We start from the raw sequence: 57,671 nt of genomic DNA, 5'->3' as shown, positions 1-57,671 counted from the left end.
GAGAGAAAGCCCGCAGTGCGAGCTTTAGCAATATAGCTCGCAGCCCAATGATTGTTAGGCACATCCGCAAAGGTTGGAGTACCGGGCTGCGTGGCATTCAACCGCTCATTCGGTACTTGAAAAGGCTGCGCTGACATAAACGCTTGATTCAAAATCGCCGCAAACTGCGCGCGAGTTACGGGTTCGTTAGGCTGAAACGTGCCGTCGGGAAAGCCGCTAATCACACTGAACCGTGCGAGTCCTGATATGTACTCGTAAGCCCAGTAGTCAGCGGGAACATCTCTGAAGGAGGTTCTTGGCGCTGGGGTGGGTGCGGGCACTTGCGCAGGCACAGGCGCTTGCGCTAATACAGACGCACTCAAAGGTGCGAGCAAACTGAAGCTCAAGCTAAGCGCTAGGCCAAGGCAAAATTGTGATCTGAAGCGCATGTGTTTATTTGTGGGTGGTTTAAGGGAGTAGTAGTCTCATATTCCGTCCATCTGGAACGGACCAAATTTGTAAGCTGAGCCTATATTGAATAATTAGCCAGATTACCGTAGTGGACTGCAATTGGGCTGAAGGTGATGAGCAGATTTCTAGCTGGCACACTGCTGACCCACAAAATTAAGCTCTGAAAATCCACTGTTGTTGTTGAGTAGTTGCGATTTTTGCATGAATCGGTGCCATACCTTTGTCGTATTCAATTGTGATCGCATCGTTTTTAACACAAATAATTGCCGCTACTTTTAGTTGGATAAAAATCGAATTAATCTGTACAAACTACCTTGCAGCTCTCATCGTAGCCTAACAGCTCAAATCTTCCTCGTAAGGAGTCTATTGCTTCCTTGTCGATGTACAGCGCATGTTTTGGCATCGCTGCAGTGCGACTTAGGGCACGAGCTTCCATCACTTCATCAGCACAGGTCACATAGTAAAGGGTAAACCCTGCACCTGCTCTGCTCAATCGCTCCCTGGCGTCATCACGACTCTTGCGACTCCAAAATCCAAAATCTAGAATGACATCTTGGTCTAGCTCCAGAACGCGAGTAGCTATATTCCATATCAAATCAGCTGTTCTGATATAACGCTCTTCAAATTCGCTTTCTGGCGAGTCTTGACCATACAAAGCAATCATCCACTCATCAATAGAAAAACGCAGCGCTGGAAGGTCTTTCTCCAGCTGAGTGGCATAAGTCGTTTTACCACTTCCAATAAATCCATACATCAGATGTGCGATTGCCACTTTAACCAAAATTAGTAGACATTGCATTTACACTATTCTATGCAACGCCGTTGGCACACCTTCTGTGACCTGCTTAATCCCTCCCACGCTAGAGCTCTGCAAAATGTGTTGTATAACTTAGCGGGTGTCGATGACCTCGCTGCGATAACGCACTCGACTAACGCACAGCGCGAGCGGACACGGTAGGTACTGCCCTATGGGGCTCATAAGCGTACCAACCGCAATAAGTGCTGGCGCTTCATCCCTACGCTCGCTCAAAACTGGCACAGCATTAAGGCGCTGAGTGGTAGAACCATGAGTCGGTTGCAAAGGGAAACACCCAGTGAAATAATTCTGAGTCCTGGAGTAGCTGCCCGCGCCGCAACCATGCCGCAACTGCATATCCTGCGCAAACCCTCTCTACACAAAGCACCCAACCTAATGAAGAGGTTTAGATGCGACTTTTTATGTAGAACGGCAGAATAAGACTTTGAGACAACTGGCACAAGGCAACACAGGCCAAACCTAGTCTACTTTGCGGCCCGACTGGCACAGAGCACATATGCTCATGGTCTATAAAGTGGAGTACCTACGTGCGCTGGCCTTCCCGCTTAGCTGAGCCTCTACTTGAAAATGTTCGGCAGAGTTCTGCCAGCAAGCGGGTATATCTCGGCAGAATCCTGCTGAAACCAGGCCATTCTCAGCAGAGTTCTGCCGAAACGATCGATGAAAGCCTTATACATCAATGTTTTTGAAGCGCTACAAACAGTATTCAAACAAGATCCTTAAAACAACAAACAGTTGTGTTTTTCTCTAAAAGAAACTTTGAATACTTTCCCATCAGCTCGGATATTTTTATTTTTACTCATCTATAAATTGACAAGAGCCGCTAATCTCAAGTTGCGGAGTTGAGGCCTAACCATCTCAAATCTACTAAACAATTCCTCCTTTCTTGCGTATTGTCCAAAATTTGTTTTTCGCAAACTAGCCTTAGTTTTTCGTGCGTGTCGTCCAAAATTTGTGATTGAAAATCTTGGCTTTCTTTCGTGCGTGCTGTCCAAAATTTGTGTATTAAATATCATGTAAAGTTTTTTGTACTTGAAAAGTTATGCTTTTCATCTACTACAATCAAAGTGCCGAGAGCAACCCACGTTTGCCTATATACACACTTAAGGAGGCTTAAGAGAAATAGATCGTTCATAGCCACCAAGTTGGCATATGTCTCATAACCCTAGAGATGACAATTGATAACTAATCGAAACCACCGCATAACTACGCTCACTACAGCTGGAATAGCTGAGAGCAACGATTATGTACGGTGCGATAGGGAAAGTAGCTCTCACTCTAGTCATGGAAAGGAACATAAGGGTCTGTAGTCTCAAATCAAAAAACCCTGAGACTGTTCCACAGTAAAGCTTTCAGGAGTTTGGTCTATGTATAGACTGAGCTCACTGTACTCAACAAATAAAAACTTTCTCTTTTATAAGACGTCTTACAGCTATAAGACGCTTTTATAAGACACCTGCCTTAAACACTGTCAATAAAAAACCCTTCTACTAATCAAGTTCAAGGCTAAGTTGTTGTGCTGCAATTGCTTCTAAATTATCATGATTTGAATTTTTATATCCTTCTTTAAGTTCTTCCTTATGTGTCATACTCTCACTGGATTTGTTGTCAAAAAATGCTTCTCCAACATCCCCTTCAACTGGCGGCAACCCAACCATAGCACGGCTTTCATTGCACCTGCTGATGCCACTTTGAAATACGTTGATGGCAGTTTGAGCTTCAGCTTCCTCACCCCTAGGTTCGGTATCGCTCAGCTGACAAGTAAAGCCTGGTTCATAATGATCAACAACCTCTCCGTCCAAGTGTTCTTCTATTGTTTTGGCATAGGGAAGGATGGCATCTTGGAAGGACGCATCAGCCGAAACTCCGGCCGTGGCTCTGTTGTCCGGCTCTGTAATGTCAAAGCAACAATAGAAATACCACCAAATTTTATAGTATTTGTGTACTATAAAGGTATTGAATTTAGTTTCTCCCAATGGTTATCAACGTTGTATTAATATGACTCTCTCTAAAAAAGGTCAATCTGCTTTCGATGCATATTCTCGTTACATTCAAGACTTGGAATTATTCGATCATCCTGCAAACGCCGACGGGGTGTTGACTAGCCTTATGATCCGCCGTGTTGTGCCTTTGCTAGGTGGACCTACTCCCAAAGGAGAGCGAGCAACACAAGTTGAAAAGCAAGCTGCTCTAGACTTCCTAAAGACAATTCCTGCAGCTTGCCTAAATGAACTGCCAGAACTCCTAGAAAAAGCTTTCTCTAGCCAAGAGAAGGAAAATCTTAGACGTGCTAGATCGAGCATAAAAAAATTCCATTCTCGCCTCGAAGCCTGGGGTTATTTTCATGCAAAAGAAGAGATAAAGAAGAGTAGACACGAAATTCTAGAGGAAAATCAGCATAAAAAAATCAGTTTCATAGCCCTGCTGGGAAGGCACGAAAAGACTGGCATAACAAAAACGGAAAGCATCCTGCCAACCGTTATGATAGAACGAAAAGAAAGGTTTATGCCTTAATGGCTAAGAAAGCTGTTAACACACGAGGAAATAAACATACTGCTCAAGTTTTTTCAGAAGATTACATAAACAAAGACTTGAAAGAAGAATTAACATTAATAAACAACTCTCATAAACGGCAAAATTTAAGCAAATTTACCATCAAAAAAACCAGCACAAATATCATGCAGATTCTTGGCTGGCTGCACAGATTTAGAAATATTGATCTTGAAGATCTAAGATTAACAACTATTATTAGTTACTCACCATTAGCGGCTAGCTTATCAGAACTACTTCCTGAAGGATACCTTGTTGAAGGATTGAAAGGCTCAGATCTCAATCAACTTCCACCCGATTTATTAAATAAGATAGCAGTCAAAAAAATGCTTCTTGAAGAAGAATCAAAAAAGACTGCTGAAGCAAATAAGCAACTTATGCAAGATTTCCTATCTTGGCTAGATTTACTACCTGCGAGTCAAGTTTGCTACGTCAACGCATTTAGAAGCGTTGCTAATTATATTTATAGAAAAGAGTTAGAAGATTCAAAATATGAGCCCTCTATTCAAGTTCATACTATACGAGCCATAAATGCTATAGGTTCGGAGTTAGAAAAGATTAAGAATCAATCCTCTGAATCGGTTCCATTCCATGTCAAAAGCATCCCGTGGACTGATTGCATTCGAACCATTGAAGAGCTCAGGCAACGATATGAGGAAAAATTCACTTATCAAAACAGCAAGAGGGAAAAATCAGGAACCTCCCGTAGAAAGCGAACAATCTATGCACTAGCTAGAGATCTCCAAAATTTTTTGTCGCTTATTTTAATGGTCGTCATAGCTCCGGATCGAAGCCGCACCTATTATGAACTCGAATTGGGTAGGACTCTGTTATATGGAAAATTTGAAGGCAGAAGCTTTACTCCTATAGAAAGATTAAAAGATGCTGCTCAAGCTGCCTGGTATATTCACTTAGAAATAGAAGACTATAAAACAGGAAAATCCTACGGAAACTACTGGGCACCTATTCCTAACCAAAAGTTTACTGATGGCAAAAGGCTATATGACTATATCGAAGAGTGGCTTTATTGGGGAAGAGATAGCCATGGTCCTGTAGACCATAATTTTTTCTTCCGCGGAGTGAGCGACAGAGGTCCACTAAACCATGCCGATTGGTGGAATAGAATCGTAGATATAATGGATCGTGAAACAGGCGTTGCCGTTTCTCCTAAAGAGTTTAGAAGAATCTACGTCAGTTTCTTAAAATCTCAGAAAGCAACAAATGCACAGCTAGAAGCGGCCCGAATTGCACAACATCATTCAAAAAAGATGCAGGACTCTGTGTATGAGCAGAGAGAGCAGATGGACAAACTAACGCCAATATATGAGTTTAATGAAGAAGTCATTGACGCTATTTTAGAGTCTATGTCTCAGCAGGATGAGACTAAAAGCATAGAAATCAACGACTCAAATAAGCAAGAAGTTGTTACAAGATTTTATGAAAAAATGCTCGACCAAACACAGGTAGAATACATTATTAATAAAACGACTGCGGAAAGTCTCTTATCAGAAAACGAAAAATCTGCCACCGGACTTCCAGCTGAGCTTTATCTTCAAACCGAAAGAGAGTCAGCAGAAACACTGTCTAACAGTAAGATTTTAGGCAATTCACAAGGAGATAGAGGAGTTAAAGAAAAATCCAAAAATCAAAGCGTACAAAATCAAAAACAGAGGTAATTCCCGTACAGCAGCTAATCCTTGACTTGAATTAGGAGTTGATTAGCTTATTACTTTTTTCCCTATGGCAGATCGACTAAAAAGCAGTGTCCTCCACCACGCCAATTTTTGGCTCCTCCCTGCCGCTGTCTAGTCGTAGTGAATATGGCTATGAGGCGATCGGGCGTGGTGTAACCTTCTAGCCCTCTAGCTGATAGACACACACGGGCTTGCTCTTTGAACACTCACTGGTCATGGCTCGCCTGCAAGCAATAGAATTCCGAGGATTCACATTCCTAATAACAGGGCTTCATTCTCAAGAAGCTCTGTTGATTTTTCCCCAAACCGCTGAAACCCTTGCTATCCCTACAAACTGTACTTGCTGAAATTTCTAAAAGAGCAAGTCAGAGTTTACAAGGCTAGTTTGGATCCAATGTTGAGGGTGAGCTGATGCCGAAGCGCGAGCGCCATGACCAGGCAGAGATTGGGTCGGCAGATCAGTTTGAGCAGGTGATGGGGGAGCTAAGCCCGAGATGCGATCGCTGTTCTCCATTTGCTACTACACCGGCTGCCGGGTCAGCGAGGCGCGGCAGCTGCGGGCGGAGGATGTGGTGGGGGAGACGCTGGTGCTGCGCAAGGCGACAACAAAAACGAAGCGGACGCGAGCGGTGCCGATTCATCCGAAGCTCAAGGCGGTGCTGGCGGCGGCAGAGTTGCCAGGTCAGGGGTATTTGTTTCCAGGGCGGAGTGGACAGGGTCCGATTACACGGCAGGCTTGTGACTTGGCGCTTAGAAAGGATTGCTGCCCAACGTGTTCCCTTACGATGATGTTGGATTACACGGCAGGCTTGTGACTTGGCGCTTAGAAAGGCATGCAATCGCCTAGGTCTGCGAGGCTACAGCACTCACAGCAACCGGCGCACTTGGGCCACCCGATTAGATAAGGCAGGGGTCAGACTGAAGGCGATTCAAGACTTGGGTGGGTGGTCGTCGATGGCGGCGCTGCAGCGATATCTGGAGGTGTCGGAGGAGGAGAAGGTGGAGGCGATCGCATCCCTATGATTGCTATAGCAATTGCGGCAATCGCTCTCTAGCGCAGGTTAAGGCTGTAAGGAGCTGGCATTACAGTTGTTCTCTCGATATCCTGTCATGTTGCCTGACCCAACCCCTGTGCGGATTGCCATAGTTATGAGGTGACGTAAGACTTCCAGGTGATGTAGCCAATACCGTAGCGACCCGCCAAAATTTCCGCTGTCACTAGACAAAACCAGGCATGGGCAATGCCGGTAGTCAACCCGCTAGCAATGCTGGGCAGCGACCCTGGCACCACAATATTTTTGAAGGCATGCCAGAACCATCGTTGCTGTCGCTTTGAGTGCCCAAAGCTCCACATCTCATCCATTTCCGCAGTACCTGAGCGGTATCTCGAATGCCGCTGCTATTCATCGCCATATCACTGATGACTTGTCGCCTAACCTCACACGGATGAAAGAGGCCCGTGACACTTGGTGTTGCGGCGGCGATAGCGCTGCTTGCCCTCATCACTTTCGCCGTTTTTGATGAAAGCAGCGGGGTGACGAGTGGGACAACAAACAGGTTCGAGAACCAGGAGTAGAGCGTAGGTATCGGGACTCTTCAACATCCTGCCGTGAAACACAGGTCTAGAACACTACCGGTTTGCCTCGGTACGGGCTAACCCCTCAATGGTGGAAGCTAGCAGGGCTTCCATACGGTCTAGGCGATCGCTACTGTGGGTCCACGGTGCCCCGCCTGGCAGGAGCGGTAGCAGGGGCAGGCCATGGGGCTTAGTCGGTTGCGTTTACCTTAGCCCGATTCTGCTTCAGCTGCGCCAGCAAATCCTCGTAGTTCATTCCTTTGTACCGGCCTATGCCAGCGCAGTCAGCGCCAATAGTAGGACTTTCTAAGAAATCCGCCGTTCGGTCGTGCCTCCTCAATGGCTATGAGTGTTACCTCGTAGACGGAGAAATCAACCTGTCCCAGCATTAGTGAGGAGTAGCAAATGATAAACAATGAATTTCGCATTTTGATGGATGCTTACACCCAAGCCTCGAGTGACGGGGACACAGGTACTGCTGAGGCGCTGCTGCGAGAACTAGATGGCTTAGTTGTATCATCCCAATACGATCGCGCGAAGGCAGAAAAAATTAAGGGATGGACGGTGGGTTAATGCCTGTCGAGCTTTACCACCCCCACAGCTGCTCCATCAGGCGGTGAGTTCAGTTCAGACCAGAAAAGAGCGATCGCGGCAGTAAGCTGTTAAGCGCAAATAGAATTTCACCCCAGCCCCTGGCCCAGCGCCAAGGGTTTTGCTGCGTAGGCCCGCTACTTTAGATACAGCGCCATCAGCGCGGCAATTACCGCCAACCAGAGCAGGTTCCCCCTTAACCCCGTGTTGCCGACCTAAATCGCCCATCAACAGGCCATTCTCCAGAGTCTATACCTGGCACCTAATACCTGGCATCCACTCGACCAGGATATGGTGCTCTAAACAAAACCCCCACCGGCCAGTGGTGCCAGTGGGGGTCAGGGCGCATCTATAGGACGTTTTCAGAAGGACGTTTTCAGAAGGACGTTTTCAGGAACTCACTGCCATGCGCCTATAGTGCCCTTCCCGGTGGGATGCGATCGCGGGAATGGGGATCGTCGGCCATGTGGCTGAGTCGGGGGCACTGACGCGCTCTCAGGCATAAACATTACCGCCTGAGTCCTGAGCGATCGGTATTATCCTATTTGTGTCTCTGGGCATTAGCCGCCCCTACTCCCGCTACACTGCTCCGCAACGTGATTTCAACCAAGAGGATGCCAAACCTGACCCGCTCTCAACTATCGCGCTATGGCATCGCTGGTTTCAGCGTTTTACTAGCAACCCTGCTGATGTTACTGCTAGACCCGGTGCTGGCGATGACTCAGAGTCCTTTCCTGTTGTTCTTTGGCGCTGTCATGGTCAGCGCTTGGTCTGGCGGCTTTGGTCCGGGACTAGCTGCCACTGTTTTATCTGGGCTCGTTAGCACCTACTACTTTATCCCGCCCCTTTATTCCCTTTCTTTTAACTGGGTCAGCGGCTCGCGGTTGAGTTTGTTTTTTCTAGAGGGTGTGCTCATTAGTGCCCTCGCTGGCAAACTGCGGGTGGCCAAGCAGCGTCTTGAGCGCACGTTGTTAGAGCTACAGAGTAGCGAAGGAGAATACCTGCAACTGGCCACGCAGTCGCAGGAACAGGCAAAGACGTTAAAGGCAATTTTCTCCGCATCCGTCGATAACATCTACGTTTTTGATGAGGAGGGGCGCTACAGCTATGTCAGCGATGGTGCGGCTCAGGTGCTCGGTTTCTCGCCCGATGCCGTGGTTGGCAAGACCTGGCGAGACATTGGGTTACCAGCGGCGCTCATGGAGCCAGTAGATGCCCAGCGAGAGACGGTGATGTCTACCGGGCGATCGCTTAAAAGCGAAACTGATTTTGTCACAGAGACTGGGGTGCGGTCCTACGAATACATTCTCACGCCGCTGAGTACCAACTTATCAACAAAAGCTGTAGTAGTCATTTCTCGAGATATTACTGAGCGCAAACAAGCAGAAGTCGAACGTGATCAATCGCTGCTGCGAGAACAAGCGGCCCGAGCTGAGGCAGAGGTGCAGCGAAATCGTCTGCATACGCTCTTGGTTCAAGCACCGGCGCTTATCTGTATCGATCGCGGGCCCGAGCATGTCTTTGAGTTTGCCAATCCGCTTTACTCTCAAGTGGCAGGGCATCGTGACTTGATTGGACTGACTGTACGGGAAGCTTTCCCTGAGTTAGAAGGACAAGGTTTTTTTGAGCTGCTGGATCAAGTGTTTGCAACCGGACAACCGTTTGTGGGCAACGAAGTCGCTGTTCGGTTTGATCGACAAGCCAATGGAACGATTGAGGAAGGTTTTTTCAACTTTGTCTACCAGCCGCTCTTCGACGTTAACGGCGCGGTAGAGGGGATTGTTACCTTTAGTTTTGAGGTCACCACTCAAGTTGTGGCACGGCGGCAGGCTGAAGCTCTAGCGGAAGACCTAAGAAACCAACAGATTGCGCTGAAGAAAAGTGAAGCTCGTTTCAGCCGCCTGGTAGAAACCAATATTATTGGCGTCCTTTTGGCAGCTCCTAACGGCGCAATTATAGAGGCAAATGATGCCTTTCTCAAAATGGTGGGTTATACCCGTGAAGACTTACAAGCTGGCTTGATGAACTGGGGTAAAATGACGCCGCCAGAATACCTTGAACAAGACGAGCAGGTATTGCAAGAACTCGCGGACACCGGCAGTTGCGCCCCATTTGAAAAAGCATACATCCGCAAGGACGGCAGCCATGTGCCGATTTTACTGGGAGCCGCGCAGCTCGAAAGCGACGAGCTTGCCTGGGTCTGTTTTGTTCTAGATCTCACGGAAAGCAAGCAGACTGAGGCCTTACTGCGCCAACAAGCGGAGGCTTTAGCCCAAGCCAATCGGCTGAAAGATGAGTTTCTCGCCACCGTTTCCCATGAATTGCGGACACCCCTAAATGCGATGCTGGGTTGGGCTACCATGCTGCGGGGGAAACAGCTAGATGAAGCCACTAGAAAGAGAGCGATCGAAACGATTGAGCGCAATGCCAGAGCGCAAAATCAGTTAATTGACGACCTGCTAGACGTCTCTCGGATCATTACTGGCAAACTTCGTCTCGATGTGCGCCCGGTTGTGCTGGTTTCGGTGCTGGAGGCGGCGATCGATTCAATTCGACCGGCCGCAGAAGCCAAGGGCATTCGCCTACAAAGCCTTTTAGACCCTGCGGCAGGACCCGTTTCTGGCGACCCAGATCGGCTTCAGCAAGTATTCTGGAATTTACTGTCTAATGCCGTGAAGTTCACACCGAAAGGTGGTCGCATTCAGCTTCGCCTAGAGCGCATTAATTCCCACGTTGAAATCACCGTCAGCGATACTGGACAGGGTATTAGCCCCGAATTCTTACCCTACGTGTTCGATCGCTTACAGCAGGCAGATAGTACCACCACCAGAGCCCATGGTGGGTTGGGGCTTGGCCTGGCGATCGTGCGGCATTTAGTTGAACTCCATGGCGGACAGGTGCAGGTAGCCAGTGCGGGTGAGGGCAAAGGCACTACTTTCATGGTCAATTTACCCATTACGATCTTTCGTCCAGTACCAACCACCCACGAACGGGTGCATCCAACCGTCAGCGATCGGGCTCCTTTTATAGATGCGCCAAGCCTGGGTGGGGTAAAGATCTTGATTGTCGATGACGAAGCTGATGCCCGAGAGCTTTTGGCCACACTTCTGAGGCAAAGCGGGGCAGTGGTCACCGTCGTGGCATCGGCAAAGGACGCGCTGGCCACCATTAGCCAAAGCTTGCCAGAGCAAAGGCCTGACCTCTTGGTGAGCGATATTGGCATGCCAGAGGAAGACGGGTATACGCTGATGCGGCAGGTGCGCGCCTTAACGCCAGAGCAGGGAGGCAGAATACCAGCCATTGCCCTCACCGCCTATGCACGTACAGAAGACCGCATCAAAGCATTGGCGGCAGGCTTTCAAGCCCACGTGCCCAAGCCAGTAGAGCCAGCTGAGTTTATTGCAGTCGTGGTCAACTTGAGCGAGCGGTTGTAAGGAGGGGGTTAATCCAGATCAGCGAGTTGGGTGAGCAGGCAACGACTCAACCTACAGCCCTTCCCGCTCGATGTAATTTCCAAGCATTTTGCAACCTATCCACAGCCAAATAGCATTGCAAACCAGATTCCGCCGAGCAGCCAGTCAGGTTTACAAGTTCTTGGTTACAGAGTGATCAAAGCCCAGACTTATACCAATCGTCCATGCCGCTAGCGCGGCACCCCCAACGATAAAAATAGCCATAGCCGGTCCCTGAGCGAAGTCGTTGGTGAAGCCGCCCCAAAGGGGCTAGGGACGGCTATTTATAGAGCAAATCCTATCTGTATACCCCCCGATTTGTAGGGGCATTGCACTGCAATGTCCCTACGGGGTGCTGGTTTTGAATCGGGGTTTTGTGGATCGGATTCGGTATTATTTGATCAATACGCAGTGCCTCTTGCCCCTACTTGTATTTCCCAGCGTGGTAACGAGCTAGAACTTCTCTATGTGTACAATTACTGCTTTTAGCTTAGGCTAGATAGGGAGCATGAGTGACATGAAGGCAAGGCTGTGTTGTGTCAAACTATCCCTGCGTGACAGGAAGCATGAATTCTTACCCCGCCACACATCGTTCTTTGCGTTCTTTTCCTGATGGGTACTTCTCTAATTTTGACGTTGAAGTTAGACCAATCTACGTTTGAGCGAGCAAACAGGTTACGTCGGCAGTACTTTCCTCCGGAGCGGAATGTCGTTCCTGCCCACATTATTTTGTTTCACCAACTGCCGGGCGATCGCGAATCGGCTATTGCCCACAGCCTAGAAACCCTGTGCGCTCAGACAAAGCACTTTCCTTTTTCCTTGCCCTCGCTTCGGTTGCTGGGCAACGGAGTCGCCATCAGCGTTAGTTCTCCTGAGCTGATGCAATTACACAAAACCCTGGCCACCACCTGGGACGCATGGCTCATTCCCCAAGACCGCCAGGGCTATCGCCCACACATCACCATCCAAAACAAAGTGAACCCCGAAACCGCCCGCCAGCTCTACGCAGAGCTGGACGCGCAATGGCAACCCATGGCGGGATGGGGCGAAGGTTTGTCGCTGTGGTACTACCACAGGGGACCGTGGGAATTAGCCAGGGAATTTTGCTTCGCCCAATAACTCACGCCCTAGGGGCTGCCACCAATTAGCCGCTGATGATTCAAGGATCAGGGGTTGCCCCTAGGGTGTTTTTGGGTCGGGCGTGGCAATGCTAATGGCATCAGAACTTTAGCCGAAATTGATGACACGCCCTTGGTTCTAAAAGGCGTAGCGGATGTTGCAGTAGGGCAACTGCTGCGCCAACAACTCCCGTAGCCCATCGACCAGCGTGCCCTTCAGGCCTCGCTTGTAGCGCACATTCTTGCCACCGGTCTGAGAGAACTTGGTTTCCTGTAAACCAGGTTGCCACAGCAAGTCTTCTGCCTGGGGATGCCAGCCCAAATTGACCTCGTGCAGGCGATCGTTGTGGGTCAGGAAAATGACCTCTGCCTGCAACTGCTCCTTGGCCTGGGGCGAGAGGGTATCGTCGATCTCTGCAAACAACTGCTGGTAATCGGCCAGCCAGTTCTCGTAATAGATTACTGGAGCGAAGTTGACGTGCACTTCGTATCCGGCATCGACAAAGTCGTTGATGGCGGCAATGCGATCGCTGATTGGCGACGTCCGGATATCGACCACCGAAGCTTTAGACTGGGGCATTAGGCTAAAGCGAATGCGGGTTTTGCCCTGCGGGTCATAGGTCAAAAGCTCACGATTGACGCGCTTGGTCGCAAAGGTAGCCTTCGCGTTGGGCAGATCGCGAAATAGCGTAATCAGGTCTTTCACATTGTCGCAGAGGGCAGCATCGACCGAACAATCGCTGTTCTCGCCAATCTCGTAAACCCAGTACCTAGGGTCAACCTGATTGGGTTCTGGCTTCGTGCCCTGCCGTCCGGCGTGGCGGCTGAGATAGCGCAGGTTCTGCTCAATGTTGACAAAGGTCGTAATCGGGTTTGCAAAACCCTTGCGGCGGGCCACATAGCAGTAGGCACAGGCCATCGCGCACCCATTGGCGTGGGACGGGGCCACAAAGTCGGAACTGCGGCAGTTGGGACGCGCTTGCAGTGACTTCTTCACCCCCAGCACCAGCACCGTGCGCTTGATGCGGTTCCAATCCTCCACGGAGCCTTCGTTGCCGTGGAGGTCCGGAATGTTCCAGTGAGAAGCAACCTCGATCAATTGGGTGTCGGGATATTTGGCGAGAATTTCCTGCCCGCGAGGATAATCCAGCGCAGCCGGTTCGTAGTAAATCTCTTGAATGTTCAGTAGCCGAGCAAGGTCATTCGATCGGACGGAGGGAGATTGAAGCGATGTCGTCGTCAAAGGAGGTACCTTCATCCTTATACTCTTTCAGGGTAAGTTCAGGCGAAGGCGTTGTCGGGGAAAGAGAACCGCCCATTGAGGGGGGAAGTTACGTACCAGGTTAATTCGGGCCTCGCCGCATCGAGCCCCGCTGCCGCTGCTTGAGAAGGCGGTGACTGCGATCGCGGCGATGTTGCCACCTATAGGCCCTTGAAGCCTCAAATTTGCTGTGGAAGCGTATCGTACTCTTGCACCAGCGCGTTGCGGCCTTCCTAATAGAGAGATTGCCCCCGCCTTAGCAACGTCACAATCTTCCGGCAGATCGGTCAGGGTTGTTGTTGGCGTTCTGCTCTAGCGGCCTTGAGTTCTCTGCTCTTTAATTCGGCGGCTTGATAAGCATTCACGTAGTCTTTTCCCCCTAGCATCACGTCACCGTAATACTCGTAGGGCGGAGCACCGTAAATCGGCAGCGGAGGATCCTCTGGGTAATCTTCCCGAGCCTCTTCAACGGAGGCTTTTAAGGCCTTGATGCTCAGGCTTTGGGCGGGAAAGTAGTAGATTTCTTGCCGGGCCTTATTTATATGCGGTAGCGTCGGGTCGATAATATCGTCACCCAGCTCAATCCAGGCGTGTTCGATAGGCTCATACTGCCCGTTATTCAAAACCACAAACCCCTGGACGTAGGTCGCTCCGGTCAGTGTCAGCACAGCTCGATGGGTGTTGTCAAAGGGAGCGCCTGCTTTGCTTTTGATCTGTTCAAAAATCTCGAGGGAAAGGGGTTCATTCAGGGTTGGGGGCATTGGGCGTGAGTTTTAGAGTCGCTACTGCAGATCGTAAGCATCTGCGCTGCGTATGTCTATTGCCGCTAGGCCGATGTGCAGGTCGTTTAGTGAGGGCTAGCGCCAAACGGCGGGCTGAGGGCGCGATCGCAGCTCCAGAGCCAGAGCCACCGGCAGGGTAGATGAGGTTCCGGCATACACCTCTACTCTGACCACCCTAGGCAATTCGTAAACGCTCAACATCCCGCTTCGGCGGGGTACCAAACATGCGGGAATATTCGCGGCTGAACTGAGACGGGCTCTCATAGCCAACCTGATACGCCGCGTAGGTTGCATCCGCGTCTTCAGCCAGCATCAGGCGACGGGCTTCGAGTAGTCTCAGCTGCTTCTGATATTGCAGCGGGCTCATTGAGGTCACGGCCTTGAAGTGCCGATGGAACGAGGCAGACGACATACTTGCCTGCTCTGCCAAGTCATCAACGCGCAATGTCTTTGTAAACTCAGCTTTGATCTGTTTAATCACCTCGGCAATGCGCTGCATGTGGCTGCCAGAGGTGGCAATCTGCCAAACCGCCTCGCTCTGGTCACCCATCAGAAGACGGTAATAGATTTCGCGAATGATCATCGGTGCCAGGAATGGAATATCCTCGGGTGTATCTAAAAGCCGCGTAAGCCGGGTGGCACAATCCATCAACGGGGCATTGGCATCGCTTACAAACAAGCCTCTCGCTGAACCCTCTTGTTTATCCGAACTGCGCTGGATCTGATCGATAATATCCCAGAGCTGAGTTGCGTCGAGGCTGAGCTTAAAGCATAGATACGGCTTATCTGGCGTCGCCTCGACAATATTTCCACTGAGCGGCAGATCGACCGTGACCACGATATATTGAGCCGTACCATAGCGATAGGTTTCCTTGCCCAGCAAGGTCTCTTTTCTACCCTGAAGAATGATGCAGAGCGTCGGTTCGTACACAGAGCAAAGTGCTGTAGGAGCCACCGATTCTCGCATAAGCTCTAGCTGAGCGATCGCCGTTGCATGAATACCGTCTCCCTTACCCTCCGTGTGGCGGGCCACTAATTTCGCCAGTTCTTGACACGCATCAATTGTGGTCTCGCGCGTTGAGGGCTCATCTACTATGCTGAGTTCTCCGCTTAGGGACATATTGTTAGACCTTCCATCGTTTCGCTGCAACTATTATAGAGGGTTCTTTTAAGCACCATCTTCTTGCTTGAGAAAATTAGGCAATGATCTGCGAGATTTATGTACTCAGGGTCCTTCTATCAAAGCCTACTATAAATCCATGCCCGAAAGGCAATGAAAGGATAAGGCAATAAAGGAGATAGACCAATGACTCAGAAAACAGGGCTTATTCCAGGTGCTTATCGTGGAATTGAAGCCGGAATCATAACCGCCATTTTGGCAGCAGCGAATTGGTTAACGGCGACTGCTTACGAACAGAATACTTTGCATCGATTCGAGTCAAACTTCAACATGCCAAAGCTTAGCGTAGGCATCACCGTTAAGGCTCAGATGTAGAGTCTCTGCGGATTTGTTTCGGCATTTCTAGTCTTTTACTGAACAAGCAATCACCACTGATAGCGGCGTTAAGCGCGCTATAGCAAAGCACGGTGAATGCGGCATGTATTGGGGTGAATCAACGGCTGTTTATGACACAGCTTATTGATTAATAGGAGTGCTCTTACTGTCTCTAAACAATGCAAGGAAATAACTAATGCCAGAACAATATCAAGAAACTGCTCAATACGAGCAAAATGGACAAACTGATGTTCAAATCACATCTCTACAGAAGAATCAACCTGACTACAGAGAAGCGATTGAGATACTCGCCTCGAAGATCCGGGGTGAACTCATTCTGCCTGGCAACCCTGCTTATGAAGCAGGGCGAAAAGTGTGGAATGGTAGCTTTGATAGTTATCCCGCTGCGATCGCGCGCTGCGTGGATGCGGAGGATGTCAGAACTATCGTCAATGTTGCCCGCGCGTATGCAATGACGCTCTCTGTGCGCAGCGGTGGGCACAGTGCAGCCGGGCACGGCACCAATACCGGTGGGCTGGTAATCGATCTCTCCCAGATGAAGGCGATAACGATTGACCTGGTCCGTCAGACAGCCCGTCTGGAACCCGGTCTGACCTGGGGTGAAGTTGCTAAAGAGCTTCAGCCCCTTGGGCTGGCCATAACGGCAGGGGATGTTGCCTCTGTGGGTGTGGGTGGTTTGCTGCTGGGCGGCGGCATCGGTTGGATGGTACGCGCCTACGGTTTAACCATCGATCGCCTGCAAGCCGTGGAGGTGGTTACAGCGGATGGACAACTAGTGCGTGCCAGTGCGGACGCGCATCCTGAACTGTTTTGGGGGCTGCGCGGCGGGGGCGGCAACTTTGGCATTGCAACTGCCTTCGAGGTCAACCTGCATCCAGGTGGCGCTATCCTGGGCGGTGCCGTTTTTTATGAGGCAACTGAGGCAGAGCGCATCCTGCGGGAGTATACCCGTCTGGCAGCGGCAGCACCCGATGAACTTTCCACCGAAGTTTTGTTCATGCTGGCACCGCCTGCTCCCTTCATTCCCCCCGACAAGCAGGGAACCCCGGTCGTCGGGATTATGGTCTGCTACACCGGGGACATCAGCGAGGGCGAGCGGGTTGTCGCGCCCCTGCGTCAGCTGGCTACCCCGATCGCCGACCTGATTGCGCCCATGCCCTATTCGGCTATGTTTGCGCTCACAGCCGTTGGGGAGATCCCTGGCTTTCAGCATCATTCGCGATCGCAATTCTTCGAGACTTTCTCAGACGAGATGATACACACGCTCGTTGAAGCCTCTCACTCAGTCGTGTCTCCTGAAACGCTAGTCACCCTGAGGGTCCTAGGTGGTGCGATGAGCCGGGTCAGGGCAGATGCGACGGCCTTTGCTCACCGTGATAAGCAGGGCATGGTGCTAGTCTCCCATTTCGCCCCGCTATCAGCGGATGCGACCAGTCTTGATGCCCGCACCCAGCGCGTCTTCCGGGCGCTCTTACCCTACGCTAACGGTGCCTATGTAGGTTTCCTGGCAGACGAGGGGGAGCGGATTCGTGAGGTCTACCCACCTGACACCTACGCACGGCTGGTAGCGCTCAAGAACCAGTATGACCCGACCAATCTGTTTCATCGCAATCAGAACATCAAGCCCACCGCTACCCTAGCGCTACTCGCTGAGCCAGTGGGCTCATAGCACGACCTTTACCCCCCTAAAACAATGAGTACTCAATTTAGTCAAAGCAACGCTGCAAGTGTTAGACGCAGCGAGAACCTCGATTGGTTTGATACGGTCCCTGGCGAGCGGATGGCGATCCGCGTACATAGCAAGAATGTCGGCGGGGCTTTCACCATCCTCGAAGTACGTGTTCCACCGTTTATGGGGCCGCCGCTCCACTACCACCAAGATCGGGAAGAGATCTTTGAAGTCCTTGAGGGTAGATTTCGCTTTCACTGCGAAGGCGAAGAGTTTGAGGTCGGCCCCGGAACATCGGTTGTGGTTCCCCGCAGCAGCGTGCATGGATGGATCAATCTTGGTCCCGGAACAGCCCGGATGCTCTTCACCTTCGTGCCGGGTGGCATCGACGACTTCTTTCCCCTAATCGGTCAAACGCCGCCCGAAGGCTGGACAGATCTTGCCCGCCAGCACGACACATGGATCGTTGGAGCGCCCCTTGCTGTTCAAGCCCCGTTTGCCAACGCTGCTGCTGAACCGGCATAAATTCTGACCTTTAAGGGTTTGTCGTCCTCTCAAATGCTGAGCGGTGTGTCGTAGACATCCCCGCTCAGCGTTTGACGACCTTACTCTAGCGGATGCTGTTGGGCACTACTTTCTGGTTGAGAAAATTAGGCAATGATCTGCGAGGTCTGTGTATTTAGAACCTTTGCCGCAAAACCTACTATGAACCCATGCCACAAAGGCAGTGAAAGGATAAGGCAATAAAGGAGATAGACCGATGACTCAGAAAACATGGTTCGTTACGGGTGCTTCTCGCGGAATTGGTGCCGAAATCGCCAAAGCTGTTTTGGCAGCAGGGGACCAACTGGTTGCAACGTCTCGCAAGAAGGCTGACCTGGAGCAATTTGAGTCGAACCCCAATGTGTTGACGCTGAGCCTCGATGTTACCGATGAGGCTCAGGTGCAAGCGGCCGTTGCAACAGCACTCGAGCGTTTTGGGCAGATTGATGTGTTGGTCAACAATGCTGGCTTCGGCATCCTCGGCGGCGTCGAAGAGACCAGTGCCCAGGAGGTTGAGCGGGTCTATCGGACGAATGTCTTCGGGCTATTGAACGTGATCCGCGCGGTGTTGCCCAGTATGCGCCAGCGCCGCTCTGGGCACATCATCAACCTATCGTCGATTGGCGGCTATCGCTCCACACCAGGGTGGGGCGTCTATTCCTCAACCAAGTTTGCCGTTGAAGGCATTACCGAAGCGCTGCATGATGAATTGGCTCCTCTAGGCATCCATGCCACTGTGGTCGAGCCAGGATACTTCCGCACCGGTTTCCTTGACGGCAGCTCGCTCCAGCGCACCGCTACCGAGATCCCTGATTACGCAGACACGGTCGGTAGGGTTCGTCAAATCGCCTCTGAGCTGAGCTACCAGCAACCGGGAGACCCGGTCAAGCTGGCCCAGGCAATGCTTCAGCTCGCTAATGCTGACACGCCACCACTACGGTTACCCCTCGGCACAGACACCCTTCGAGCCATTGCCCAGAAAAACGCTTATGTCGAGCAAGAAACGGCACAGTGGCGCGCTCTAGCTGAATCTACTGATTACAGATAGGGGCCGCAGGCGAGTGAAGGATGGATAACGAATGAATGCTTTCAAGTTCTCGGTAGCGGCCTGACATTCTACCGAGGACTTGAGGCACAGCTTTTAGCAATCACTCATTTTATTAGGAACTGTCATGAGCACCACAAGCGCACAAAACATCAAACCTACTATCGTTCTGGTTCACGGGGCATTTGCTGAGTCGTCTAGCTGGAATGGCGTCTTGACTCAACTAAACGAGACGGGTCACCCGACGGTTGCTGCAGCCAACCCTCTACGGGGCGTGAAAAGCGACGCAGACTATGTTGTCAGTATTCTCAAGAGCATCGAGGGGCCTATAGTTCTAGTCGGACACTCCTATGGCGGTGCAGTGATCACTAACGCAGCCAATGGCAACGAGAACGTGAAGGCACTTGTCTATATTGCGGCTTTCGCTCCAGATACCGGCGAGAGCGCCGTCGAACTCTCTGGGCGTTATCCTGGCAGCACGCTTGGACCAGCGCTCGCGCCACCTGTTGCCACACCAGATGGTGGTAAAGATCTCTATATTCAGCAAGACAAGTTCCACGCCCAGTTCGCGGCAGATGTGCCGGCCGCCGCTGCACAGCTGATGGCTAGTACTCAGCGACCCATTACGGAGGCTGCTCTTAACGAAGCTTCTGGTACACCCGCCTGGCAGTCCATCCCGTCCTGGTTCATCTATGGCGATCGCGACTTAAATATTCCAGAGGCAGCCCTCTCGTTTATGGCGGAGCGTGCTAACTCGAAGGAAACGGTAGTTGTCAGTGGCGCGTCTCATGTCGTGATGGTGTCCCATCCAGACGCCGTCGCTAGACTCATCGAGCACGCTGCGATCGCAGAATAGAAAAGCTGGCTGCGCCACAAAAACGTTTGAATCCCTCTAGGTATCTCTTTTGAGAAAGGTGCCAAAAATTGTTCAGTGCAGAGCTGGACAATTACCACTCAGCTAAGCCAGGGCCTCCTGTAGGTATAAGCGTTAGGCAACTTAGAACGGCTAGCTAGCTGTGCGTGCAGGCAACTACATCAACCCACAAGCCCTCAGCAGGTTGAAGCCATTGGGCACTCGGATTGATTGATAGTCGCCTCAGCTACCTCCTAGCCGTGTCATTCTGCCCATTCAAAGTCGATGTTTCAGGAAACCGGTTGATTGCAGGAGGTCTAACGCTCGACATGAGCGGCAGCGACCGGTCAGCCACTCAATGGGGGGTTAGGCAACGCCGTGGTGACGTAAAACAAGGCCCGTAGCAGCGAACGCCTCGTTTCCCGCCAGGCGACCAGAAACGCGCTTCACCACTTCAAACCCTTCGCTAAGGTACAACTTTAGCGCGGCCTCGTTGCCTTCGAGAACATCAAGAGAGACCGGACCACCTGCACAAGCGACGGCCTCGCGCACTAGCCGCCTTGCGATGCCACAACGCTGATGCTGCGGGCTGACGTAGAGCCACGTGATTTCACCTTCGGCGATTGCTATGAAGCCTACAGGAACACCTTCCGCTTCCGCGACATACACTTTGCCATCGAACAGGCCCTCTCCCTCTGCCGTTTGCTCAAGCGTGAGAAACGCTTCCAGCAACCCGCTCGCCTCGAGTTCTTGCCTGCGAGCTTCGTCATGGATCTCACATAGCTGCGGCCAGTCAGACGGCTCGTACTCTCGGATCCGCATACGGTACCTAACTCTTAATCAGAGGGAACAATTCTGCCTAATGCCCACACACATGATGTTAGGTGGAAATTTGTCTATCTAACATCCCTGTGGGAGTGTTTAGGCAGACAAATGTCAGCCTAAATGCCGAATACGGGATTTTATGTGGAGAATTTCAGTATAAAGCCCTGGCAATTGGGGGTAATCTCTGAGTCCTGTTTAGCTGCCCGCGCTGCAACCAGCATCCCAATCCCCCTCGGCGGCTCTTTCGTGAAACGTTCCAATACTTGTCCACCCCGGCGTTGGACAATTACCACTTAGCTACGCCAGGGCCTCCTGTGAGTATAGGTGTGAGGCAAGCCGGAACGGCTAGCTGCGCGCGCAGGCAATTATTCAAGAATGTTCTGCAATAGTTAGCGCAAAAAAGGAACCGCCCAGCTTCCTGACATTTGCTGACTCAAAGATTACCTTTGACCGCGCACAACTTGCGCTTCTGGTGGCGCGCCTAGGAATACGACGCGCACCTGTTGCGGCTGAAAAATTCCAGGGACGCTAACTTGTGCCGTCGCTTGCGGGCTGACGACACAGTTGGTGAAGGCGGATTCAGGGTTGTTGGCATTCAGTGCAGTCACATAGATAGTGGCGCGGCGTCCGATCACTTCGCTGTACGACAAAACGGGCAGTAGTGAGTCGAGGCAGCCATTCAGGGTGAACTGAAGCGAAACCCGCGTCTCTGATCCCGTGACATTATCGGCAACGGGGATGCGGACAGCTTGGATTTCGGTAATTTGACCTCCAATCGCCGTCAAGCTTTCGGTGCGAGGTGGAACCGGAATTGCTTGAGCGGTAGTGGTCGCGATTGTGGTTAAGGCTGCTGTGATGGAAAAAATTCGAGCTAACCTAAGTACCGGACACAAACTGTAAGACGTGGAGAAACTCATCGGTTTTTTGTTCAAGATTAAGCACGATGTTTCTAGGATAGTCAAAGCCGTAGCGAAACATGCTCTTGCTGTGCGCCCATGCTTTTTGAGCTTCAACAGCTTGAGGTGATGGAGCCAGGCCAACGTGAACCAACGTGACCCACAGCCGACACCTAACGGGGCGGCCTATTTTTGCCCACACGCAGGGATAGTTTTGGATAGGCCGCCAGTGCTACGCCCCTACTTAGGGGCTGCACGGAAAGGCCACACAGTACGCCAAGGGTTGGGTAAAAAACGGGCAGCCCTTCACCAGCTCCGTGGCCAGGTCGATGGGATAGTTCAGGTTAGATCACACCAACGAGGTATCAAAATGCTATGAGTCCGCACCATGCGATCGCGACTACCAACCGAGGACAAGGCTAGGGCCAGGCTTGAGGCACAATGGCCCCAATGAAATTTCACATCAGCCCTTGGCAGCTGCTGGGGGCTTTCTGCTGGCATCGTGAATCATCGTGCAGCCTTGGGCCGACCGTGCCCCAGTGGGAAAGGACGAGCCGGTGCGATCGCGATGACGAAATTGCTAAACCGCTTGGTGAATGGAGTTTAGGGGCATTTCACCCCGCTAGGGATGGCGTAGTGTCTGAACGGTTCGGACGCGTAGCCCTTCTGGGCGTAGCTACCCTCGCCGCTGAGGCTGCTGCGCTATTTGCCGCTCGGTGTCGCCCCATGACGCACGGGAAGACAGAGGCAGAGAGCTATGGCGGGGAAAAGCGCTCAATGGCGGTCAACGACGTCACACTGACCCAAAAACAAGCCCCCACGGGGCAGCGGTGCCTGTAGGGACTATACCAAGTTGTCTATCTACTACAGTCGGTAGCGCTCTCGTCCATCAGGGTGCCCCCATCTCAAGAAGCGATCGCCCCTAGAGTTGTTAGCCAGTTCTACTTAAATATCAGCTACCTTGAGCGTGAGATCGCCTACTTGTCCTGATGATGGTGATGTGGAATGGGCATCCTACCTGTCTTAGTGGGACAGCCAAGACAGCTATCCCACAAAACCATGAACGGCTCCCGCTGCTCGTCAATCTACTGGTCCTATGACAACCACCCTCAACCCCTACCTCACGGGTAACTTTGCCCCTGTCGAGACAGAGTTAACGGTCGATGAATTGCCTGTCGTTGGCGAGTTACCAGCCGAACTGAGGGGCATGTTTGTTCGCAATGGTCCCAATCCTCAGTTTTCACCCTTGGGGCTTTACCACTGGTTCGATGGGGATGGCATGCTGCACGGCGTTCACATCCAAGACGGCAAAGCGAGCTACCGCAATCGATATATTCGGACGCAGGGGTTTGAACAAGAGCGACAGGCAGGGCAGGCCGTGTTTGGCGGATTGCTCCAACCGTCCCAGGCAGGCTTCAAAAACGTGGCCAATACAGCACTCGTATGGCATCGAGATCGCCTGTTGGCGCTTTGGGAAGGGGGAGAACCCCACGCGATTGATGTGCCCGGGCTAGAAACAATTGGTGCCCACACCTTCAACGGCAAGCTGGCCTCTCCTGTGACGGCCCATCCTAAAGTAGATCCGGTAACCGGGGAAATGATGTTCTTTGGGTATTCGCTAGCCCAACCACCCTACGTCAAATACAGTGTCGTATCGGCAGAGGGAGACCTGTTGCGAACAGTCCCAATCGATCTGCCGGTCGGGGTGATGATGCATGACTTTGCCATCACAGAGCACTACACCCTGTTCATGGATTTGCCCCTCACCTTCCGCTTGGAGCGGCTACAGCGGGGAGAACCGGCCTTTGCCTTCGAGCGCGATCGCCCCAGTCGATTTGGAATTCTGCCTCGCCATGGCGATAACGGGACGATTCGCTGGTTTGAAGCACCCAGCTGCTATGTCTTCCATACCCTAAATGCCTATGAGGATGGGGATGACATTGTTTTAATCGCTTGTCGCACGGGCAGCACCAACGTTTTGGGGGCGTCTCCTGATGCCCACGAGGGAGACAATCGCCAAGTTGGCAGCGACGTGCCTTTGCTCCACCAATGGCGGTTTAACCTGAAGACAGGCGCTGTGCGAGAACAGGCTCTCGACGATCGCGCCTGCGAGTTTCCCCGCATTAATGAGCAGTATTTGGGGCGGCAGTCCCGCTATGGTTACGCTGGTAAGAGTACGCCTACCCCGATGCCGAAGTTTGATGGGTTACTGAAGTTTGATTTGGACAACGGAAGCGTTCAGGTTCACTCGTTTGGAGCCGAACGTTATGGCGGCGAAGGGGTTTTCGTACTGCGACCAGACGCAACCGCCGAGGATGATGGCTGGTTGATGACCTTTGTGCACGATGAAGCGCAGGATGCATCTGAGTTAGTCGTCGTCAGCACGCAAGCGATGACGGATGAACCCATTGCCCGCATTCAAATGCCGCAGCGGGTTCCCTATGGCTTTCATGGCACTTGGGTCTCACTTCCCTAGGGCTAATGAGCTGGTTTCGGCTCAGGACTGCCACATCCAGCTCAGCAAAAACAGAGTCCCCAAGCAGGCTTCTGCCACCACACCGCCAATATTTTTGAGGGTAACGCTGTGGTCAGCGATGCTCGATATCAACCGCACGGCCGCAGCCACTAACGAAGCCACCCCGAGGACGGTAAAGGCATCCGTAGACTGCAACCACAAACAGGTGGCTCCTAGCCCCAAAAAGAAGCGGCGTTGCATAATTGAGAGATGAGTTAGGGTGATCTGCGATGCAATGTCCAGAATGTGGAGCCACTCACATCCGTAAGAATGGCAAGCGGAAAGGTAAACAAAACCACATCTGTGTAGCCTGCGGTCGTCAGTTTATTGAGGCCTATGAGCCTCACCGAGGGTACTCGGATGAGGTCAGACGCGAATGCCTCAAGATGTACGTTAACGGCGCTGGGTTTCGAGCGATAGAGCGAGTCAAAGGGGTGCACCATACGACGGTCATTACTTGGGTGAAGCAAGTGGGCGAACGCCTCCCCGATGCTTACGCCCCTGAAACGACGCCAGAGGTCGGCGAACTCGACGAGTTGGAAACCTTTGTAGGCTCAAAAAAACAAGATTTGGCTGTGGACAGCCGTTGACCACTTCAAAAAAGGAATCTTGGGTTGGGTCTTAGGCGACCATAGTGCCGAGACGTTTCAACCGCTTTGGACCCTGGTTGGCAGCTGGCAGTGTTACTTCTATGTCACCGATGGATGGACGGTGTATCCCAGCTTTATTCCAGCAGGCGATCAGATTGTCAGCAAAACCTATATGACTCGGGTTGAAGGAGAGAACACTCGATTACGGCACTATCTAGCCCGTCTGCACCGCAAAACGCTCTGCTACTCCAAGACCGTAGAAATGCTGGCTCACTCTGTTCGCTTGTTACTTCACTACCTCAAGTTCGGCGATGTGCCAGTCCCGTCAAGGTTCATCTCTTGATTCAGCAACGCCGAGGGTATAGAGATGCCGAAGCGCGATCGCCATGACCAGGCGGAAATTTGGTCGGCGGACCAGTTCGAGCAGGTGATGGGGGAGCTGAGCCCAAAGATGCGCTCGCTGTTTTCGATCTGCTACTACACGGGCTGCCGGGTGAGTGAGGCACGGCAGCTACGGGCGGAGGATGTGGTGGGGGAGACGATCGTGCTGCGCAAGGCGACGACGAAGACGAAACGCACGCGAGCGGTGCCGATTCATCCCAAGCTAAAAGCGGTGCTGGCGGCGGCGGATTTACCCAGTCGGGGCTATCTGTTTCCGGGGCGGAGTGGAGAGGGGCCGATTACGCGGCAGGCGTGCGATCTTGCGTTGCGAAAGGCGTGCGACCGTCTCGGTCTGCGCGGCTACAGCACCCACAGCAACCGGCGCACCTGGGCAACGCGGTTGGATAAGGCGGGGGTGCGGCTGAAGGCAATTCAAGATCTGGGCGGGTGGTCGTCGATGGCGGCGCTGCAGCGATACCTCGATGTGTCGGAGGAGGAGAAGGTGGAGGCGATCTCGCAGCTGTAGAGCACTGGTTGGGCTTTGACCTACTCCAGCTAGTGGGCATTGCTGTGCTGGCCTCGGCGAAACTGCTTGGCCTAGTCTCCTTGCGATCGCCCCCACCAGCGATCGCCCCTACCAGGCTCACAGCCGACGCAACAGAAGCTCAGCCAGGAAAAGATCACATGAGAATTCTTTTCATAGTCTGTAAGCAAATGTGCTCTATACCAGTAGCGCTGAGAAATGGACTTGATTTGGCCTGTGCTGCTCTGTGCCAGTTGTCTCAAAGCCTGATTTTGCCGTTCTCTATAAAGTCACAGCCAAGTCCCTCAATTGCCTTGAATGCCTTGTATGGAGAGGGCTTTCACACAGATCTAACCGTGGAGTAGTTGCGGCGCGGGCAACTATGCAATCTGATTGGGAACTAATCCCAAGCTGGAGCTTGAGATTTTTCAGAACCCTTGATTTTTTAGAATATTACGCTGAGTAGATGCCGATCCTATACGCTCTATTCGGCTATACGCGCAATCGCTAGTCGGAACCAGCCTAGAGCAATCGGTTCAGGCATCAGGCGATCGATAGGCTTTTCAAGCCCTTCCTTGTCCACTACGGCCTCCGATAGGCCGTCTCTGATATTAGAGATGACCTATCGCTACTCACTCCCAAGCTAATCAGCAGGTGGCATCACAAAGTTAGGGAATAGCCCAGCGGTGCAGCTCGTATCCGGCGTGCGCTCCGGGTCATTCACAAAGGCCACGCCGATGTCTTTGGCGCACTGGGAGGCGACGATCGCCCCGTGGCCCGTGCTGGAAAGCTCCACAAAGGTGCCGTTGCGGAGGCCTTCCATTACCCCGATGCCCATTTCGGTGTTGGTTTGCACATCATAGCGGCCTTGCAGCACCAGGGTAGGAATGCTGCTGTTAATGGGGGCGTGTTCGCTGGCGGGGGCTGCCTCTACGGGCCAGAAGGAGCAGACTTCGTAGGCTTGTTGGGCCGCCACTACCCGCCCGGTGCCGAGCTGGGGCATGAGCATAGCCGCGTAGTTGGCCTGGGTTTGGGCCGGGTTGCTAAAGGGCACCAGTTCGCGGCAGTCTACACTGCGAAACATCCCTGAGGTGATCTCGGCATCAATGGCAAGCGCCGAGTCGGTAAGGGCCGATACCACGTCGTAGATATGGCGAACCTCCACCTCAGACATCGCGTTGACGGCAGCGGTGAGGGTGGCGGCGTTGTCGCCTTCAAATTCTTCGGCTACAAAGTCGATCAGGGTCTGGCGGTTGCGGGGGGCCTGCTGATAGCCCACCCCCATGAGGTTGACCATCAGCAGGGTATTCTCGGCTTCGGGCAGGGTGTCGGCAATGGCTTCGATCTGCTGTACCCATTGGCTGGCGGGGCGGCTGGTTTCGGCAGCGGTCGCCCTGGCTCGCAGAATATCCTCCGCCTTGGCCTCAAAATCTCGCGCTTGCAGGCGGTAGGCCTCGGGCGAAGATTCAAAGGTTGGTGAGTTGGCCGTGCTACTGAACAGTGCCCCGGTGATCACCCCGGCAAAGGTGGTGGTGATGCCCTGCTCTAGCTCTTGAACAGTTAGCGGCAGGTAGGGGGCAATCTGGCCGGGGTGGTGATTCATCAGCTCAATCAGCGTGGCAAAATCGGCGGCGGTGACCTGCTCGATGGGGGTGGTGCGTTCTAGGGGCGTAATCGGTTCTGCCAGGGGCAGGGGCGCTTGATCGAGCTGGTTAAGCAGGGCGACGGTGCGATCGCGGAGGTTGGGGTAGGCGGCACCGCAGGCGGCCTCGGCCTCGCAGTCTTCGACCAGGTTGAGGAAGCTGACCTCCAGGTCGCGGACGATCGCTTCATACTTGTTGGCCTGCATGGGCACCGTCGAGTCGAGCACCACGCTGCGCACTCGGTCGGGGTGGTTGGCCATAATTCGCTGGGCCAGGTAGGTGCCGTAGGAAATGCCGTAGAGGTTGATTTTGTCGTAGCCCAGGGCGGCGGTCAGGTTCACTACGTCCTGGGCGCTGTTGGGGGTGTTGTAATTGCTGAGGTCGTTGCCCTGGTTTTCTAGAATGCGGGCACAGAGATCGAAGAAGGCATAGGCTTGGACTTGGTTGTCGGGGGCATCGGGAAAGCGCGATCGCATCTGTTCGATCAGCGGATCGAGCAGGCCCGCGTACTCGCTATCGGGATTTAAAAGCAGCTTGTAGGTCACCAGCCCCACCGGGGCACAGCCCAGCCGATTGGAGAACTGGGTACCCCGCTGGTCGAGTACAACAATGTCGCGGGTCTGGCGCAGGGGCTCGTAGATTTTCGCCCGCGTTCCTAACGAGTTCGACTCCAGGGTGCTGCCCCCCGGCCCGCCGCGCAGATCCATCACCGGGTCGGGAGCGGGGGAAAGGCTGTGGCTGTGAAGTACTGCATAGGTGAGGTCGATCTGGCGACCGTTGGGCTCGGCATAGTTTTCGGGCACGGTGAACACGCCACAGGTGATGGTTTTGCCCTCAATTTCGTTGGGGGGTAGCACAGTGGGGCAGGGGATAACGGTGGGGTAGCGCGGGGTTTGGGCCAGGGCGGGAATTTGGGCGACGAGGGCAGCGGCGAGGGTGAGAAGGGGGAGGGAGAGGGTGCGGGTTAGGTGTTTCATGGGGGTCGGGAGTCGGGGGAGAGTTTTGAATTTTGAATTTTTGGCAGTGGGGTGGGTTATTGGGGGCTGGGTGTGGCGTGGTGGAGGTTGGTGAATGTGGCTAGGGTCTTGTCCAGATCGGGGGGCTGGCGGATTTGGGTAGCTTGCTCGATCGCATAGCCCACCGCCAGCAGATCGGGTTCGCTGAGGGCTTTGCCGATTAGGAAAATGCCCAGGGGTTCGCCCGTCTCCGCAAAGCCGATGGGGACGGTCAGCGCCGGATAGCCAGCGGGGGCGTAGGCTTGGGTTTCGGCAATCAAGACATCAATACCCGCATCGGCAAAGACTTTATTGAGGTCAGTGCGGGCGGTGGTTTGGTGGGTTTCGCGCAGGGTGGTGTAGGCAGCAGAGGGGCTGTCGCTGCGCTGGGCGTTGATCAGGTCGTCTTGCCCATAGGGAATGCGGTTGGCGGGGTCGGCGTAGTTGAAAGACACCACATCGATCAGGGCGGCGACGGGTGGGTTGGGCAGGGTGGGCAAAAAGGCATTTAGGGATGCTTTGAAGCCGGGGGGCAGGGCGGCGTTGGCATCCGGTGCGCGGGGCACGGCGGCGTTATCCAGCTCGACAGCGGTGATGCCCTGCTGGGTGAGGGCGGCGATCGCCGCTTTGGCTGCTTGATTGCTCGTCTGAAGCACTTTGATAACATTCGGCAGAGCCGTTTGCACATTCGCTGGCAGGTCTGCGGGCGGGTTAGCAAGGAAGGCTTCTAGCTGGGCGAACGTCGCCTCTGAGGTCACGGCTACGCCCACCCGCCGTTGCCTGGCCTGCTCCAGATCCAGAAACCGGGTAAAGTCTTCGCTTTGCAGCTCCGCCACATCGGGATCGGGGCTTTCCTCCGCCCCTTCGTTGGTGTGGGTGAGGGCCGTGAGCAGGGTGGCCACATCAACGACATGTCGCCCAATTGGCCCCGGCACATCCATCCAGTCCACCAGGGGAATGACGTAGTCGCCGCTGACCAGGCCGTGGGTGGGTTTTAGCCCAACGACATTATTGGTGGCCGCTGGTTTGAGGATCGAGCCCTGGGTTTCGCTGCCAACGCTGACGGCGGTGAGGTTGGCCGCTACCGACACAGCAGAGCCAGAGCTAGAGCCGAGCGGGTCAAAGGGGCCGTAGGGGTGGCGGGTTTGTCCACCCAGTGCACTAAAACCACTGGGCATAGCGGGGTCTACATAGTTGGCCCATTCCGACAGGTTGGCCTTGCCGAGAATGACGGCTCCGGCATTGCGCAGGTTTTTGACCAACTGGGCATCGCGATCGCCCCGCCAATCTTTCAGAGCATAGGCTCCGGCGGTGGTGTGCATCTGGTCGCCCGTGGTGATGTTGTCTTTGACCAACACCGGGATGCCGTGCATCGCCCCCCACAGATTGCCTTCGGCTCGTTCTGCATCGAGATTGCGGGCGATCGCCAGAGCATTTGGGTTCAGCTCCATCACCGAGTTGAGCTGGTTGACGTCGTAGCGCTGGATGCGATCGAGGTAGTAGACCACCAGTTCCTCGGCGGAGAGGTCGCCGCTGGCCATGAGTTGCTGCAATTGGGGAATGGTCGCTTCTAGCACCAGGGCATCCATGGTGCTGCGCCGCTCAGCGGAGAGGTTTGCCAGGGCTGGCTTAAAGGGGCTGAAGTCTCGCWKKYKYTTKCWAGNWGWAGWCGGSWTMYGAGAKSSKRARMTNNGTSKSRTRGGCKCGGRGANRGYSTWYRRGRGACNGGGGGAACAGCGACGACGTGGGTGGATAGAGCGAGGGCGATCGCGGCTAGGGCCAGCGGTAAAATGCGACGAAGCAGTTTCATAGGGGCTGAATGTAAGAAGAGGTAAGGGTGAGGGCATTGGCTAGCAGGGGCACACTTAGTCATGGAATGCCAACGGAGTAGCGTCGGTGAAACTCAGGGATGTGGGGGTTAAGTAGTAGCAGAGTTGTTTCACTGGGGGTTTCCCTTTGCAACCGACTCATGGTTCTGCCATTCACTAGCTAGTTGTGGGGCGTTACATCCGCTAAGCCCGTGTTGTAGTTAACTGTTTGTGGCTTGCCGATCTGAATGTTGTTTGTCTCAAAGGCTTGACGCACCCGTAGCCGGAACTCGCGCCCAACGATCCACTGCTGCATAGGTGCAGTCTTGAGCCAAACGCGGACCAGCATGCCGGTGTGGGACAAATCATCAACGCCTAGGACTGTAGGTGGTTCTGGCAAGCGATCGCGCCATTCCGGCTCCCGGTAGAGCTGGTCACACACCTGCTGCAAAACGCTGAGCACCTGTTTCGGGTCGTTCTCGTAGGCCGCCACCACCGAAAAATCGACCCGCGACCACAGGCGCGTCAGGTTGCTGACATCGGTGATGGTGCTGTTGGGAATCGTGATCAGCTGCCCCTCGCTGTTGCGCAGCTGCGTCACGCGCAGGTTGAGGTTTTCGACCAGGCCACTCCTCTCGCCAATCTGCACCACATCGCCCACGGCAAACTGATCTTCAATCAAGATCAAGCAGCCGTTGACCAGGTCTTTGACCAAACTCTGGGAGCCAAAGGACACGGCCAGACCAATCACCGCGCCCCCTGCCAAAATTGAGCCGGTGGGAATGTTAAACAGGCTGAGGGTCCAAATGATGCCGATGATCACCAGCACCGAGGTTGTCAACCCCTTGAGGGCGTTGGAGATGGTGGTGGCTCGCAGGGAAATCCGCTCGGCTTCGCCCAACACCAGGTAGGGGCTAGTTTTCCAGGAGTGGGTCAGGCGGTTGATTAGGCTGCTGCTGATGCGAATGGCTAAACTGATGCCAAACCAGAGGGCCATCAAGACTAACGGCGTTGTCCAGGCGTAAAGGCTCCACCGCATCAAGAGGGGCACTGTGGACAAGATGCGGGCAATGCCGACGTACCACATCACAATCAAAACCCAGAACAGCAGCCACGTTAGAAACTTGCCGATTTCTAACTGCCGCTGCACGCTGAGCGAGTGCTGCACCCTGGCGAGAACTTGCGATCGCAGTGTAGCCCTGGCGATCGCCTCCCCGTCCTCTGGGTCTGGCGGCGATGGGCCGACGGCGATGGCCGCTAGCTGCTCCTGATACCGGCTTTCCAGGGTTTGCTGTCGGCGGGTCAACCGGCGGCGCAACCACCAGATCGCCGCGCTGGCCAGCAGCAGCCCCAGCAAAATTTGCAGAGCCTGCCCGATGCGCTGAGCAATCACCTCTGGGCTGCCTAGCTCTCTAAAGCGGACGATCTCAGCCTGAAGAATGGTCTGCCACTCCTGGGCGAGTTCGTCTAGGGTTTTGCCGTTGAAGTCGGCATCGGGCTCGGTCACGGTCACCAGCCGGATGGGGCGAGAGGACTGGTCATCGCTCGCCTGAATGATCGGCTGGTTGCTGAGGGTGGCAATCGTCACGACCGGTGGCTGGGCTGATGGCTCACTGGCATAGGCGCGATAAAACAGCCGCCACAGGCGCTCATTCACTTCCTCGGCGCGCACCTCAACTGGCAGCAGTCCTTCGGGAACGCGATCGCGATTCAAAACCGTCGGGGACGTGACCTCAAACAACTCCCGCCGATCGAGGGGCGATCGAATAGAGGCGGTTTCGTATTCGCCGTGGCGGCTGACCCCGTCGGGCGGACTAAACGCGCTGGAGTTAGCGGTCGGCAGCGAGGGTAGCTGGCTGTGGGCGATCGCTCCGCTGCCCAGCACCAGGGCAACGGTCATGAAGCCGAGCAGTGCCAGCCGCACCGTTGAGCGAAAGCATCGATGACACCGAACCATAGGGAATGGAAAGGGTGAGCCCCTAAATACTAAACCGCTGGGAGCAAGGGCGATTGCCTCGGAAAAAGCGCTGCAGGGCTTCAAACGCGCTAGCTCCGCAGCCGCGCCAGCTCGCTCCGCCAGGAGGCCACCAGAGGGTCGCTTTCCACCGATTGACCCGCCTGCCTGACCCGCCACTTGCGAATCGCCAGCTCATCCTGCGCCCGCACAATCGCCGCGGATGTGCGGCGATTGAGGTGGGGAATAGACCGCGTTTTGAATATGCGATCGCCCTTCACCGCTTCATACTCTTCTGGCAAAATCACAGGTTCGCCCTCATCGGCCAGCTCTTCACAAATCACCTGCCGCTCCCAGATGCCGCTCTGCCACAGCATCACTCCAACAATGAGGAAAAATGGGAAAAAGCCAATTAATCTCCAGGCACTATGGATGATCCACACGTGGAAGAAGGGTTCAACCATCTGAGGGGCCACTTCGGGCGTTGAGGCTTGGGTTACCGGCTGCCCAGTGGTGAGAAAAACAAACAAGAGCACCATCAGACCAATGCCATTGTTGAGGAAATGCGCCGAAAACCCCAGCAGCCAGCCCCCCACAGGAGCCGCGTAGCGCAGCCAGCGACGAGTGGTCTGCCGAGCTAGCCCCAGCCCCAGGCCAAAGAGCCCGGTGAAGAGCCCATGCCCCGCCAGGCCAAACAGAGAGAAGCGATCCCCGAGCTGAAGATACAGCGGCACGTCTCCGTCGGCGGCAAACCCTATCAGCACGTACAGAGGCGCTTCGCACAGGTTAAACCCAATGCCGACTAGCGCGCCGTAGATGAAGCCGTCGCGAACATTGTCAAACTCAGCCCGCAGCAGCCAAAACAGCAGCAGCACGCCCAGGCCTTTGGTGGTTTCTTCCACCAGAGGCCCGGCCACGGGAGCGCCCAAAACCCTCCCAGCATCGGAGCCAAAAATGGTCTGAAGGGCGGGATGCAGATCGATAAAACCGGTGATGGTGGTGAGGAGGTAGGTGTTGATCGGCAGTGCCACTCCGGTGGCAATTAGCCCGCCCCACAGCAGGGCGATCGCGTAGAACCATTTCGACTCGGGCTCGCGGCGATCGAGAAACCACACAATCGCCAGGGGCACAAGCGACAGCAAAGCTGCCCCCGCCAGAGCGATGAAAAAGACCCGAAAACCACCCTGGGTTACAGCCGAAAATTCTTGGATAAACGATGACGCGCTGATGATAATCAGCACCAGTAGAACAACGACCAGAAAGGCGGCGTTGCGGGGTTTATTTAAAGGCGAGCCGTACAGCAGACTGGCTCTGTTGGATAAGGTCATACGTGCCTGAGAATGGGAACAAAGAGTACCGATCCAGCTAGTTCTCGCAGTGGTGCCAATCTACGTAATAGATGTTCTGGTAGCGGCCATCTGAGGTGACAACTTCAACACACCGCCCCGAGTTGCCCTCAATCCAAAATGAGGCAACGGCAGCATTGGATATGCGCTCGTTGCGGCGATAGCTATACCCCCGCCGCTGCAATTCGGCCTCGGCTTGACCGGCTCTGGCTCCCACCATGTCTTGCAGGGCGGGGGGAGCGGTATTGCTCACGGCGGGCGGATCGCCGCGATCGCAGTCAGCCGTGCCCCCGGTATAGGCCAGAGAAACGTAGCGCCCCTGCTCGGTTCTCACCGTAATGCACTGCCCTGTGCTCGACTGAGTCCAGTAACTATAGACCGCATCGTCGGAACTCTCGGCCCAGCGATAGATATAGCCTCGCTGCTGCAATTGAACTTCGCCATCGCGCCCGCGCACGTTCACCAAATCGTTAAGCTCACGCACAGAATCGCCAGCATTTTGAGCCTGGGCGCTAAAGGTCGCTGCGATGACCAGCGAACTCACCACCCCAGCAATGACTCGATGCAATTTCATACAGATTACCTATCAAGATTATTAGTACCGATCGAGATTGGTCCCCCAGTTACTCGCAGTAAAAGCCTCTCTCGGCATCCCCCTTTGTAAGAGGGGCAGGGGGGATCCTCGCCTACAGGGAGCCTTCGTTGGCCATGCTGTAGGTGTAGTTGTAGAACTCCGTGCCCGTGACCACGTTGATGATCACCATGCGACTGGTTCCCTTGTCGTACATCACCCGCACGCGGCCATCTTCGCCGATAAAGCTATTGCCCGAGGTGCGGTAGAGCATGCCGTCGAAGACGAACTCACCCTCGGTGATGTAGGCGGCGATCTGGTTGTCGGCAATTTGCGACAGGTTGGTGCGGGGCGTTGCTGAGGGGGCAGCGGCAGTCCGCGCCGAGGTGCTGGGAGTCCGGCCCGCTTCGGTGAAGGTGTAGTTGTAAAACTCGGTGCCTGTCATCGAGTTCACCACCAGCACATTGCCTGTGTCGCGGTTGTAGGTGATCTGCACGCCCCGGGTGGTGAGGGTGTAGAAGTTGCCGTAGCTGCGCTGCATGATGCCGTAGACCCGAAATTCGGCGTCGGTGATGTCTACGGCGATTTGGTTGGGGTCGCGCTGGGGGGTCATGTAGGTGCGCTGGGGCGCTCTGGACTGGGCCAGCAGTAGAGGCGCGGCTTGGGTCTGGTTGGCGGCGACGGGCAGGCCAGCGCTCGATGCGCCCAAGAGGAGGGCCGTTGCCAGCAAAAGGGTTTGAGGTTTCATGGTCAATCTTGCAAAGGAAGGAATGGTGAAATGAGGGGGGGTAGGGTGGCAGGCCGATTCAAGAACGGTGGGCGGTGCCCGCCCTACAGGTGGTCAGGGCTTCTGAGTTACCTACAACGCGCCGTCGGTGGGGAAGATGATGAAGTCACTGCGCACCCAGCCGATTGCCCCAGAGACCAAAAACTGCACCCGGCACCAGTTCAGGCTGCTGCCAGCGGTGTCGCGGTCTTGCACACATTCGAGGATGTTGACCTGGTCACCGGCTAGGCCGTAGCCGATGGCGCGGGAGCGTACAGTGGCCTCACTGCGCAGGTTGATCTGAGAGCCGCGTTCGTGGGCCACCAGCGTGGCGACGCGAGTGCCCCCGGTGCCCTGGCTCACCGGCCCGGTGCCGTAGGAGGTGTTGGTATCCCAGTAGACCCAGAGGTGCGAGCCATCGACGAACTGAAAGATTGTGCCTGCATTGCCCAGGCCGCTCTGGCGGTAGACCGCCTGGCCGTGCTGGTCTCTAAAGTTGCCCGAGGCAGCGTTGGGCACCGGGTCCAGCTCGTAGCTCACCCCGTTGCTCTGTAGCTGAATGCCGATGTGCCCCTGCCGCTGGGAAAAGGTGCAGTTGCTCGACAGGTAGGCATAGTCTTCGCCGGGGGCATAGAGGTCGCAGTGGGCGGGCACCGTATCGGCCTTAGCCGCCAGGCCCAGGCCCAGGGCCGCCAACGAGGTAACTGCAGACAGTAAAACAGTTTGAATTCTCATGGTTCTCTAACCGGAATAAGTTGGGTAGCTGGAACGGACAAAACTGCACAACCCGAGCTCTGACGGCGTTCCTCAGGGCAAGGGCATCAGAGCTTGCTGGGGTGGACAGGGGTGGGCACCGCCCCCCAAACCTTGGCCTATCGCCGTCCCCCCGCCGCGTGGGCCGGGGGGTTGCTGCACTGGTTGGTAGACAAGTCCACCAAAATGGGTGCGCCATCGACCGTCGATCGCTGGGGCACCCAGGCTTTGTTGCCGCCGTAGATCGCCACCTCAATGAACGATCGCCCCCCTTGCACCACCGCTGTCGGCAGGTTGGTGGTGGCGTAGGCAATGTCGCCCACCGCGAAGCGATCGCCCGTGGCGGCATTATTCGCCGGTCGAGCAAACACGCTTAGGGTATCTTTTACCGCAAAGCAATAGGGCGTAGCCGATCGATTTTGGGCCGGGGCCGGCGCTGCCAAAGAGCTTGCCACTAAGGCAGCTCCGAGGAAAACCGCGAGATATTTAAAAGGAACAGGCTTGAATGTCATAAATTGAACCTACATCCCCAGGCGCTGATCGCAAATGCTTTAAGTTTGATTGAGTGTAGGTATTAAAAAATGGACTTCATAAAGACCAACTGGCGCAGACGATACAATGCCTAACACCCCATAAATAGACTGAAGTGGAGTATATCAGGCAAGTTCGGCTTTCTCCAACACATCTAAAGAGTCGCTTAAAGATCATGTTTTCCAGCTAGGCTAACTGATTTCGAAAGGGGATCAGAAGAAAATGTGGTTTGCATAAAGCCCTTTGAAAATGGCTATTTCGCCTTTGAAAAGTACACGTTTAGTACGAAATATATGATTTTCATAAGAAAGATTTGAGCGCCTAAAAGAGCAAGGAAAACTATTTAATTGACTGACGACTACCTGCGGTCAGTTAAGCAGATTTTCGGTCAGTTAAGTCAGCGGTATTGAGAGGCGTTGCCACCCTGAGTGAGCCGCTCTAGGCGGTGTAAAGTACATCGTATGAACTCCGATGAACGGCAGATTGTTAGGCGTAAGCGTGGGGTGGTGCTAAGTGCCCCAGGGCTAGAGCGATTGCGAAGTGCGATTGCCAATCTTGAAGCTCAACAAAACAACGCCAACCCCTACAGCGCCGAAGAGTTGAGCAGCCTTACCGGCGTGTCGCCCTCCACTATTCGGCGGCTGCGGGCGGCCAAATCGGGCATTGACCAGCGCAGTTTGCAGCAGATCTTTAACGCCCTCAATCTGGAGCTACAGGAGAGCGACTTTCAGTGGGTCGATCGCACCGACGCAGAGCTTGCCGTCGAAGCATTGGCTCAGCCGTTCCCCACCGCCCAAACCTACCGCTACCCCAGCGGGCCACTGCCGCTGGCGTCGCCACTCTACATTGTGCGATCGCCCATTGAGCAACTGGCCTCTCAAGAAATCACCCAACCCGGCTGCGTGGTGCGCATCAAAGCCCCGCCCCAGTTTGGCAAAAGCTCACTGCTGCTGCGCATTCTGCACCAGGCCCAGCAGTTGGGCTACGCCACAGCGGCGATCGATCTGCAACAGGTAGGGGACAAGATTCTGAGCGACTGCGATCGCTTTCTGCAGTGGTTTTGCGCCACCCTGGCCCTCAAGCTCGGCGTCGATGCCAACCCCGCCACCGCCTGGAACCAGCTGGTCGGCAGCCAGCTCAGTGCCACCCTGTTTGTGCGCGAGCAGGTGCTGCGCGCCGTCAACCGCCCCGTTTTGCTGGCGATCAACGATATTGGCCGCCTGTTTGAGCACCCCGCCACCGCCCAGGGATTTTTGCCATTGCTGCGATCGTGGTACGAAGAAGCGGGCCACGATGCCCTGTGGCAGCATCTACGGCTGGTCGTCACCTACTCCACCGACAGCTACCTACCGCTGGATATCAACTATTCCCCATTCAATATTGGCCTGGCTCTGGCCCTGCCGGAGTTTACGGCGGCGCAGGTGCTAGAGCTGGCGAGGGTGTACGGGCTGGACTGGGGCGATTGCGAAGCCGACCAGCTCCTCGCTCTGATGGGCGGGCATCCCTCGCTAGTGCATGGGGCGATCTACCACCTCAGCCGTGAACTATTGACCTTTGACGAGTTGTTGCAGACCGCCAGCACGGCCCAGGGGATTTACAGCGGCCACTTGCAAAAGCTACTGGCCACTATGCGATCACAGCCGCACCTGGGGGAATCGTTGCGATCGCTAGTCCAGGGCGGGGGGCCTATACCTCTAGAGCCAATGCAGGCCTACCAACTCGAAGGCACGGGGCTAGTCAAAGGTTCAGCCGAGGGCTGGCAGATCAGCCGCGAACTCTACCGCCAATATTTTCAGCAGGTGCTATCTTTGCCTCAAAATTGGCTACTCACTCGTTAAAAGGCGAGCTGTTGGGTCTCAAAGCGTGCTCCTGCGGTTACGATTGCCGCGTTGTACTTTCGATTGAAACAGATCCAATGACTCAGGATGAGGTCATTGTTCCGCTTGGATATTGGCACCCACGACAAAGTTTATTGAGCAGAGAACATCAGTTGCTGCATTTGTTAGTCAATTTAGCGTGACCTAACAGCCAGCTATATGATTTAACTCATCGCATAATAGAGCGCAACGCACCCTAAACTGCTCCGCTTGTGATCATTCCCTCCGTTTACAAAGTTGGCGGCTGCCTCACCGCCGAGGCCAGCACCTACGTGGTGCGCCAGGCCGATGTGGACTTGGTAGCGGCGTTGCAGGCGCGAGAATTTTGCTACGTGTTTAGCGCCCGGCAGATGGGCAAATCTTCCCTACTGGTGCGGGCGAAGGCCCAGTTGCAAAAGGCTGGGGGACATTGCGCCTACCTGGATATGACTCGCCTGGGCAGCAACGGCCTCACTCAAGCTCAATGGTATACCGGCGTGGGGGTGAGCCTGCTGCAAAGCCTAAATTTGCTGAGCCAAACCGACTTTTTGGCCTGGTGGCAGGTCCGTGAAAGCCTGCCCCTGGTGCAGCGGCTGAACCAGCTGATGGATGAGGTGGTGTTGCCTGCCACCGGGAATGCGCCTGTCTATATTCTCGTTGACGAGATCGACGGGCTGCTGAGCCTCGACTTTTCTACCGACGATTTCTTTGCCTGGATGCGATCGTGCTATAACCTGCGCGCCCACAACCCCCGCTACTGCCGCCTCACCTTTGCCCTGTTTGGGGTCGCCACCCCTGCCGACCTGATTGCCGACAAGCAGCGCACCCCCTTCAACGTCGGTCAGGCCATTTCTTTGGAAGGCTTTACCCTGGCCGAAAGCGTGCCTCTGCAACAGGGGCTAGAGAGTCTGGTAGATTGCCCCCAAGCGGTGCTCAAGGCCATTTTAGGTTGGACGGGTGGCCAGCCGTTTTTAACCCAAAAGCTGTGTCAAATCGCGGTGAAAAATGCTCAGCAGGCTGAGACCTTGCCTCTGCAACTTTCCCCCAGCATGGCCGAGTTTTGGGTGGAGGGGTTGGTAAAAGCCGCCCTGCTCGATCATTGGGAAGCGCAAGACGAGCCCATTCACCTGCGTACCATTCGTGACCATTTGTTTTGGCACCAAGACCGCACGGCGAGAATTTTGGGCCTGTACCAGCAGCTTTTGCAGGGGGAAGCGGTGCAATCCGACGACAGTCGCGAGCAGAGCGACCTGCTGCTGTCGGGGTTGGTGGTGCGTCGGGGCAATGAGCTGGCGATTAAGAACCGCATCTACCGGGCGGTGTTTACTCTCAACTGGGTGAATCGCCAGCTGCGTCGCCTGCGCCCCTACGCCACGGCACTGGATGGGTGGATTGGCTGCGATCGCACCGACTCTACCTACCTGCTCCGGGGCCAAACTCTGCTAGAAGCTGAAAGCTGGGCGCGGGACAAGAGCCTCAGCGATGTCGATTACCAGTTCCTCGCCGCCAGCCAGGATGCCGAGCGGCAGGAGATTCAGCAAAAGCTGGATGCCAAGGCCGAGAGCGAGCGGTTCTTTCGCCAGCTAGCGGAGGCGGTGCCGCAGATCGTGTGGATTGTGGAGCCGGACGGCAGCCTGTCCTATAGCAACCAGCAGGGGCACGATTTTTCGGGCCAATCCCAGGAGGCTTTGCAAGGCTGGCAGCGAGTGGAGGTAATTCACCCGAACGATCGCGATCGCAGCCGTACCGCCTGGCAAACCGCCCTCACCACCGGGGCGGCCTACGAAGTAGAGCTGCGCATGCAGGATGCCGACGGCCACTACCGCTGGTTTTTGAACCGGGCCGTGCCCATTCGCGATGCCGACGGGCAGGTGGTGAAGTGGTTTGGCACTAGCACTGATCTGGATGAAGTCAAGCGCAGCGAAGAAGCCAAGCGGCTGAAAGAGCGGTTTCGGCTCCAGCGGTGGCTGCTAGGGGCGGTAAGTGCAGGGTTTGCGATCGCCACTACCCTCGGCCTCTACGCCTTTGCCCAACGGCACCAGGCCACCCTGCGCGAAATTGAAGCCATCACCAGCCTCGCCGACGCCCAATTTGCTTCCGGCAACCGCCTTGATGCCCTCGTCACCGCAATCCAGGCCCAAACCCGCCTCGACAATCTGCGGTGGGTGCCCGCCGAGCTGGCCAGCTACAGCGATCGCGAGCTGCGCCGCGCCACCTTTCAAGCGCTGGAATGGAACCGTTTCAACGGACAACTGGGCCGAGTGCGTGGCCTCGCCATTAGCTCCGGCGGCGACCTGATCGCCGCCACTTACCAAAAAGAGGCCACCCTGCTCTGGGGCATGGATGGTACGCTGGTGGCCCGCCTCCCCGGCACCGCCACTGGGGTTGCCTTTAGCCCAGACGGGCAGACCCTGGCTTCTGCTGGGGATGACGGCACCGTGAGACTCTGGGGTTTGGATGGCACCCCTGTAGCCACGCTAACGGGCCACCAAAAACCGCTCAAGGCCGTTGTCTTTAGCCCAGACGGGCAGCAGCTTGCCTCCGCTGGCAGCGATCGCACCATCAAACTTTGGAGCCGCGACGGTCAGCTGATCCGCACCCTCACCGGGCATAGCGGCACCGTTTGGGACGTGGCCTACAGCTCAGACGGGCAAACCCTCGCCTCCGCCAGCGACGACAACACCGTGCGGATATGGAACCGCGATGGCACCTTAGTTCGCACCCTCACCAACCCCGTTCCCTCCACCAAGGGCGAAAACCACCTGCACAGCATCGCCTACAGCCCTGTTCGCGAAGCGTCCGCAGAGGGGAACGGGCAAACCCTGGTAGCAGGCGACTCCTACGGCAACATCCTCTGGTGGAATGCCGACGGCACCTTGCAAAAAATTACTTCCGAGCATCGCAAGGCCGTCGATGCCCTGGCCTTTAGCCCGGACGGGCAAACCCTCGCCTCCGGCAGTTGGGATGACACGGTTAAGCTCTGGAACCGCGATGGCACCCTCATCCGCACCATCTATGCCCACCCCAGCGGCACCCTGGCCCTGGCCTTTGGCCCAGACGGTCGGCGAGTGATCTCCGGCGGCGAAGACGATCTGGTGCGACTCTGGCAGCTCGCTTCCCCCGTGCTCACCACCCTGCGGGGCCACAGCGCCTCGGTGTGGGATGTGGCGATCGCCCCCGACGGCAATTTCATCGTTTCCTCCAGCTCCGATGGCAGCATCAAACTCTGGAACCGTGAGGGTCAATTGCGTCGCACCTTCACCCTCGACCAAGGCACCGTCTGGGCGGTGGAGATCAGCCCCGATCAGCAAACCCTAGCCGCCGTCAGCAACGCGGGAGTCCTCACCCTATGGGGGATGAATGGCACCCTGCGCAACGCTATCAACGCCCACGGCGACACCGCCTTTGACGTCGCCTTTAGCCCTGACAATCGCGAAATCGCCACCGTCGGCTGGGATGGCCAGATTAAGCTGTGGCGGCCCAATGGCACCCTGATTCAAGCACTGCAAAGGCCCCCAGATACCGATGCAGCGCAAGCTCTCAACTCTCCCCAAAATTCTCTCAGAAATCGCCTCAACGCCGTCATCTTTAGCCCAGACGGGCAATGGCTGGCGGTAGCCGGGTTAGACGAGGCGATCCACCTCTGGCGGCGCAACGAAACCGGAACCTTTCCCCCGCAGCCAAACCAAATGTTCAAAGGCCACAGCGACAACATTTGGGATGTGGCCTTTAGCCCAGACGGCACCCTGCTCACCAGCGCCAGCGAAGACACCACCGTTAAACTCTGGTCGCTGGATGGCACCTTGGTTCGCACGTTTGAGGGGCATCGCGATCGCGTCAACGCCGTCACCTTTATCCCCCCCAACTCGGGCCTGCCCGCTGCCTGGGGCACCGTCATTGCCTCCGCCAGTTGGGATCACACCGTCAAACTCTGGTCCCTCGACGGCACCCTGCGCCTCACCCTCGAAGGCCACGAAGAACGCGCCCTAGACGTAAGTTTCTACCCTGCCACCAGTACCCACGGCCCCCTGCTGGCCTCCGCTGGTCTCGACAATAGTGTTATTCTCTGGCCCCTCGATCGCATTCTAGAGTCAAAGCAAATCCACGACTATGGCTGCCAGTGGGTGCGCGAGTATCTGCAAACCAACCCGCAGCCTCAAATGAGGGCGCTATGCCAACCTACATTTGAGGCCAAAAAAAGGGTGCTGCGCCGCAGGTCATGATTACTCTACTCTTCAGATCAGTGCGATGCGAAAGGTTGATACCCAATGGCCGTAAGCGTGTTAGTTGCTGTGGGTGGAATAGTTGCCTGCGCGCACAGCTAGCCATTTTGGCTTACTGCACACCTATACCCACGGGAGACCCTAGCGTAGCTGAATAGTAATTGTCAAACGCATTGTTGGACAAAATTTGGAAATTTCCACGAAAGAGCTAGGGAATCTTAAGTTGTTTGCCCCCAGTCGCCAAGGATTTACACTGAAATTTTCTATCTAAGATCCTGAATGGAAGAATTATGCAGAAATTTTCTCTCTAATAATGAGTTGGCTGGCTCCGTATCCAGTCCTTGGGCTGGTGTTTCCTTGTCACCTGTCAATCCAACGCCACTCAGAGCATTGTTTGTTGAGGCAGTAATTTCAGTTTCGTTTGTGGCGGTGAAAGCACCTAGAAGGGTGTCGGTTGAGGGCGATTATGAGCGGCGATTAGCAACTGCGAAACGCTCAGGAGGCGATCGGTGAAACCTAGTTTGGGGCGAGCTGACAGGAGTGAAAGCGCAGTGCTACCGTTGAACTAGTCCCGTTAGTCTGGCGTTAGTTTACAACTTGTGACAGATCCTTGAAATAGGCAAGCATTAGTTGATATTTTACGCGTGAATACCAAGCTTCCCTGTGGTCATTCTTAGAGGCGAACCTGGTCTAAAGTATTTACTTTGTAACACTTATGCTTTCAAGATTTCGCCCTGGAATCATTTTAGGAGTACTGCTGATACTCCTGATTGGGTTCATAGTACAAACAGGTTCTGTCCAAAGTCAGCCAGCTAACACCAGTCAGAGTGTCTCCAGCATCTTATTTGAGAATGTGCAGATATTCAATGGTAAATCTGAAGGACTGTCTACGCCTTCTAATGTTTTAGTGGTGGGCAACAAAATCCAGACGATTTCGACCACTGCTATTCCTGCACTCCCAACTGTAAATCTGACCCGAATCGATGGCAGTGGGCGAGTGCTAATGCCTGGTCTAATCGACGCCCATGTTCACCTGTTTACAGAAACTACCCCTATTGCAAAACTCCTTTCTCCTGATACTCCTCTAGAAGCTTTGGTTCAACAGGCTCAAACCAATGCAACCGAAATGCTACTGCGAGGGTTTACCAGTGCCAGGGATTTGGCCGGACCTGTATTTGAGTTGAAGCAAGCAATCGACAGAGGTGATGTCGTAGGACCGCGCATTTGGCCTTCAGGGGCAATGATCTCTCAAACGAGTGGACATGGCGACTACCGCTCCCTAGATGAGCTTCCCAGAACCCCAACTACTTCCCTCAGCCGCGCCGAAGTATTTGGAATGACTGCAATCGCCGATGGAGAGGCTGAGGTGCTTCGCCGCGCCCGTGAACAACTGATGCGCGGTGCTAGTCAACTTAAGGTGGCGGCAGGCGGCGGTGTGAGTTCAAGTTATGGTCCCTTAGATGCTAACCAATTTACAGAATCGGAATTGCGTGTCGCTGTTCAAGCCGCAACAGATTGGAACACCTATGTTACCGCTCATGCCATCACATCGAGTGCAATGCAATCTGCAATTCGTGCGGGTATAAAGTGCATTGAACATGGTCAGTTAATGGACGAGGAAACGGCAAAGTTAATGGCAGAAAAAGGGGCTTGGCTTAGCATTCAGCCGTTTTTGGATGATGAAGATGCCATTCCTTTTCCAGAAGGCTCAGTGAGTCGTTCGAAGCAACTGGAAGTGGTTCAGGGCACAGATAATGCCTACAAACTGGCGAAGAAATACAATATTAAGACAGCCTGGAGCACCGACACATTGTTTGATGCTAGGCTAGCAACCCGGCAGGGAGCAATCCTTGCCAAAATGGTACGTTGGTATACGCCTGATCAAGTGTTGAAGATGGCAACAAGCACCAATGCCGAATTGTTGTCATTGTCGGGTCCTCGTAACCCTTATCCGGGCAGGTTGGGGGTTGTCGAAGAGGGCGCGCTCGCTGATTTATTGCTAGTGAATGGGAATCCTTTGGATAACATCCGGTTGGTCGAGAACCCAAGCCAAAACTTTGTGGTAATTATGAAAGACGGTAAACTTTACAAAAACCTTCTCAGATAACCGAAGACCGAGCTGGTCAATTACGTACTTCAATTCTCCCCAACTAGTACACCTCATAGTATGCCAGCTAACAATTCAAATGCAGCGGACGATTAAGAGTCGTCAGTGCTGAATTCGATGTTCTCTGTCGCCGCTGATTTGAGCAGTTAGGCAGACGATACTACTAAAGCCGTCTCTGGTTAAGTGCGATCGCCTCGCTTAATGCACTTCATACAGAGATAAAACAGGCTGACGATTAAAGCTACCTCTACGGCAATCTGTAGCCCAGTTAGTGCCGAGAGCAAACCCGCCAGCACCAATATCGAGCCCACAATTAGTGCCGCAATTAGCAGCACCTCATCAATCATTTCCATGCCTTGCGTGGGGATATCTCTGGGTGGCGCTCCTGCGTCCTGAACTGGAGGAATACGGGAGATTTGGCACAAGAATTGGTGGGCACTACCCACCCTACTTTTTACAAACAAGAGGCTTTCGTTTACATTGAAATCGAATGAAGAATTATCCTAGGCTGCTGCTATGCGTCTTTTGCTTGCCCTTGGCCTTAGCCTGACAGCCTTGACTGCCCCTCTTGCCTTGGTGCAGGTTCAAGACATTGACAACCTGTTTTGTCACAGCAATACTACCCGAGCTACTAGGGACTGTCCGGCATTAAGTCCGCTCTTAGCACTGCAACCTAACCTAGACACCCTGCAGGAAACTCGGATCGAGGGGCATCAGGGAATTGTCGACTCTATCTCTTTTAGCCCCGATGGACAACGCATCGCTACAGCCGGACAAGATGGCACCGCTCGGATTTGGAGTCTCCAGGGTCAACAACTTGCAGTGCTAGAAGGACATCAGGGAGAAGTCTGCCGAGTTTCCTTTAGCCCCGATGGGCAGCACATCGCGACATTCGGACTCGTCGATGGCACCGCTCGGATCTGGAATCTCCAGGGTCAACAACTTGCAGTGCTAGATGCCAAGCAGGGGAACGTCTTTTCTATGGCTTTTAGCCCCGATGGCCAATCCGTCGCAACATCCGGATTCGACGGCACCGCTCGGCTTTGGAATCTCCAGGGTCAACAACTCGCACTGCTAGAAGGACATCAGGGGAGTTCCTCGTCTATCACTTTTAGCCCCGACGGACAATTCCTAGCAACAGCTGGAGCTGACGGCACCGCTCGGCTTTGGAATCTCCAGGGTCAACAACTTGCACTGCTAGAGGGGCATCAGGGGTATGTCTTCTCTCTCACCTTTAGCCCCGACGGACAACACCTGGCAACGAGCGGGCAGGAAGGCACTACTCGGCTTTGGAATCTCCAGGGTCAACAACTTGTATCCCTACAGGGGAAGAATGCCATCTTTAGCCCCGACGGCCAATCCCTGGCAACAACCGAAGAAGGCGGTACTGTTCGGCTTTGGAATTTGCAGGGGCAACAACTTGCACTGCTCGAGGGACATCAGGGTGGCGACTGGCCTATCGTCTGGGCTATGGCTTTTAGCCCTAATGGCGAATACCTTGCAACATCTGGAGGAGACGACACTACTCGGCTTTGGAATCTCCAGAACCAACAAATAGCACTGTTAGAGGGTCATGATGGACGTGTCACCTCTATGGCTTTTAGCCCCGACGGCCAGTTCCTTGCAACAGCCGGAGTAGACTACATTACTCGACTTTGGAATCTCCAAGGCCAATAACTAGCCCACGGCGAAGGTTACTTAGGAGCGTTGAAACATCGTTGAAGACAAGTTGCCTGCGCGCGCAGCTAACCTAAGCCCTAGACTACCGCGATCGCCTGTCCCAATGGCGTCTCACAGGCCGGCATTGGTCTCTTAAAAGGTGATAAAGTCCTAAAACCTTTATGTGGCAATGGTTCAAGCCAATTGAAGTGAGAATTCTGAAAGTGCCCGTCTAGAGAGGCTTTCAGCCGCTTGTCTCCTATTAGCAGACCAGTGCCGATTGGCTACCAGTATTGGGCCTAACCTGGATACCATTGAGGATGTCTACACTCAAATCGCCCACCGTCGCTAAGCTCTTCGTAACGGGTTGCTCTACGCTTTTGTTTCAATAATCTTTCCCTAACAATCCTTAGTCGAGCCCTTCTTGATGGACTGCTCTACATCTCCTATAGAAGAACCTAAAAGCCCTCACGACTCCTCGAAGGATCAGAGAGCTAGGCATCCATACAGTATTCCAACGTCTGTAGTAAAAACCTGTCGGGCCGAAGTTAACGGTATTAACCTCTCTGTACAAACCTTCACAATTGGCAAACAGTCGGAGTTGACTGTCTTGCCAGGTGATGCCCACAAGTTACCACCTGACTTAGCTGGGTATTACTTTGTCGCCGCTGCCCTTGCACCAGAAGGGACTCTGGTGATCAACGGGGACGGTATGCTCTACCGAGTCCACTTTGCTAGCGGTGAAGCTACCCTGAAGTCACGGATTGCCAAGACACCTTGCTACTATGCCGATCAAATTACGCAGCGATCGAGCGAGTATCGAAAAGCCTACTGCTTCAGGGACGCCGGCCCCAGCCGCAGCAGCCCCAAACTGGGCAACCGCAACCAGCTCAACACAGCCTTTCTCCAGACCACGAGGCGCTTCATAGTCACGTTTGATGCTGGCATCCCCTGGGTAGTTGACCCTGACAGTATGGAACTGATTGAGCCAGTCGGCAGAATGGATGAATGGATCAGTCTGACAGATCCCTTTGCAGATATTGCAGAATCACTACAAAAAGCACTGCAAGATGTCGTCTTTCCACCCCATTCCAACCCGGCCCATCCGGTCTGCGATCGCTTTAGGCCCGGAAATAGTTTTCCTGGAATTTCCCACCATCCCCCTGCCGTGCTAACCCAGGACCACTTTCTCACTCTGAACTACTCAATTGGGTACAAGGGGAAATTTAGAAAGACGTTTGATCGCCTACTTGGCAAGTTACGACGCAGAACAGTTAAGGGCGCTGGTTTTTGGGCGAGGAAATTAGGTGTAGCACCAGTCCTTAGCTGGTTACGACAAATAACAGTTAAGGGCGCTGATTTTTGGGTGAGGAAATTAGGCCTAGGGTCAGCGATATTAGCCAGACCAGCGTCTGATAGTCAGCAGGTCTATGGATCACGGGTCTATGGATTTACTGACCTGCTGCGGTATACGTTCAGCGATCGCAAACTAGAACGATGGCAGCTCGTCTTACCCGACTGGAACAAAGAGAGCCCTGACATCAGCAAGTTAGTTATTGGGGAACAGTCAGTTCACCAGATGGTCATCACTGAAGACTACATTGTCCTGGCAGACATTGCTTTCAAAATTGAGTTCTCGCAGATTTTTTCTTTCGCGAAACTGCCTGAGGAATGGCTTAACAAAATACTGGCAGTTTTGGCATTGCTTATTGATAGCCTTCCTCAAGGCCAAAAGGGCCGTGAATCGCTGCAGCAGTGGTTATTAAATAAGCAGTTACAGGTTGGGTACTGGTTGTACATAAAGCTGTTACAGCTCATTCCGCCATCTCAGACCACCAACTTCTACATCATCAGTCGGTCATGTCTGAAAAGTTCTGCCAATGGCTCCGGTTCTGCAACGGGGCACAAGCAGTCAGTGCGAGTCCGTGAGGTTAACATCCCTCGCGAGGTGTCTCATTTTACGGCTGACTACAGTAATCCGCAGGGAAAAATCACCCTCCATATCGGGCACAACAACAGTACTGACGTTACCGAGTGGATCAGTAAATACGACCGTCCAGTTACACCCGAGCAGAGGGGGCTTTCAGAAAAAGACTACCAACGACTGGAGGAATATTTTCAACGATTAAAGAAAAACTTCCAGCGGTTGACAGGGATGACTACTGGAGCAATGGATGTCAGCTCCTTTGGGCGGTATGTAATCGATGGTGAAACGGGTGCGCTGCTAGATTCTAAGATCATCAGCGATGTCGAGCATACCTGGTGGCCGTCGGTCTACACTCACCGCGATATCTGTCGCGATCGCCCCAGTGAGCACAAGAACAAAGAAATTAAGACGATGTTTTGGATGTGTAACGGATTCTCCTGGGAGATTGTTCCTGAACGCCTCTACCAGATATATAAAGACCGTGATTTTCGGGTCATTCATCATACTGGGTTACCGGAGACCGGAAAGCCCTGCAAACTGCTCCGTTTAGACACCGAAACCATGGAGATCATAGACTGGTTCGACTTTCCAGCGGGACATTTTGCCTGTTCGCCCCAGTTCATCCCCAAGACAACGCCTTGCCCTGAAGGTCAGGATTTAAACACCCACGGGTATATCGCCTGTGTGGTCCTCGCTGATGCCCCCGATGAACATGCCGGAACGGCTAATGCCAGTTCTCAAGATGAGTTTTGGGTCTTCGATGGGAACAACCTGGGTAATCGTAAAAACACTGACCAGGCAGCCATTGTCTACAAGCTTTCCTGTTCCAAAAAACCCCTGAATTTAGGAATGACCATTCACTCAATTTGGTTATCGGAAGATGATTTCTCTACAAAGAGTCAGGAGTACCTTGACCCAAATGTTAGGCGCAACCGTCGCGAAGACGCCTTCTGGCGAGACTATGGAGCCTTACTCCCCGATGCAGGCGATGGGTACAGCAGAATCGATGCGCCCAGAACGCTCAAAAAGAAAGACAAAAAGACTGAAACCCTGTTCCGGGATGTCCATAAAGCGTTCATTGAACAGATGCGTGAAGGCTCTATAACCTGGACTAAATGAGATCTCTTAGCGAGAAGGAGGTAGCCGTGTGTCCGTGTTTTCATAGGTCGTCAGATGTTCTCGCGCCAGCCGATGAATAAACCGGTATCTACCGCCGATGCGCTGTAAGAGTAAACGGTCTGTACAAATGTTTAGGAAGTGGGCATAGTCCCACGGTATGCGGCCATTCAGGTACAGAAGTATGCGCAGCACTACATGTTGAATACAGGCTTTTCCACTCGTTCCCGAAGCAAATACCAAGGCCCAAGCAAAGCCATGAATTAAAACCACTAACAAATGGAGAGAATTTCCAAAGATCAATTTGTAGATAGCTTCTAGCATGACCCCTGCTGGATATATTAAGAGAACCAAGAGGGGCACGTTTTTTAATGATGCCCAAATTCCCTGGTTAGGCACTTTTCTGCTCTGGATATCTGCTCTGAGTCCGCCTATGAGCCCAAAAACGAGTCCACCAATCATTCCAAAAGCCATCCCACCAAGTAGGCTTAAAGCGACCACTGAAGACTCCCCCTCGGAAGCCCAGGCAACAAGCCCAACTACCAGGCTAATCCCTAAACCAACAACTAGATTGTGCTTCAGGTGCGCCCAGATTTCCTTGGGAATTTTGTTCAAGAATGAGACCTTAAATGTCTCAACTGTGCTGATATCGCTTGTACGGTAGGTACTGATAGCCCTATCAGAGATGCCTACGATGAGCCCCATAACGACTCCCACAATTAGTCCAACAGAGGGCGTAAATATGATGGTAAATAAAAGACCATCTAGAAGAGCAAAGATGAGTGCAACAGCCGCCTGATAAATCCACCGCTGCTGTTTTGTCCTCAGCAGGTCAGGCTGCATCTGTTCAATCAAAAACTCATCCTGGGAACGGCGGTCCAGTTGGCTAGCAAGCCAGCCCAGCCACTTTAGGGTCTGAGGGGGTGGGCTGACCGCCTTACTTCGGTGCCAGATCTCTCGGCTGAGCATCTGGGCGACATACACGCTGAGCAGATAGTCCAACCGTCTCTCAGCGGTAGGGAGGTGCTTCCACTCTTCAACCAAAAACTCTGAAGAAGACAACACCAGAATGCTCAGCCAGAAAGGGACTCTGACCAGCTCAAGTAAGTCTCTGTCCTGGCAAATTACAGGCCACAGGTCGGTGTGGCCGACCCTGACCAAATAGTCCTGAATTTGCTCGTCGGTGAGTACATGCAGGCAGACACAGCCATTGAGCTTGAGCTTTGTTGTTAGGGAGTTGTACTCATCAAGACGGCTGCAGACGGCCAGACTGACAGGCCGCAAGTCTGACCCCAGCCAGGCATTGATCAGCTCGACGCAGGGTTCCTGTCGCCAGGGCTCTAGCTCATCTAGGCCATCTAACAGGGGCAACAGCCGACGTCTCTCCAGAAGCTCTTTGCCAATTTTGACGGATACACCGTATTTCAGGTTTAGCTCTTCCACCAACCAGTCAGGGATACTCTGCCTGTCATTTTTCCAGGAGGACAGATTCACCAGGACGGGTATAGGAAAGGACTGGTCTTGCTCAGCCCGGCTGACGAGTTCTTTGGCCAGATCAAGCAGGCTCGTAGTCTTACCCGAGCCGGGGACACCCAGGATCAGTAACTTTTCATCAATGTCTTCCCGGGTGAAGACCTCGAACAGCGTTGTCTCGGCTGGCACGGGTCTGAACGGTCTGCTGCCAATTTTGACTTCCGATACCCAGGGACGACTGACCTGGCCGGATTGCTCCTCTTTGGCAAGGTCAATCAGAACCGCTCTGTGCAACGACTGGTCGAGGCGAGAGTACACCTCTTGACTGACCTGTTTTAGTAAGGCCCTTTCGACCTGAGATTGCTGAGAGTCAGGTAAAAAGCTGGCTAAAACGGCTTCTAAGGCTGAGAGCCCGGGGCCAATGGGGCTCTCAACCCACTCCAGCAGGGCGGCACTACGGGCACCCTGGGGGGCCGAGTTACCGGGAACATTGCCGCCAGGAGGCTGCAGGGCAAAGATGATCTCCTCAAACTGGGTCGGAGGCAGTGCATTTAGAGTCTGAACCAGGCGCAATCGGGTTGATGCTGATGGGGCGCGTCTGGCTTGAGACATTAGCTCTACTCTTACCAATTACTGATGTAAGTACAGTGGCAAATAAAAAGTCACAGTACAAGGTCGCAAAGGTTTTCTTAGTAGTCTTCTAAATTTTGAAGACAGGCTCACTTGATTAAGGGGGAGCACACGCTGTTGTGTGCCCTACCCTAAGAAGGTACAAGAAGATTGTGCCCAATAGCCTTAAGCACGTTAGTGGCTGTGATTTGCCCAGTTGCCTGCGCGCGCGACTTGACTAGTTGCCTCTCGGCGCAACTACTCAGATAATACAAAGGAACTAAATGGTTCCCAATCGCGGCTTCGCTACTTTGGGGCCGTATACGCAAGGAACTTGTCGGCGCTTGCTTTGTATCTGGCACAAAAAAGCTGGACTCTTGATGGATCCCGCTTGTGGAGCTGGGGCGAGGGCTAAAACCGTTCAAATATCTTCATATTGGATATGCAACGGTACACACGATCTTTTTTCAAGATACTTGTGTATTATTGTCGCTAACTGTTGCCTGTGATTGCTTGCCATGAGCTACGCCACCTCACGCAACCCGGAAGGACGCCCTTCCGAGTATGGAGAGACCAAGACCCGTGTCAATATGTCGTTAACGCCGACCAGCGTTGATGGCCTCGATATTCTGGCAAGAACCTTCAAGCTCTCGCGGAGTGAATTCATCGAGCGGATTGGACGCGGCTTGATTGCTGTTTCCGTTACCCCGCAAATGCTTGCTCCTGAGGCCAGCAAAGAAGAAGATGCGGTTGCCGTGTGATGGGCATCTTTTGGCTGCTATCAGGCCAGAGACGTTGTTTTTTGGAGGAATCCGGCCCCTGACAGGGCTTTGAAACGCAAAAGACCCGACTGCTGACAACAGTGGGCCTTTTACTCAAACAATCAGTCGGGATTCAGATGAGTTCACCGATGCTTTAGCCGGCGAAGTGAACTCATCACAGGATACCTGTGTCTCCATTTTATTGAAGACACACCAATTCTGGCAACTATTTTTCAGAATTGGTGATGCTTCGTTATAAGGCACACTCCTTTGATCCCGGCACTCTCCCAGGAACACAGGGGTGTGCCGTTCTGTTTCGGGGCCACAAGCCATAATGGTTTGTGGTGCCGGATAGTTTGTTGCGCCTTTGTACCTGGGTTCCTGCCGTTACTGGAACCACAGAGGAAGTGAAGCAGCAACCGACCCGTTTCTCCTATGTCGAGGAACATGAAACCCCGTTTTTAGCGCTTTGGCCCCACCGGTATGACTATCTTTGGGCTGAGCATCCTAATCCTGGCCAAAAGCCGCAGTGGCAGACAGAAGGGCGACATCCGCTCGCCGATCGCCTCATCACCCAAGGCAGCTATCTCTACGGCGTTCGGTTTGGAGCCAAGACCAGCTATGCCATGCTCGATATTGACAGCACCTCGGCCTACCACCCCAGCCGCGACCCATTGGCCATCCCCCAACTCACCGGTGCCCTAGAAGAAAAGCTCCACTTAACAGCCTGGGTGACGGTGCAGAGTTCCTGGTCCGGGGGATTACATCTATATTTCCCTTTTGAAGAGCCGCTTAAAACCTTTGATGTGGCAACAGCCGTCACCAGCGTGCTGGAGCAAGCGGGTTTCAAGATAGCCGGAGGCCTGCTGGAAGTATTTCCTAACCAGAAACCCTTTTCTAGCGACGGCAGCCTGAGCTTATACCAAGGCCATCGGCTCCCCCTCCAGAATGGCTCTTATTTACTCAACAAACAGGGGGAAGCAATTTACAGCAGCCAAGATACCTTTCTCACCCAATGGCGCTGGGCGATAGCTAAAAACGCCCTTAATGAGGCAACTCTAGCTCGCACCTTGAAAACCCTGCGCAAGCCATACCGCATTAGCCAAAAGGCAGCAAAATTCCTCAACGACCTGAATGCGGAAATTGAACAGGGTTGGACCGGCAGTGGTCAGACCAACCGCTTGCTCGGGCGGATTGCCATGCGAGCGTATGTCTTCGGGCAAACACTGCTCGGCTTGGCGCAGCCGCTAGTGGGGAAAGATCTGATCGAGACAATTATCGATACCGCAAAAAGCCTCCCCGGATTTGACGACCTTTGCGGTCACCAGGATGACCTTGCCGATCGCGCCAAAGCCTGGGCCAGATGTGTAGAGAGCAGCCACTACTATCCCTACGGTTCTGGGAAAAAGCCTGATGCGGTTACCGAACAGGAAAGGAAAGCGAGCTGGAACCAGCGCCAGCAGGAAGCAGCTAGGAAACGCATCCGTGCCAGTGTCGCCCAACTGTTGAACAGCGATAGCTGGCCAGCCCAGACCACCAGCCGATTTAAGGCATTAACAGGAGAAGGCATCAGCGGAGCCACACTCTACGCACACAAAGACTTGTGGCATCCGGACCACGTTCGCCCCCAAGAAGAAGCAACAGAGCCTGACGAGCAAAAAACAAGACTTGGCGAGTCTTTTCAGAGGCAGGGCGAGGAATTTCAAAAATTCCCGCCCACGCCGACAAGCTTATTGGGAGTGGATGGCTGTAATACCAGTGATGGCAATACTTCCAGCCCCGCTAACATCAGGGAGCAAACCCAGCAGGCTGTAATAGCGGCTCGGGAACACCTCAAGCAGCGCCAGTACGCCTATCAGCAGCAGCGCAGCCTGGCACAGCAGCTGCAACACCGGCAGCGCATGATGGACTATCTCAATTCTGGGGATCCCATCTTGCGACAGGAAGCCCAGAGTTGGCTTCAGAAGGAGGGGTATGGGTAAAGCCACAGGATTTCGCGGCCTATCAGGCTGAGCGGCTTCTAGCTCTTTCACAGCGGCTTCTAGCTCTATTTCTAACTGCTCAGCAGTCGACAGTCTGTTTTGCATGGCTAGCGGGAGTTCGTCACGCACCGCATATATTGATACGCCGATCGGGATATAGAGAACATCAAGGGCGTACTCGACGACCGTTTTGCTTTTTGGATTGACAGAGAGTAATGCTAATAGTCGAAGGCTCTCCCTCGGCGGGGAGGGGGCAGGCTACCTCACCGTGCAAAGCAGTTCTGATGAATGCGATCGCACCAATCGAATTTCATCAGTTCCCGCAGTTCTCAGCCCCAAGAGACTTAGTGATCGTACCGTCTGGCTCCAGCGTGGCGCACCAAACACCACCGGCCCGCCAGAGCCGATACTGATAGCTGCCTTCATGGATGAGGAAGGTAGACACGAAAATCAGAACAGCACCGGCTGCGATCGCCCCCAGCACCCGCAGAGGCCGTATCGTAGTCGGTGTAATAGGTTTAGCCTCTTTCATTCTGCACCCTCAGACAGTTGCCCGTAGACTGCCCCGAAACGACAAATCCCCCATCGCTGGGGCAGGCGGTGGGGGATAGGAAATAGAAAACTGAAAGGTCGCACCGTCAGGCGATCGCAGCTAAAGCATCCTCAGCCCAGCGATCGCCCCCAGAGATTGCAAATTCTCCAGGCGCTTCCCGCAGGCCATCGGATGTTTTAACCCCATCATGTGGGCTAGCTTGCCAATGGTAGTGATGGTGTAAACAGAGCCCTCCTGCCAAGACCGCAAGACCTCGTAGAGCCGCTTTTGCCCTGGTGACAGGTTCCCCTGGTACTGAGGGTCTACAGAAATGTAGGAGCAGTCTTCTAGCACCCCAGACTGAGTGTCACCGCAGAAAATCAGCTTCGTTCTGGCGATGTCATCCAGCACCGCCTGGTCAATCTCAAGGTCAGCATAGGCATCGTCGTGCTCATAGTCGATGCCCATGTTTTCGAGATGGTTGGAGCGTGAATAGGTCATAACGACCTCCAAGATAAGAGACGGCGTAGGAGTACAGAAATACTCCCACATTTTAACTCTGACGACTACCACCAGCGCCAGCTAGCTGGTTGCTCTGATTCTTCAAAGTCGCTGGTATCATCCTCCCGCTCGCTAGGGTCCATCTTCTAAATCAGAGACATCTTCCCGGTCGTAGGAGTCCTCTAGGTCTTCAGCCTCATCGACAACTCGCTCAGAGCGGTAGCGGTGTTGATTGGAGTCACGGCTATCTACGATACGGCTGGCCTGGTAGGTATTCACCAACCGCTCGTCGTCATCCCGCTCTACCCCAGCATCCCGCAGAGCTTTCTCTGTCTCCTTAACGCCTTTGGTAGGGATGTCGGCAACCCAGTGGTCACCGCTGTCGTTGCTGATCTCAAGCAGGCTACGATCGTCTTCCTCTTCACTCTTGCGTCGGCTAAACAAGCCCATTGGTAGTACCTCAAATTTCAAGAAACAACGTTGGAAGGGGGTGAGTAATTAAGCGCTCTGGGGGCCTTCGACCTGGCCTGCCTGGGAACGCAGCCGCCGCAGCTCGAAGTAGGCGCTATCCTCGGCCTCAACCTCGATCTGAAACCGCTGCACTCCCCGGTTAAGCCCCCTGGCCCGCATCGCGGCCACCTCTGCCGCGTCAAAGTCGGCCTGTACCTTGCTCTGCTGGCCGATGAGGTCTTTCAACTGCTCAAAGCCTGGTGTCGCCGATAGCTGCATCTGTGAGCCCTGCTGCCTGACCAGCGCCAGGGCATTACCCAACTCACCGCACACCCCCGGCCCCACTAGTCCATCGAGCGAGAACTCACGGCTGTACCGCTGCTTGGCCTCCGCTACCCATTTCTCACGGGCCGCTTTCCGGCTGGGTACCTGCTTGAACTCCAGCACCAGCGATCGCGCCAGGTCGGTATACCCCGCCTCTGTCCTTAGCAGCTCCACCGGGGCCACCCGCTCCAGCCAGGGCAACCACCGGGTTCTTAGGGTCGATTCTGCGATCGCCAACTCACCGGCCAGCTGCGCCCCACTATAGGGGGCACCCTCGCACAACTCCCCCTCGATGACGGCGGGGAACTGTGCGGCGATGCGCGGCTCCTGTGCGCTCGATGTGCGCCAATCGTGCGTTTCTGCCTGCTGCATTTGTGTAACTCCATAAGGATGAATCTGCGAAACCCTTGGAAAACTGAGGTTTCTGTCTGTGCAGCGATCGCGCGGATAAGGCACAAGACCTGTGCATTTACCGTGCACCCTGCGCACTATGCAGCGGATCGTATCGCATAATTACTTTTGATGCAATTTGAATCACATAGAATCGAATCACTCAAATTGCACAGGAGTAAGCTAGGCAATGACCACTAGACGCAGTGAAACCGTGGCAGACCGCGTAACGTTTGACATTGAAGGGCTGAGAGAAGCGATCGAATCAGCTCATGCAGATAACCCGCTATGGGAGAGGCTACCCCTGGCTCAGAAGCTCCGGCTGCTGGTAGAGGAGCGCCTAGAGGAAATTCAGAGAACTAAAACCGAGAAATCCTAGACAGTCACCATGCCTGAATTTCGCGCCGGTCAAATCATCCCCCTGCGCTACAAGAGCCGGGAGATTCAAGCCATCATCATTGACCCCAACGGCCTGGGGCCAGACAAACCCTCCCTCGGCATGGGCTTTCGGGGCATGGATAGACATACCAACGTCCCCTCAAACACACTGTCTCAGAGGGTGATCCAAAACGAAGAGGGTACATACCTCAAACTCCCATCAGGAGAGCTTTTCAGGGTGATCCAAATCTCTGGGGAGGACGGCAATAAATACCAGGTCATAGAAGCTTCTGACTGGGTTGCTCTGGCACGAGACTGGGCTAAGAACCCCGGCAAGCTGCGGAAGCCTGCCCGCGATGGATTGATCGACTTTCTGGCCTGGTTCGCGGCTGAGGGCGTTTACGCCCAGGCCTACACCATCCTCAAGCGCGTCTACACGCGAGATGACAGCCAACGGGTTCAGACCTGGATCATGTCGCGGGAAGCTGGTAAGCCCGCTCGCGCTGAATGGGGTTGGGAGGTACAGGAGAAAGACCCACGGGGCCGTTACGGCTACTGGACAAACTATGTCTATCGGGGCCTGTTCGGCATGGATGCGGCCACCATGAAAGAAACCTGGGCAAACCCAGTTCATGGGGATGCCCGCATTGCCCGCAACTATGTGCCGGAGTCGGTGGGACTGGAGGCGATCGCCTACTGCGAGAAAATGGTGGGCCTGCTCGACCTCGACGACATTGAGCAGGCCCACGATGAAGCGATCCGGCTCACTCAAATCAAGTTTGCCAAGCATTTTCCGATGGCCTAGGAGAGATACGCTTTAGCCATCTAATGTCAAAAACTGGTTATCTGGTTATCTAGCAAACCAGATAATCAGATGAGATCGCCGCGCCAAAAAACAGGTCTGGGCCAGCAAACAAGTAGTAGAATCTGGCTATCTGGCAAGCCAGATGACCGTAAAACCAGATAACCAGACAACCAGATGAAAATCATCACCGTGACTGGCTACAAGGGGGGCTGCGGTAAATCCATGACAGCGATCCATGTCGCTACCTACCTCAGCCGACTAGGCGATGTAGTGCTAGTGGATGGCGACCCCAACCGAACCGCGATCGCATGGAGCGATCGCAGCCAGCTGCCGTTCTTAGTGGCCGACGAGCGCAAAGCCATGAAGGTAGTACAGGGCCGTGACTTCATCGTGATTGATACTCCAGCCCGCCCAGACTCATCCGACTTAAAGGAATTGGCGGCGTTGCATAATTGAGAGATGAGTTAGGGTGATCTGCGATGCAATGTCCAGAATGTGGAGCCACTCACATCCGTAAGAATGGCAAGCGGAAAGGTAAACAAAACCACATCTGTGTAGCCTGCG

At 54.1% G+C, this 57,671-nt stretch carries 48 protein-coding genes and 4 pseudogenes (1 of these 52 running past the window's edge); 28 read left to right on the top strand and 24 right to left on the bottom strand.

The window, feature by feature from the left end:
* From IQ265_RS09485 to IQ265_RS09475, 3 genes are all read right to left on the bottom strand, one after another.
* Positions 1–428: the 5' end (the start) of an S-layer homology domain-containing protein gene (locus IQ265_RS09485; protein ID WP_228037745.1), read on the bottom strand. Its footprint begins 1,297 nt before the window's first position; 428 of the gene's 1,725 nt are visible here — the first part of the coding sequence; it begins with the start codon at positions 426–428; its stop codon lies off the left edge, out of view.
* A gap of 317 nt (positions 429–745) precedes the next feature.
* Positions 746–1,249: an AAA family ATPase gene (locus IQ265_RS09480; protein ID WP_194052752.1), complete on the bottom strand. Its 504-nt coding sequence runs from the start codon at positions 1,247–1,249 to the stop codon at positions 746–748.
* A gap of 1,508 nt (positions 1,250–2,757) precedes the next feature.
* Positions 2,758–3,243 carry a hypothetical protein gene (locus IQ265_RS09475; protein ID WP_194052750.1) on the bottom strand — a complete coding sequence of 162 codons (486 nt, stop codon included), beginning with the start codon at positions 3,241–3,243 and terminating at the stop codon, positions 2,758–2,760.
* Between the two features lie 22 nt (positions 3,244–3,265).
* Here IQ265_RS09475 and IQ265_RS09470 point away from each other — a divergent pair, with 22 nt between their 5' ends.
* The 4 genes from IQ265_RS09470 (at position 3,266) to IQ265_RS29465 (ending at position 6,534) form a co-directional block, all read left to right on the top strand.
* On the top strand, positions 3,266–3,781 hold the full coding sequence (locus tag IQ265_RS09470) for a hypothetical protein (RefSeq protein ID WP_194052748.1): 516 nt from the start codon (positions 3,266–3,268) through the stop codon (positions 3,779–3,781).
* Positions 3,781–5,493, top strand: a complete 1,713-nt coding sequence (locus IQ265_RS09465; protein WP_194052746.1) for a hypothetical protein — start codon at positions 3,781–3,783, stop codon at positions 5,491–5,493. Before IQ265_RS09470 ends, IQ265_RS09465 begins: the two co-directional genes overlap by 1 nt.
* 512 nt (positions 5,494–6,005) lie before the next feature.
* Complete coding sequence (locus tag IQ265_RS29470; protein WP_194052744.1) at positions 6,006–6,326, top strand: tyrosine-type recombinase/integrase; 321 nt, start codon at positions 6,006–6,008, stop codon at positions 6,324–6,326.
* The gene (locus IQ265_RS29465) at positions 6,307–6,534 is read left to right on the top strand and encodes a tyrosine-type recombinase/integrase (RefSeq protein WP_347404913.1); all 228 of its coding nucleotides are present in this window, start codon (positions 6,307–6,309) and stop codon (positions 6,532–6,534) included. The genes IQ265_RS29470 and IQ265_RS29465 overlap by 20 nt, the downstream gene beginning before the upstream one ends.
* 127 nt (positions 6,535–6,661) lie before the next feature.
* On the opposite strand, the pseudogene IQ265_RS09450 reads toward IQ265_RS29465, so the two are convergent.
* A pseudogene (locus IQ265_RS09450) lies at positions 6,662–6,823 on the bottom strand (ABC transporter permease); the annotation flags it as partial.
* A 669-nt stretch (positions 6,824–7,492) separates the two neighbouring features.
* On the opposite strand from IQ265_RS09450, the gene IQ265_RS09445 reads away from it, so the two are divergent.
* The 3 genes from IQ265_RS09445 (at position 7,493) to IQ265_RS09435 (ending at position 12,249) form a co-directional block, all read left to right on the top strand.
* Positions 7,493–7,660, top strand: a complete 168-nt coding sequence (locus IQ265_RS09445) for a hypothetical protein (RefSeq protein ID WP_194052740.1) — start codon at positions 7,493–7,495, stop codon at positions 7,658–7,660.
* 632 nt (positions 7,661–8,292) lie between these two features.
* Entirely contained in the window at positions 8,293–11,112 is a 2,820-nt protein-coding gene (locus IQ265_RS09440; RefSeq protein ID WP_194052739.1) for a PAS domain S-box protein, read from the top strand.
* A 630-nt stretch (positions 11,113–11,742) separates the two neighbouring features.
* Complete coding sequence (locus IQ265_RS09435; protein WP_194052738.1) at positions 11,743–12,249, top strand: 2'-5' RNA ligase family protein; 507 nt, start codon at positions 11,743–11,745, stop codon at positions 12,247–12,249.
* 138 nt (positions 12,250–12,387) lie between these two features.
* Here the strand turns inward: IQ265_RS09435 and IQ265_RS09430 are convergent, their stop codons facing one another.
* From IQ265_RS09430 to IQ265_RS09420, 3 genes are all read right to left on the bottom strand, one after another.
* Entirely contained in the window at positions 12,388–13,506 is a 1,119-nt protein-coding gene (locus IQ265_RS09430) for a spore photoproduct lyase family protein (protein WP_194052737.1), read from the bottom strand.
* Positions 13,507–13,796: 290 nt separating this feature from the next.
* Entirely contained in the window at positions 13,797–14,270 is a 474-nt protein-coding gene (locus IQ265_RS09425; protein ID WP_194052736.1) for a hypothetical protein, read from the bottom strand.
* Between the two features lie 196 nt (positions 14,271–14,466).
* Positions 14,467–15,411: an AraC family transcriptional regulator gene (locus tag IQ265_RS09420; RefSeq protein WP_194052735.1), complete on the bottom strand. Its 945-nt coding sequence runs from the start codon at positions 15,409–15,411 to the stop codon at positions 14,467–14,469.
* 186 nt (positions 15,412–15,597) lie between these two features.
* Here IQ265_RS09420 and IQ265_RS09415 point away from each other — a divergent pair, with 186 nt between their 5' ends.
* The 5 genes from IQ265_RS09415 (at position 15,598) to IQ265_RS09395 (ending at position 19,920) form a co-directional block, all read left to right on the top strand.
* Complete coding sequence (locus IQ265_RS09415; RefSeq protein ID WP_194052734.1) at positions 15,598–15,786, top strand: hypothetical protein; 189 nt, start codon at positions 15,598–15,600, stop codon at positions 15,784–15,786.
* Positions 15,787–15,982: 196 nt separating this feature from the next.
* Positions 15,983–17,476: an FAD-binding oxidoreductase gene (locus IQ265_RS09410; protein WP_228037743.1), complete on the top strand. Its 1,494-nt coding sequence runs from the start codon at positions 15,983–15,985 to the stop codon at positions 17,474–17,476.
* Between the two features lie 24 nt (positions 17,477–17,500).
* Complete coding sequence (locus IQ265_RS09405) at positions 17,501–18,001, top strand: cupin domain-containing protein (RefSeq protein WP_194052731.1); 501 nt, start codon at positions 17,501–17,503, stop codon at positions 17,999–18,001.
* A 235-nt stretch (positions 18,002–18,236) separates the two neighbouring features.
* A complete protein-coding gene (locus tag IQ265_RS09400) occupies positions 18,237–19,067 on the top strand; it encodes an oxidoreductase (protein ID WP_194052729.1) in 831 nt (276 codons plus the stop codon).
* Positions 19,068–19,191: 124 nt separating this feature from the next.
* Positions 19,192–19,920 (top strand): alpha/beta hydrolase, encoded by a 729-nt coding sequence (locus IQ265_RS09395; protein WP_194052727.1) that lies wholly within the window; start codon positions 19,192–19,194, stop codon positions 19,918–19,920.
* Between the two features lie 363 nt (positions 19,921–20,283).
* Here the strand turns inward: IQ265_RS09395 and IQ265_RS09390 are convergent, their stop codons facing one another.
* Together IQ265_RS09390 and IQ265_RS09385 are read right to left on the bottom strand one after the other, a co-directional pair.
* Positions 20,284–20,739: an N-acetyltransferase gene (locus IQ265_RS09390; RefSeq protein WP_194052725.1), complete on the bottom strand. Its 456-nt coding sequence runs from the start codon at positions 20,737–20,739 to the stop codon at positions 20,284–20,286.
* 443 nt (positions 20,740–21,182) lie between these two features.
* Entirely contained in the window at positions 21,183–21,704 is a 522-nt protein-coding gene (locus tag IQ265_RS09385; RefSeq protein ID WP_194052723.1) for a hypothetical protein, read from the bottom strand.
* A gap of 375 nt (positions 21,705–22,079) precedes the next feature.
* Between IQ265_RS09385 and IQ265_RS09380 the strand changes: the two genes are divergently transcribed.
* Positions 22,080–22,478, top strand: coding sequence for a hypothetical protein (locus tag IQ265_RS09380; protein ID WP_194052721.1), 399 nt, complete (start codon positions 22,080–22,082; stop codon positions 22,476–22,478).
* A gap of 256 nt (positions 22,479–22,734) precedes the next feature.
* Positions 22,735–24,114 carry a carotenoid oxygenase family protein gene (locus IQ265_RS09375; RefSeq protein WP_194052720.1) on the top strand — a complete coding sequence of 460 codons (1,380 nt, stop codon included), beginning with the start codon at positions 22,735–22,737 and terminating at the stop codon, positions 24,112–24,114.
* A gap of 21 nt (positions 24,115–24,135) precedes the next feature.
* Here the strand turns inward: IQ265_RS09375 and IQ265_RS09370 are convergent, their stop codons facing one another.
* Positions 24,136–24,354: a hypothetical protein gene (locus tag IQ265_RS09370; RefSeq protein ID WP_194052717.1), complete on the bottom strand. Its 219-nt coding sequence runs from the start codon at positions 24,352–24,354 to the stop codon at positions 24,136–24,138.
* Between the two features lie 29 nt (positions 24,355–24,383).
* On the opposite strand from IQ265_RS09370, the gene IQ265_RS09365 reads away from it, so the two are divergent.
* Positions 24,384–25,086 (top strand): IS1 family transposase gene (locus IQ265_RS09365; RefSeq protein WP_194052070.1). Its coding sequence is split into 2 segments (ribosomal slippage): positions 24,384–24,716 and positions 24,718–25,086, totalling 702 coding nucleotides; the frame shifts between segments, so codons are not numbered across the junction.
* A gap of 24 nt (positions 25,087–25,110) precedes the next feature.
* Positions 25,111–25,650, top strand: coding sequence for a site-specific integrase (locus tag IQ265_RS09360; protein WP_194052716.1), 540 nt, complete (start codon positions 25,111–25,113; stop codon positions 25,648–25,650).
* Positions 25,651–26,290: 640 nt separating this feature from the next.
* On the opposite strand, the gene IQ265_RS09355 is transcribed toward IQ265_RS09360, so the two are convergent.
* From IQ265_RS09355 to IQ265_RS09320, 8 genes are all read right to left on the bottom strand, one after another.
* A complete protein-coding gene (locus IQ265_RS09355; RefSeq protein ID WP_194052715.1) occupies positions 26,291–28,267 on the bottom strand; it encodes an alpha/beta fold hydrolase in 1,977 nt (658 codons plus the stop codon).
* A 56-nt stretch (positions 28,268–28,323) separates the two neighbouring features.
* On the bottom strand, positions 28,324–29,874 hold the full coding sequence (locus IQ265_RS09350) for an amidase family protein (RefSeq protein WP_194052713.1): 1,551 nt from the start codon (positions 29,872–29,874) through the stop codon (positions 28,324–28,326).
* 400 nt (positions 29,875–30,274) lie between these two features.
* Positions 30,275–32,050: a mechanosensitive ion channel family protein gene (locus IQ265_RS09345; protein WP_228037742.1), complete on the bottom strand. Its 1,776-nt coding sequence runs from the start codon at positions 32,048–32,050 to the stop codon at positions 30,275–30,277.
* 89 nt (positions 32,051–32,139) lie between these two features.
* A complete protein-coding gene (locus tag IQ265_RS09340) occupies positions 32,140–33,375 on the bottom strand; it encodes a PrsW family glutamic-type intramembrane protease (RefSeq protein ID WP_194052711.1) in 1,236 nt (411 codons plus the stop codon).
* A gap of 37 nt (positions 33,376–33,412) precedes the next feature.
* A complete protein-coding gene (locus IQ265_RS09335) occupies positions 33,413–33,967 on the bottom strand; it encodes a hypothetical protein (protein ID WP_194052709.1) in 555 nt (184 codons plus the stop codon).
* A gap of 112 nt (positions 33,968–34,079) precedes the next feature.
* Positions 34,080–34,712 (bottom strand): hypothetical protein, encoded by a 633-nt coding sequence (locus IQ265_RS09330; RefSeq protein WP_194052707.1) that lies wholly within the window; start codon positions 34,710–34,712, stop codon positions 34,080–34,082.
* 111 nt (positions 34,713–34,823) lie between these two features.
* Positions 34,824–35,465, bottom strand: a complete 642-nt coding sequence (locus tag IQ265_RS09325) for an SH3 domain-containing protein (RefSeq protein WP_194052705.1) — start codon at positions 35,463–35,465, stop codon at positions 34,824–34,826.
* Positions 35,466–35,602: 137 nt separating this feature from the next.
* Positions 35,603–35,926: a hypothetical protein gene (locus IQ265_RS09320; protein ID WP_194052703.1), complete on the bottom strand. Its 324-nt coding sequence runs from the start codon at positions 35,924–35,926 to the stop codon at positions 35,603–35,605.
* 549 nt (positions 35,927–36,475) lie between these two features.
* Between IQ265_RS09320 and IQ265_RS09315 the strand changes: the two genes are divergently transcribed.
* The 4 genes and pseudogenes from IQ265_RS09315 (at position 36,476) to IQ265_RS09305 (ending at position 44,200) form a co-directional block, all read left to right on the top strand.
* On the top strand, positions 36,476–37,852 hold the full coding sequence (locus tag IQ265_RS09315) for an AAA-like domain-containing protein (RefSeq protein WP_194052701.1): 1,377 nt from the start codon (positions 36,476–36,478) through the stop codon (positions 37,850–37,852).
* Positions 37,834–37,990, top strand: a pseudogene (locus IQ265_RS30060) (type II toxin-antitoxin system mRNA interferase toxin, RelE/StbE family); the annotation flags it as partial. The gene IQ265_RS09315 and the pseudogene IQ265_RS30060, both read left to right, overlap by 19 nt.
* Positions 37,991–38,103: 113 nt before the next feature.
* On the top strand, positions 38,104–42,093 hold the full coding sequence (locus IQ265_RS09310; protein ID WP_194052699.1) for an AAA-like domain-containing protein: 3,990 nt from the start codon (positions 38,104–38,106) through the stop codon (positions 42,091–42,093).
* A gap of 715 nt (positions 42,094–42,808) precedes the next feature.
* Positions 42,809–44,200, top strand: coding sequence for an amidohydrolase family protein (locus tag IQ265_RS09305; protein WP_194052697.1), 1,392 nt, complete (start codon positions 42,809–42,811; stop codon positions 44,198–44,200).
* 179 nt (positions 44,201–44,379) lie between these two features.
* On the opposite strand, the gene IQ265_RS09300 is transcribed toward IQ265_RS09305, so the two are convergent.
* Entirely contained in the window at positions 44,380–44,553 is a 174-nt protein-coding gene (locus tag IQ265_RS09300; protein WP_194052695.1) for a hypothetical protein, read from the bottom strand.
* Positions 44,554–44,755: 202 nt separating this feature from the next.
* On the opposite strand from IQ265_RS09300, the gene IQ265_RS09295 reads away from it, so the two are divergent.
* Entirely contained in the window at positions 44,756–45,877 is a 1,122-nt protein-coding gene (locus IQ265_RS09295) for a WD40 repeat domain-containing protein (RefSeq protein WP_194052693.1), read from the top strand.
* A gap of 409 nt (positions 45,878–46,286) precedes the next feature.
* On the top strand, positions 46,287–48,905 hold the full coding sequence (locus IQ265_RS09290) for a carotenoid oxygenase family protein (RefSeq protein WP_194052692.1): 2,619 nt from the start codon (positions 46,287–46,289) through the stop codon (positions 48,903–48,905).
* Between the two features lie 6 nt (positions 48,906–48,911).
* Here the strand turns inward: IQ265_RS09290 and IQ265_RS09285 are convergent, their stop codons facing one another.
* Entirely contained in the window at positions 48,912–50,987 is a 2,076-nt protein-coding gene (locus tag IQ265_RS09285; protein WP_194052690.1) for an NACHT domain-containing protein, read from the bottom strand.
* Positions 50,988–51,502: 515 nt separating this feature from the next.
* Here IQ265_RS09285 and IQ265_RS09280 point away from each other — a divergent pair.
* Together IQ265_RS09280 and IQ265_RS09275 are read left to right on the top strand one after the other, a co-directional pair.
* Positions 51,503–51,745, top strand: a complete 243-nt coding sequence (locus IQ265_RS09280) for a hypothetical protein (RefSeq protein ID WP_194052688.1) — start codon at positions 51,503–51,505, stop codon at positions 51,743–51,745.
* Between the two features lie 407 nt (positions 51,746–52,152).
* A complete protein-coding gene (locus IQ265_RS09275) occupies positions 52,153–53,727 on the top strand; it encodes a hypothetical protein (protein WP_194052686.1) in 1,575 nt (524 codons plus the stop codon).
* A gap of 313 nt (positions 53,728–54,040) precedes the next feature.
* Here the strand turns inward: IQ265_RS09275 and IQ265_RS09270 are convergent, their stop codons facing one another.
* The 4 genes from IQ265_RS09270 to IQ265_RS09255 all read right to left on the bottom strand — a co-directional run bounded on the left by IQ265_RS09270 (position 54,041) and on the right by IQ265_RS09255 (position 55,906).
* Positions 54,041–54,259, bottom strand: coding sequence for a hypothetical protein (locus tag IQ265_RS09270; protein WP_194052684.1), 219 nt, complete (start codon positions 54,257–54,259; stop codon positions 54,041–54,043).
* 120 nt (positions 54,260–54,379) lie between these two features.
* A complete protein-coding gene (locus IQ265_RS09265; protein ID WP_194052682.1) occupies positions 54,380–54,760 on the bottom strand; it encodes a hypothetical protein in 381 nt (126 codons plus the stop codon).
* 132 nt (positions 54,761–54,892) lie between these two features.
* Positions 54,893–55,210, bottom strand: a complete 318-nt coding sequence (locus IQ265_RS09260) for a hypothetical protein (protein ID WP_194052680.1) — start codon at positions 55,208–55,210, stop codon at positions 54,893–54,895.
* A gap of 48 nt (positions 55,211–55,258) precedes the next feature.
* A complete protein-coding gene (locus tag IQ265_RS09255) occupies positions 55,259–55,906 on the bottom strand; it encodes a hypothetical protein (RefSeq protein ID WP_194052678.1) in 648 nt (215 codons plus the stop codon).
* A gap of 208 nt (positions 55,907–56,114) precedes the next feature.
* Between IQ265_RS09255 and IQ265_RS09250 the strand changes: the two genes are divergently transcribed.
* From IQ265_RS09250 to IQ265_RS09235, 4 genes and pseudogenes are all read left to right on the top strand, one after another.
* Positions 56,115–56,303 (top strand): hypothetical protein, encoded by a 189-nt coding sequence (locus IQ265_RS09250; protein WP_194052677.1) that lies wholly within the window; start codon positions 56,115–56,117, stop codon positions 56,301–56,303.
* 9 nt (positions 56,304–56,312) lie between these two features.
* Positions 56,313–57,107, top strand: coding sequence for a hypothetical protein (locus IQ265_RS09245; protein ID WP_194052675.1), 795 nt, complete (start codon positions 56,313–56,315; stop codon positions 57,105–57,107).
* A 174-nt stretch (positions 57,108–57,281) separates the two neighbouring features.
* Positions 57,282–57,548 (top strand): annotated as a pseudogene (locus IQ265_RS09240) (ParA family protein); the annotation flags it as partial.
* A gap of 38 nt (positions 57,549–57,586) precedes the next feature.
* Positions 57,587–57,671 (top strand): annotated as a pseudogene (locus IQ265_RS09235) (IS1 family transposase); the annotation flags it as partial.

This window comes from Nodosilinea sp. LEGE 06152, from assembly GCF_015207525.1.
Lineage (GTDB): Bacteria > Cyanobacteriota > Cyanobacteriia > Phormidesmidales > Phormidesmidaceae > Nodosilinea.
The sequence above is the reverse complement of the archived record's forward strand: the minus strand, read 5'-3'. Positions and strand labels throughout refer to the sequence as shown.

What these genes read in the sequence shown, in the direction of transcription:
- IQ265_RS09345 (WP_228037742.1), bottom strand. Translation starts at nt 32,050, where the DNA reads ATGGTTCGGTGTCATCGATGCTTTCGCTCAACGGTGCGGCTGGCACTG.
- IQ265_RS09280 (WP_194052688.1), top strand. Translation starts at nt 51,503, where the DNA reads ATGAGCTACGCCACCTCACGCAACCCGGAAGGACGCCCTTCCGAGTAT.
- IQ265_RS09255 (WP_194052678.1), bottom strand. Translation starts at nt 55,906, where the DNA reads ATGCAGCAGGCAGAAACGCACGATTGGCGCACATCGAGCGCACAGGAG.
- IQ265_RS09360 (WP_194052716.1), top strand. Translation starts at nt 25,111, where the DNA reads ATGCCGAAGCGCGATCGCCATGACCAGGCGGAAATTTGGTCGGCGGAC.
- IQ265_RS09355 (WP_194052715.1), bottom strand. Translation starts at nt 28,267, where the DNA reads ATGAAACACCTAACCCGCACCCTCTCCCTCCCCCTTCTCACCCTCGCC.
- IQ265_RS09375 (WP_194052720.1), top strand. Translation starts at nt 22,735, where the DNA reads ATGACAACCACCCTCAACCCCTACCTCACGGGTAACTTTGCCCCTGTC.
- IQ265_RS09465 (WP_194052746.1), top strand. Translation starts at nt 3,781, where the DNA reads ATGGCTAAGAAAGCTGTTAACACACGAGGAAATAAACATACTGCTCAA.
- IQ265_RS09265 (WP_194052682.1), bottom strand. Translation starts at nt 54,760, where the DNA reads ATGACCTATTCACGCTCCAACCATCTCGAAAACATGGGCATCGACTAT.
- IQ265_RS09260 (WP_194052680.1), bottom strand. Translation starts at nt 55,210, where the DNA reads ATGGGCTTGTTTAGCCGACGCAAGAGTGAAGAGGAAGACGATCGTAGC.
- IQ265_RS09435 (WP_194052738.1), top strand. Translation starts at nt 11,743, where the DNA reads ATGGGTACTTCTCTAATTTTGACGTTGAAGTTAGACCAATCTACGTTT.
- IQ265_RS09315 (WP_194052701.1), top strand. Translation starts at nt 36,476, where the DNA reads ATGAACTCCGATGAACGGCAGATTGTTAGGCGTAAGCGTGGGGTGGTG.
- IQ265_RS09330 (WP_194052707.1), bottom strand. Translation starts at nt 34,712, where the DNA reads ATGAAACCTCAAACCCTTTTGCTGGCAACGGCCCTCCTCTTGGGCGCA.
- IQ265_RS09395 (WP_194052727.1), top strand. Translation starts at nt 19,192, where the DNA reads ATGAGCACCACAAGCGCACAAAACATCAAACCTACTATCGTTCTGGTT.
- IQ265_RS09305 (WP_194052697.1), top strand. Translation starts at nt 42,809, where the DNA reads ATGCTTTCAAGATTTCGCCCTGGAATCATTTTAGGAGTACTGCTGATA.
- IQ265_RS09415 (WP_194052734.1), top strand. Translation starts at nt 15,598, where the DNA reads ATGACTCAGAAAACAGGGCTTATTCCAGGTGCTTATCGTGGAATTGAA.
- IQ265_RS09290 (WP_194052692.1), top strand. Translation starts at nt 46,287, where the DNA reads ATGGACTGCTCTACATCTCCTATAGAAGAACCTAAAAGCCCTCACGAC.
- IQ265_RS09405 (WP_194052731.1), top strand. Translation starts at nt 17,501, where the DNA reads ATGAGTACTCAATTTAGTCAAAGCAACGCTGCAAGTGTTAGACGCAGC.
- IQ265_RS09270 (WP_194052684.1), bottom strand. Translation starts at nt 54,259, where the DNA reads ATGAAAGAGGCTAAACCTATTACACCGACTACGATACGGCCTCTGCGG.
- IQ265_RS09410 (WP_228037743.1), top strand. Translation starts at nt 15,983, where the DNA reads ATGCCAGAACAATATCAAGAAACTGCTCAATACGAGCAAAATGGACAA.
- IQ265_RS09245 (WP_194052675.1), top strand. Translation starts at nt 56,313, where the DNA reads ATGCCTGAATTTCGCGCCGGTCAAATCATCCCCCTGCGCTACAAGAGC.
- IQ265_RS09440 (WP_194052739.1), top strand. Translation starts at nt 8,293, where the DNA reads ATGCCAAACCTGACCCGCTCTCAACTATCGCGCTATGGCATCGCTGGT.
- IQ265_RS09380 (WP_194052721.1), top strand. Translation starts at nt 22,080, where the DNA reads ATGGCCCCAATGAAATTTCACATCAGCCCTTGGCAGCTGCTGGGGGCT.
- IQ265_RS09325 (WP_194052705.1), bottom strand. Translation starts at nt 35,465, where the DNA reads ATGAGAATTCAAACTGTTTTACTGTCTGCAGTTACCTCGTTGGCGGCC.
- IQ265_RS09470 (WP_194052748.1), top strand. Translation starts at nt 3,266, where the DNA reads ATGACTCTCTCTAAAAAAGGTCAATCTGCTTTCGATGCATATTCTCGT.
- IQ265_RS09370 (WP_194052717.1), bottom strand. Translation starts at nt 24,354, where the DNA reads ATGCAACGCCGCTTCTTTTTGGGGCTAGGAGCCACCTGTTTGTGGTTG.
- IQ265_RS09430 (WP_194052737.1), bottom strand. Translation starts at nt 13,506, where the DNA reads ATGAAGGTACCTCCTTTGACGACGACATCGCTTCAATCTCCCTCCGTC.
- IQ265_RS09390 (WP_194052725.1), bottom strand. Translation starts at nt 20,739, where the DNA reads ATGCGGATCCGAGAGTACGAGCCGTCTGACTGGCCGCAGCTATGTGAG.
- IQ265_RS09300 (WP_194052695.1), bottom strand. Translation starts at nt 44,553, where the DNA reads ATGGAAATGATTGATGAGGTGCTGCTAATTGCGGCACTAATTGTGGGC.
- IQ265_RS09250 (WP_194052677.1), top strand. Translation starts at nt 56,115, where the DNA reads ATGACCACTAGACGCAGTGAAACCGTGGCAGACCGCGTAACGTTTGAC.
- IQ265_RS09480 (WP_194052752.1), bottom strand. Translation starts at nt 1,249, where the DNA reads ATGCAATGTCTACTAATTTTGGTTAAAGTGGCAATCGCACATCTGATG.
- IQ265_RS09425 (WP_194052736.1), bottom strand. Translation starts at nt 14,270, where the DNA reads ATGCCCCCAACCCTGAATGAACCCCTTTCCCTCGAGATTTTTGAACAG.
- IQ265_RS29470 (WP_194052744.1), top strand. Translation starts at nt 6,006, where the DNA reads ATGCGATCGCTGTTCTCCATTTGCTACTACACCGGCTGCCGGGTCAGC.
- IQ265_RS09445 (WP_194052740.1), top strand. Translation starts at nt 7,493, where the DNA reads ATGATAAACAATGAATTTCGCATTTTGATGGATGCTTACACCCAAGCC.
- IQ265_RS09420 (WP_194052735.1), bottom strand. Translation starts at nt 15,411, where the DNA reads ATGTCCCTAAGCGGAGAACTCAGCATAGTAGATGAGCCCTCAACGCGC.
- IQ265_RS09400 (WP_194052729.1), top strand. Translation starts at nt 18,237, where the DNA reads ATGACTCAGAAAACATGGTTCGTTACGGGTGCTTCTCGCGGAATTGGT.
- IQ265_RS09335 (WP_194052709.1), bottom strand. Translation starts at nt 33,967, where the DNA reads ATGAAATTGCATCGAGTCATTGCTGGGGTGGTGAGTTCGCTGGTCATC.
- IQ265_RS09285 (WP_194052690.1), bottom strand. Translation starts at nt 50,987, where the DNA reads ATGTCTCAAGCCAGACGCGCCCCATCAGCATCAACCCGATTGCGCCTG.
- IQ265_RS09350 (WP_194052713.1), bottom strand. Translation starts at nt 29,874, where the DNA reads ATGGATGCCCTGGTGCTAGAAGCGACCATTCCCCAATTGCAGCAACTC.
- IQ265_RS09340 (WP_194052711.1), bottom strand. Translation starts at nt 33,375, where the DNA reads ATGACCTTATCCAACAGAGCCAGTCTGCTGTACGGCTCGCCTTTAAAT.